We start from the raw sequence: 57,671 nt of genomic DNA, 5'->3' as shown, positions 1-57,671 counted from the left end.
GATCAGTCCAAATAGGGTCGCTATATCCATACCCGGAATCTACCCTTGTTACAATTTCAAAACCTGTACAACTGCCCTCAATGCCCACACAATATGGATATCGTCTTTTTTTTCAGCAAACTCAAGGGTCGCGTTCGAATTTTATACCAAAAACTTCATCTTATCGCCAGCAACCTCTAAAAATCGACCAATCCTCTTCTGATGCTTTGCAGTGTATTGCCCCGACTCCTAAACTCCGTCACAATACCGCCGATAAGAAAAATATTGATCGAACAAAACCAGGGGCCGCCCTATGCCTTTTGAAAATATCCCACTGTGGCACAGCCAAGCACAACGACGTTTCTTCGCTCCAGCCGCACTCGTGTTGCTCATCGGTTGTGTGGCAGGGTGTTCCGGCAGCACTGCGAAAAAAAATTATGATAGTGCCGCAGACTTTTTCTTTGACGTTCGTCCCACCACAACGGAACTACGGGACGAGGACACCACCCCCATTCGGGAACTCAACTATGAAGCCGGGGATGAACTTGTCCGAGTCTTGAATGACGCGCTGGAGGAGCATGTCCGGATTGTATTTCACGACTTCGACAATCTTGGCCAGCCCGAGGATCCATCACCCTTTGGGTTTGTTTCCGCAGAACAGGTGGCCTCTCGGCTGACACGAGCCGGTTACCCCGTGATCCCTGCAAATGCGATGCAGACCATGCCGCAACACGGTACCATGGATGAAGCCGAGCCGACGGACACGGACTCCGCTGCCAACGCCCCAGACGCTGAAAAGACGCTGCCCGGCTTGGCGGAATTGCGCGGAACCTATCTCATCGCCGCAGACGTGATTTACCTTTCGGCAACAGTCCGCGCTGTCCCAACGCAAACGGCATTGGCGAGTTGGCAATGGACACTGCCCGTAAACCAAAACACCATGGCCCTGCTTCCACAATTACGCCTGCCACAGGGAGGCACCACACCAACGGTTCGAACCAAATTCTAATGGCACGCAGCCCAAAAAGAAGCCGCCCGACGGCAAGCATCGGGCGGCGTATGGGTACTTGAACAAACGTTCCGTGCTCGACAGACGCTAGATGTCGAACCCTTCACGCTCTTCAGGCTTTCCTTTCCAAATTTCCGGCTGCTCACCGAATTCTTTTTTGGCCTCGCGATGGCCAAGATTGAACGCCTTGGTGTTCACGTCGCGAATCTTGGCAGGCAACGCGGCCTGGAGTGAACTCCGCATTACGCGCTGTTCCACAAAGGGCAGGAGATAACTCACTGCGCCCAAGACAATGGTATTCATGGCCTGAACGATTCCAACCTTGCGGGTAGCCATTTCCGTAAACGGCAATCCAAGAAACAGATTGGTCGGCGGCTGTCGCACCAGGTCCGTTTCCAGAACCAGTATACCGCCAGGCTTGAGGAACGGATAATACGCGTTGCAGGCTTCCTGGGAGAGCGCCACCAAGAGATCAAGATTCTGTGCCTTGGGATAGCTGATCTTTCCGGAGCTGACCACGAGGTCGCACCGACTGGAGCCTCCCCGTGCTTCGGGTCCATAGCTTTGAGTCTGGGTCACCTGATACCCGTGTCCCAACGCAAGCCCTGATCCCATCACGCGCCCAAGGGTGATGATTCCCTGTCCGCCCAGGCCGGAAAGCCGAATTTCAAATCGTTCCAGGGTCACACTCTGCTTCATGACGCGTTCCCCCGCATGCTCTGCTTCAGTTGCGCGTATTGCTGTTCCAGCCCGGGCGAATCGTTATCGACGAACACTCCTGTGGGGAAACGCCCTTCGCGCTTGCTTTCATCCATTTCTTCATACCGCTCCAGCGGGACAGCGCTCTTCTTGAGCCATTTGTACATATCCACTGGTCCCTTATACTTGTTCTTCCGGCCGAACTGGGTATGGCAGGGAGAAACTACCTCCACCATACGGAACCCCGGATGCTGAAGCGCCTGGATCATTAGTTTATCCAACTGTTGGGCATGAAACGATGTGCCGCGTGCCACAAAGTTGGCTCCTGAGGCCCGCGCCAGATCCACCACGTCAAACCCCTTTTCCAACTGTCCGTAGGGTGATGTCATGGAATAGGAACCATGCGGCGTGGTTGGGGAGCACTGCCCCCCGGTCATACCGTAGATATTGTTGTTCAACACTAAGGCCGTGATGCCGATATTTCGACGGGCCGCGTGGATGAGGTGGTTCCCGCCGATGGACAAGGCGTCGCCGTCACCCATGATACAGATCACGTTAAGATGCGGTTTGGCCATTTTAATTCCGGTGGCAAACGTCAAAGCCCTTCCGTGCGTCGTGTGAACCGTGTTGAAGTCCACGTAAACCGCCAACCTTCCGGAACAACCGATCCCCGCGACAATAACCACGTCGTCCTTTTCCAGGCCGAGACAATGCACCCCACGGATCAACGATCCCAGAGCAATGCCGTGGCCACACCCCGGACACAACACGTGAGGGAATTTCTTATTGTGCCGCAGATACTTATGAATGATATGATTTCCAATAACTTCGGGCATGGCTACACCTGCATGATCGCCTTGAGGATTTCCGAGGGCGTGATGATCTGTCCATCAACGCGGTTCACAGCACGCACCGTGGTTCTACCGTTGTTGACCCGCTTCACCTCGCGTGAGATTTGTCCCATATTCATCTCCGGAACAATCAACGCTCGGGCATGTCCCATCACTTTTTCCGTGGCGGCCCGCGGGTAGGGATACAACGTCTTGAGCTTCAGCAGTCCGGCCTTGACCCCCCGTTCGCGAGCCTGCTCTACAGCGTACTCTGCGGACCGGGCCACCGAGCCGTACGCTACAACGCAGACCTCAGCATCTTCGCAACGAAATTCCTCGTGCAGGGACACCTGCGGCAAAAACTGGTCGACTTTACGAAACATGCGGTCCATGAGATCCGCCACTTCCTCTGGTCGGGAGGTGGGGAACCCATTGGGATCATGTGTCAGCCCAGTGACATGGAATCTATACCCCGAACCGATGGGCGGCATGGGCGGCACCCCCCGAACCGTTTCCTCAAACGGTTTATACCATTCGGGCGGCATGGTGGGGACAACGCGATTGAAGACTTCGTATTCATCCTCACGCGGAATGACAATTTTCTCACGGGTATGCGCGGTGATCTCATCCAAAAGCAGGATCACCGGTGTGCGGAATTTTTCGGCCAGATTGAAAGCCGTGATCGTCATTTCAAGACATTCCTGGACATTGGAAGCGGAGAGTACAAGGATGGCATGATCCCCATGCGTTCCCCAGCGGGCCTGCTGAACATCGCCCTGGGCCGGGCTTGTGGGCAATCCAGTGGATGGTCCGCCCCGCATAACATTCACAAGGACCAGGGGAGCCTCCACCATACAGGCGTACCCCAAGTGTTCCTGCATCAGGGAAAACCCCGGGCCGGAAGTGGCCGTCATGGCCTTGCAGCCAGCCAACGACGCACCGATCACAGCGCCCATGCTGGCAATTTCATCTTCCATTTGGAGAAAAGTCCCGGTCTCGGTTTTGGGCAGCCGCTGGGCCATTCCCTCCATTATTTCGCTGGAAGGCGTGATGGGGTAGCCCCCATAAAAGGAACACCCGGCAAGAAGGGCGCCTTCCACCACCGCCTCATTGCCCTGGGCAAAAAGTTCTTTGCGCTTCTTTTTTCTGCCTGCCGCCATATCTCACCACCTCACTTGGGACACCGTTCGATTTCCGTTACCACAATGGCGAAATCTGGACAGTGCAGTTCGCAAAATCCGCAATGAATGCAATCCTCTTCGCGCATCACACGCGCCTTGCCCTGGGCATCAATCTCAATGACCTTGGCCGGACAAAACGCCACACAGATGCCGCACCCCTTGCACCAGTCCGGATAGATGGTGACTTTACTATTTCCCTTCTCCTTGGCCATGACCCCACCTGAAAAAAGGTTGATGAACCCCACTCACGGGACTTGTTACACGATTCGGCCACTACCACCATTGGTGGGCCTTTGCAAACAGTTTTGGAAAAACCGGCACTTGTCCGACAAAAAGATCATGGCATTTCAAAGAGTCAACGTGTGAGGATACCAGGAATTCAATCCTTGGCCGACAAACGTGCCCTATTCAATCCTTACCCGTCCGAGCCTCGGGATGACCGGTATGACAGGGGGCACCCTGTTCCCGCAACACGACGTCGGCCAGGGCATTGACCACACAGGCGGCAAGCGCGGAGCCGCCTTTCCGCCCTTGAATGGAAATGGAGGGCAACCCTCCCTGTCGCATAAGCAATTCCTTGGACTCGGCGGCATTGACGAACCCCACCGGCATCCCCACAACAAGCGCAGGCAGGGTTCGCCCGTTTTGTACATGCTCCAACAAGCGAAGCAACGCGGTTGGTGCGTTACCGATCACCCAGATGCGGGACGGTGCGCCATCCATGTCTTGATCCTGCTCCACGATAGCGTCAACAGCCGCCAAAGCGCGGGTTGTCCCCTGGGCTTTGGCCCGGGCTGCTACCGCAGGATCATTCATCAGGCACTGAACCGAACATCCCAAGGGGGCCATACGCCGGAGAGGAATGCCCATTTGCGCCATGCGTGTATCGGTCACAATCGCGGCCCCGGCTTTCAGGGCATTCAGGCCGGATACGATCGCATCCGCCTGAAAGCGTACCAATTGCAACAAATCGAAATCCGCGGTGGTATGAATCATACGCCGGACAATTTCCCAGGCGATTCCGGCATATGGCCGCGGCTGCGGCACTTCATCATCAATTATGGACAGAGAACGTCGTTCAATTTCGTCGGGCCGTACCGCATGGATCAAAGAAAGAGGGTCGTTGCTCACATCACATCCCGATTATTATCCAGACAGACAAAAAAAGCTCCACGCAAACGTCATACAACGAATGCGCAGAGCCGGATTATAGCCTTCCGTCGCCCAGGTTGAAACCCCGGGCGAAAACCTTTTTCGGCTAGCGGTCCCGAGCCTGATAGCGGGACAATTTCTTTTCCAGCCGTCGGCTGTAAGACGTCAACACGTAACACACCACAAAATACATGATGGCGATGGTCACGTAGATCTCAAAAGAAATCCTGGTCTCCCGGTTATCCACCTGCACAGCTGTGCGCATCAGTTCGTTTACTCCAATGATATACGCCAGGGACGTATCCTTGGTCAGGGAAACGAACTGGTTCACGAACGAAGGAATCATGTTGCGCAAGGCCTGAGGCAAAATGATGTACCGCATGGCCTGCACATGGGATAATCCCGATCCCCGCGCCGCCTCCATCTGCCCACCAGGCAACGCATTCACACCGGCACGAACGATCTCGCCGATATAGGCCGAAGTAAACACGATGAAGGCAATCAGTGTACTGTGAAAGGCTGGCAGTGTTTTGCCGAGCATAATCGGCGCCAGGAAAAAAAACCAAAAAATGAGCATCAGCAGCGGTGTGCCACGGATGGCCTCAATATACACAACCGCAGGATACCGCATCCACCAGGAACGGGAGATACGCATCAAACCGGCGGCAAGCCCTACCCAAAAGGCGCCGATGATGCCGAGCAAGGCAAGTACGACACTGGCCGCAAGTCCACCCAGATTTTCCACAAAGGGAAATTCCGAAGTGAACCGGACCGCTCCCCAGAGAAAATAATCCAGGTTGTCCCAAATAAGTCCCCAATGCTCAGGTGCTACATCCCAATACGACACGTTCCACTCCCCCTAGTATTTCACCTGCAGCATGAAGTGCTTATTGTACATGTTGATAGCCAGTGAGACGACAAGCGAGATGATCAGATAAATCAACGTCGCCACTGTAAAGCCCTCAAAGGCCAAACCATGATAGGATTCGATCTGGGTGGCCTGATACGTAAGCTCTGTCACGCCCAAGGCCATCGCCAGGGAGGAGTTTTTGATCAGGTTCAAAAACTGGGAAATAAGCGGCGGCACGACGATACGGATGGCCTGCGGCAAAATCACGTATCGATAAGACTGCAAAAATGTCAGCCCCGTTGCCCTGGATGCTTCCAACTGATTTTTGGGGATGGAAAAAATACCGGCACGCAATTCCTCAGCAATAAAAGCGGAAGTATATACGGCCAATGCGATCACCACACTCATGGACTCCGAAGAAAACAGCATCCACTCGCCCGTATACTCGGTCCCCCCAAAGGCGAATGGACCAGGGAACCAATAGTACAGCTGGTTGATCCAATCATTGAGAGCTTCGGGAAGGATGACTCCCGCACCGAAATACCAGAAAAAAATCTGCACGAGCAGCGGGGTGTTGCGGAAAAATTCCGTATAAGCCACGGAAAACCAAACAAAGGGCTTGAACCGGGTCATGCGCAGCACACAGATGGCGATGCCCAACAACATGGCAAACACAATGCCGATGAATGAAATTTCAATAGTGGTGACGAAGCCTTCCCAAAGCCATCGGCCCGGCTCTCCCGTAACGGTCGCTATCCAATCAAACTGGTACTGCAAGACTCTTGATCCGTTGTTGAATGGTTGGAGAAGAAGGCCGGAAGCGCTGAGCGCCCCCGGCCCGAGAATGACCGATCAAGCGGCTACATGGGCCACTGTTCGATTTCCCAACCAGCGGGAAGGTCGTATCCCATCCACTTCTTGAAAAGCTGATGGTACGTGCCGTCCAGCCACATTTCGTTCAGGGTCTTGTTCACGAAATCCCGAAAATCGGAATCGTTCTCGGGGACGCCCAGACCATACGGCTCAGCGGAGAAGAATTCACCCACGATTTCCCAATTTTCAGGATGGTCGTCACCAGCTTTCAGCCCGGCCAGGATACCGGAGTCCGTGGTCACAGCAACGACTTTGCCCTGCTTGAGCGCCTGGAAAGCCTGGGGATACTCGTCAAAGGAGATGACGTGCGCCTTGGGCTGGGCGGTCTTGATGTTCTTTTCCGAAGTGGATCCCTTCACGGTTCCAACCTTCTTGCCGGCCAGATCATCGGTGGACATGATGCCGGAGCCTTTTTCCACCAACAACTTCTGACCGTCCATGAAATACGTGATGGAGAAGTCGATCTTCTCGTCGCGCGAGAACTTGTGCGTCATGGTGGCGGCCAGCATATCAACGGATCCCTGCGCCAACATGGGGATGCGGTTCTTCGAAGTCACGACTTTAAATTCTACATCTACGCCGAGTTTCGAGGCGATATATTTGCAAATATCGACGTCGAAACCGACCAGTTCGTTGGTGTCGGGATCAACAAAGCCAAACAGGTTCACGGAGTCCTTCACACCACAGATCAGGGTGCCGCGTTCCTTGATTTCCTCCATTTTTCCGGCATTGGCCGCGGACACGCTGAAAACCAGCGCCAGCACCAAGGCAAGAACAACACTCAACCGTTTCATACTGCATCCCTCCTGACGAGTTAGGGGTTCATTCTACCGCATAACGTTTACGGCATTTGTTACAATATCTCCTTCAGAAACTGCTTACTGCGCTCATGTTGGGGGTTTTTGAAGAATTCCGAGGGGGTGTTTTGTTCCAGCACCTCACCATAATCCATAAAGATAACCCGATCCGCCACTTCCCGGGCAAATCCCATTTCGTGCGTCACGCAAAGCATGGTTTTGCCCTCACGAGCCAAATCCTTCATCACATTCAACACTTCATTGATCATTTCCGGATCCAAAGCCGAGGTGGGTTCGTCGAACAACATCACTTTCGGTTCCATGGCCAGACCACGCGCAATGGCCACACGCTGCTGCTGACCGCCGGAAAGCTCTGCAGGATACTTATGAGCCTGGTCATGAATTCCCACACGATTCAAAAGCTGCAATCCAAGCTCGTCCGCAGCCTTTTTATCCATGCCTTTCACTTTAATGGGAGCCAGCGTGACGTTTTTCAACACCGTAAGATGTGGGTACAGGTTAAACTGCTGAAAAACGATGCCGATTTCAGACCGCAGGGTATTGATATTCACATTAGGATCGTGAATGTCCTTGCCGTCAAACAGGATGGTTCCTTTTTGGTACTCCTCCAGGCGGTTGATGCAGCGGATGAATGTGCTCTTACCGGATCCACTGGGTCCACAGATAACCAGCACCTCCCCCTGCTGCACGCTTTCATTGATGCCTTTAAGGACGTGAAAATCCCCATACCATTTGTGCAAATCGTTCACTTCGATCATTGCCATAAAAAACTCCACGCTGCGTGTGATATATTTCCTTATCAGCAAGTCGCCGCCGGAATGTTCGCTGAGCGGCAGCGACCCGACAGTTCAAATTACGTCCGAAACATTAATGAAAACCCTTGAAAAGTCAAGACTCATACCAATATACTACCCTTTTGCGCCTACGCAGAACGAAGTGTATTTCGTCTTTATTTTTCAAAAAACAATGGCCCGGGTCTTCCAAAAACGGTCAATTGTTTTGCCTTTCCCGTAGATGTTTTTGGTCCGATCAATGAAAATTTCTGCAAATTAATTTTGCTTTTCCCCCATGACGACGATCTCTTTTTTTCTATTATGTTTCAATTTTCACCGGAAAAATTGATTGGTCCTCCCTGCAATTCAGACTTCTAACAAATAAAATCGCTGTTCACGCTATATTCCCACCATACCCTCGAAGGATTACCCCAGTTCCCACTTGCATATAATCGATATTATATCAATAGATTACAAGTATATACACCATCGCGTTGAACCATACGGCCATGATTCTCGCTCACCTAGACTGAAGCAGCACTTAATTTCTCACGATTCAAAGCCATACTGTTTGGCGTATTCCGACATACCACCAGTTGATCAGCTGAAAAAAAGGGTGACGAACCACGTTCGTCACCCCGACAGTTTCAATTCTCATTGACTGCATTATCACCGCCAAATGGAATGCATTCGGGCCAGTTCTACTCCATCAATGTCACGTTTTACCACGTGCAAGACGCTGGATTTGGCTTCATCCGGCACACAAGAGCTGGTGATATCTTCATTCGACAGACATTCATGCCGAAAAGTGATGTCCATTTCGCAAAAAAAGTGCGTTTCATGCCAAGAACGCGGGACGCTCTCCATGCCCCACTCCACAAAATGAACATTGTTGACGTGTCCGTTCAAATCTAGATCACTTTGTCGAGAAATAATGGCCACGGAATGTGTCCCTTCTCGTACTTTTGGAATCGTACGTGTGGTAAATGTTAAACTCCGTTCCGGATCCTTGGGGAAGGGAGCAGTTTCATGCAATGAAACCATTTTACGCTTTGTAACATCCATATGAGCCCAAGCCGTAGTGCAACGGCAGACTTCCTCGCCTTCACCGCTCCAGGCCACAAAATCACGGTACGCTAAATATTTATCACGCCCGGAAGGCCAGGTTCGAACCTGCAGCGTCTCTCCGGGACCGAGCGCACGACTCAAGACCAACCGCATCCTGGTCAAAACCCATGCCCGATTCGTCGTCAACAAGGCCTGACGCCCATATCCTAATGCTTCTGCATGACGCCATGCCATTTCCTGAAGATAATTAACAAGACTGCTGATCCGAACCCTTCCATCCGGCCCGCACTCATCCACACGGGCAACAAATTCCCCTTCCAAGAATTGATTTGGCACAACATGCTCCGACATCTTATTTACTCCCTGATACGCACGATCAAAACGATACGGCTGGAGATTCTTTCTGTTTTCCGAATAATTGGCAAGTCCCGGATACCCTCCCTCGCAAGAAACAAAACAACCTCCCCGCAGGACGATTCCAGGGCACTGGCGCCATAAAAAAAAACAGACCCGACCAACAAGTGTGGCCGGGTCTGTAGATTTCAATGACGGATCAACGTCAGGAATTGAGTTCACGCTCCTGGGGGAAAACCGGAAGGTACCGATAGGACAACGTGAGCACCAGCATGCCATAGGCCACGATCATGAGGCTGGTGGCATACTCCGACCAGTTGGGCGCGTAGGTGTACCACTTGTCAAAGGGCATCACCGGCAGAGCCAGCGTTTGGACGGTGAACACGTAACGGTTAATCACAATCCCGGCGCAATCAAGCAATGCCGCGGTGTACAGCAGCCAGGGACGATTGCGGAATGCCGGCACGATCAACAAAACAGCCGGGACCAAACCACAGACGATCAACTCGGACCAGAACAGCCATTGGCCGTAAATCACCTGATAGAACATCTGGTCAAATGTAAAGCCCATGCGCGGCAGAACATCCGTGGCCCAGGCCCAGGTGTCCAGATATTTAAAGAAGAGATACAGGCAGAGCATAGATCCAGCGATCTTACCCATAAGCGCCTTCACCTTGTATTCCACGAGCTTTTTACCGGTGATCTTTTCCATCAGGGTGCAGACCAGCACCGTAAAGACAGGTCCGGAAGCCACCGCGGAAAGCACAAACAGGAAGAACGTCCACGGCCAGATAAAGAAGCCATCACGGAAGGCATAAGGCCGTCCAATCAGCACGCCGTACATGCCGCCAAGAGAACCCTGGTGGAACGTGGACAGGAATGTGCCGATGCCCGCGAACAGCGCCATATGGACGTGCATGTTGTGCGCCAGAGAGTGGATGAACTTATTCCGGTTGAGCTGTTTCTGCTCCAGGATCAGCGGAACGAACTCGATGATCAGCACGGTGCAGTAGCAGGTGATGCAGAAGATAACTTCAGTGAGCATGGAGTGGACGTTGGGATGCCAATAGCCGAACCAAGCGCGGCCGGGCTGTCCGATATCCATGGTCAGGATGAGCATTGCACCAGAATAACAGATGAAACCGACGATAACCGTCAGGTTGATAATCTTCTCAAGCTGCTTGATCTTAAGAATGTACTTCAGGAAACCGGAGAAAAAGGCACCGGCCCCCAAAGCAATCACGGCAAGGTCGAACGTAATCCACAGAGCGAACCCAAAATAGTTGTCCATGGCCGTAACACCGATCCCGTTATAGAGGATCAGAAATGCCGCGTATACACCCCAAAGCAGGATGGCCCCGATGAAACCGAGCCAAAGAAGGTACTGGCCGAAAGAACACCGAGTGGTGCCTTCAGGGAAGAGTTTGCTATCCATGATCCCTCCTCCTTATTCGTGGCCGTGAGAGGCTTGTTTGACCGCGGTGTTGTGGTCGCCGGCGGCGTGGTTGTCACCCTGCTCCCGCACCCACTCGCGTTTGCTCATATAGTAAACCTGCGGATCCAATCCCAACTTCTCCAACAGCCGGAAGCTGTGAGGGCTTTGGGACAGCTGGTGCACCTTGTGATCCGGATTGTTCAAATCACCAAAAACAATGGCACCAGTGGGGCAAGCCTCGACACAGGCCGGGACGTAATAGCCCTCAGGCAGATCCATGGGATCAATCCCTTCTTCGCGTGCGCGATCTTTGGCTTTGAGGTAACGGGTATGACAGAAGTTGCATTTCTCCACCACGCCACGAGGACGCACCGAGGTATTGGGAGACAACGTCTTATCCATTCCGTCAGGCCACAACGGATCCCACCAGTTGAAGTAACGGGCGTGGTAGGGGCAGGCTGCCATGCAGTACCGACAACCGATGCAACGGGGGTAGATCTGGCTGACGATGCCGCCTTCCTCGTTTTTTTCCGTTGCAACAACCGGGCACACAGGCACACAGGCCGGATGTCCGCACTGCATGCACGGACGCGGCAGGTAGGCCACATCATGCTCGGGGAAGTCTTTTCCGTTGTTCAGCTCGTAGACGTTCAGCCAAGTGAGCGTGCGCAACTTATTGGAGGGATCATCGCGATCCGTGGTCATCATCTGCAGATGATTGTGCGGATCCTCCGCCGTCATGGGGGCGATATTGTTTTCGACCTGACAAGACACCATGCACGCGCCGCAGCCCGAGCACTTGTCGATGTCAATGACCATGCCCCACTTGATTTTGAATTCTTTTACTTGCATTTCGGTCCCCCCTACATTTTGGCAATGGTCACGGCGGAGCCGGTCCAGGCGGACCCACCAGGCTCGGCGCTCACAGTCAGGAGCTTGTAGACATTGCCGCCCTTGCCCTTGGAGAATTCATCCCAGGCGGTGTGACCAAAGCCGAGCGGCGCAGCAACCACGCCGGGCATCACGCCCTCGTCCACAAGAACAAGAGCCTCGCATTCCGCGCCGTTGGCGCTAAGACGCACCTTGGAATTCTGCTTCAAACCATTGGCTGAAGCCGTCTTCGAGTTGACGCGAACATACATGGTTTTACCCTGCAGCTCGGTATCCCGAATGGTGGTCGGGTTATGCGGCGTCGTAGCCACTTTATCTGTTCCAATGTGCAACTGCGTGTAGGCATACAGCGCGGTACCACCGGACTGCTTATCGGCTGCAGCCAGAGCGGAAAGCCCTAAGCCGACCGAATACGATCCAACAGTTCCCACGGCAGCCTCGGCAGCCTCAGCTTTGGCCTCCAACACTTCTTCAAAGGTCTCGTATCCGAGATCCAAGCCCATATCTGCGGCCAGTTCCAGCAGGAACTGCGGTGCACCCTGCACATCCAAAGTCGGCTTGATCACTGGGGACGACGCCACATAGGTAGTATTGGCCACGCCAAAGGGATTTACCAAGTCATCAAAGCGCTCAAAAGGATGGGCTGCGGGCAGAACCAAATCCGCCACCGCCGCCGTTTCGTCCTTGAAGGTACTAAACGACACGGTAAATCCAGCTTTTTCAGCAAGCTGCACACCGTACTGGGGGAGACCAAACACCGGGTTGGCATCATAGACCAAGCAGACTTTAGGAGCGAATGCACCGTCAGCCAACTCGGCAAGCAAGTCCTTTTCGAACCTGGCCACCCGATCCAAAGCGGATCCTACGGCAGTATCGACTTCCGGCAAGGCCACCATGCCACCCTGGGCGTTCAAGCGTCCCAGGAGCATATTCACGATGATACCGGCAGCAGCCGTCGCCGTGCTGTTGGCATAGTCCGCGACAACGACCGGGGCCGAAGCATTGCGGAGCTTGGCAGCCAATTCGGCCAAGGCTTTCTGGGAAACTCCGGTAAGCTTTTCAACTTGAGCCGGAGAGAATTTCGAAGCAAGCAAGCTGCGCAACGAAGCGAAGTCGCCGCTTTCCAGCGTCTTGCCGTCCGTGATCAGATTATACGCCAACCCCAGCAGGAAAGCGGTCATACCCTCGGGATGCACCGGCACCCATTGGTCACATACCGAGGAGGTATGATTCCGGGCGGGTCCAGCGTAAACGTAGGTGGCCGTAGCTTCCTGCCCTGCCGGATGGCTTTCGGCAAAGGCGTTCATGTTGCTGACGGTCGGTCCCCAGGAATCCAGGGCATCGGTACCGGCAAACAACACGAAGTCAGAACCGTCGAGGTCATAGCCGATCTGGCCCTGTCCTCCCATAAGCCCGTTCCAAGCACGCGTGGCGGCCATTTGCGGGCTGGGCATCATGTAATATTTGTCGCTTCCCAGTTCGGCCAGCAACGCGGAGAACACCTCGTTGCCCGACCCGGTATCGTCACCGGACACAACGGCTACCGAGGAACCCGCTGCACCGAGCTTATCAGCCAGCAGTTTTTTTGCATCATCCCAACTGATGGACTCGTACTGCCCGTCCCCGGTCTTGACCATCGGTCCGGCCACCCGAGTTGGGCTGTAGAGCATGGGAACTGCGTCCGCACAGATGGGACACAGGCCGCCCTTGCTCAGAGGATTGTCCTCGTCGCCCGTGGTGGCATAAGGTTCACGCCCCACGGTTTCAACCTGCAAGGCACATCCCGAAGGACACAGCTTGCTGATGGCCTGGACGCGCTCCTCAGCACCTTTTTTGAGTTTCGGAATCCAGCTCCAATTCTGGGTCCAGATAGAAACGTCATCCAAAGTTTTCCAAATCACGGGGGTGACCAGCAGACCAAGCGTGCCACCCACGGAGAATTGTATGAATGCTCTGCGATTCAAACCCATTGCAGCACCCCTTTTCTTACTTGTGGCACACGTAGCAGGCGTTGCTCTGGTGCATCTGAGCATGGCACCGTTCGCACTGCCACATTTTCATGGTCATCTTGCTGTAGCCGCTGATCACATTCTCCTGGAAGGGAGGCGTGTCGGAACGAAGATGAATGTCCTTGAGGTGGCAAAGGTTGCAATTGGTCTCTTCGTCGGCCTCGGCGGCTTCGGCTTCGCCATGATCTCCGCCTTGCGCCGCAGCCATGGTCAGATCGGCATGTGCCTTGTGTGAGAAGAAGACATTGTCCGGCTGGTACTGATAGTTGTACCAGGGCACTTCCTTGCCCTGCGCGAGAAACTTGACGATGAACGCCCGCTCGGCCTTGATGTCCTCCGGTTCCATGCTCAAAATCAAGTAATCCAGCGCTTCAGGCCCCTCATCCTGCGTAAGCACATCCTCGATTTTGTCTGGGCTTCCTGCGGCCTCGACAAGAGCGTCATACAGCTCCTGCCTGTCGCCGATGTCGTGACACATGGCACACTCTTCGTTCGTGGGGAATCCGGCGTAGGTGCCGTCCTCACGGAAGTAGTGACAGTCCTCGCAGAGCATTCCCTGCCCCTCCACGTGTGTCACATGACTGAAGCGGAATGGCTGTTCCTTGTCCTGAAACAGGACGTCGGGGAACAGCACCCACCCCAACACCGCAACCACCAGGAAACCCAGCAGGAACGGAAGGGCTCCACCGTACTGTTTCGATGCTCTCATTTCCTCCATAACCTGCCCCATCACTCCTAGAGTTTTTTGAAAAATCACAAAAAACGGCCAAATGAATTACGTTCCTTTACGGCACAGAACTTTTCCGTGTCAAGAGAATATGAAAAATTTCACGAGGTTTCGAATCCCTTGACCTACCGTAAAGCTCCATACATTTCAGGCAATAAGTCTTTTTACCCCGGGACATTGCTATGCGCAAAAGAATAGCAGAAGGTACGACTCAGGCGGACAAACACCACATGAAAGCATTTTCCCTGTTTCAAGCTGATAAAGTTTTCACAGAATATACGGGTTGCGAGCATGCGAGAGGTTACCCCATCATTCCCCCTCTATTCTTTGTCCACCGGAAACGTAAATGGAGACTCCAAATCCTGAAACCGGGGCTGGCGCGTATCCTTCGCAGACAGTACCGGTCCCTGACCTTGCCAAACCTTGGGCCAGGTAATGCCCAAATCAGGATCGTCCCATCGGATGCCCCCCTCTGTTTCCGGTGCATACGGCGCATCCACTTTATACATAAATTCCGTGTGCTCTGTGAGTGTCAGGTAGCCGTGGGCAAACCCCGCAGGGACGAACAGACGCATAAAATTTTCCGCAGACAGGTGGAACTTCGTCCATCGGCCGAACGTGGGTGATCCCTTGCGGATATCCACCACAACATCCAACACCTCGCCCCGCGTCACCCATATGAGCTTGGATTGAGCGACCGGCGGTGCCTGATAGTGAAGCCCGCGCAGCACCCCGATCCCTTTTGAGTAGGCGTGGTTGTCCTGAACAAACGCAACCGGCAGTTTCCATTCCTCAAACACACGTGCGTTAAAGCTTTCCAAAAAAAAACCCCGATCATCTTGAAAGACTCGCGGCTCAATAATCTTCAGCCCTGGAAACTCCGTTTCACGAACCTGCATTTCTCTTGCTCCCTCAAAACGGCGACTAGGTCGCCAGTCATGAATGCGTTAATGTGTTCCGGTTGTTGGTCTATCGCCTCCCCCGAACTAGCACAAGACGTGCCGAAAAAAAACGAATGTATTCCCTTTTGATCAGCGCAATGCTAATTGCTCTCCAGAACATCGCGGGAGTGCCAATGAACACACTTGACGTCATTCTTTTTTCCTTGATTATTTTACTTGGTTTTCGTGGTCTGCTCCATGGGCTGGCTCTGGAGGCTCTATCCATTGGAGCTGTTTTCTTCGGTCTGCTTGCGGCCCGACATCTCAGTGCATATGTGGCCCCACACCTGGGCGTTCATATCGACAGCCCGGAAACGGTCGAAGCCGCAGCCACTCTGGTCACATTCCTGCTTGCGGTGGGTCTTGTCTGGCTGCTCGGCAAAGGGATTTCCCAGGCTCTGAAGTTCACACCCGCCGGAGCCATTGACCGTGGTCTCGGCGCCGTATTTGGCCTATTCGAAGGCTACACGGTCTGCTCCATGGTCATTCTTATAGTCCGCTCCCTGGCGCCAGGAACCGCGCTGTACCACAACTCCAGCATGGCGCCGTTTTTTATGCCGGGTGTTCGTCTCCTGGAAACGCACCTCCCCGAGGGACTCCTGCGTTTTCTGCACGGTGTGGGATAGCCCCTTTTTTTCCGAAACCTCAACAGTAAACGAACCATCATGTCCAACAACGATTCTTTTCAAAGACTTCGGGAGATCGTAACGATTCTTACCGGACCGGAAGGCTGTCCCTGGGACAAAAAGCAAACCCCTTTGAGCCTCTGCGACTATGTTGTTGAAGAGGCTTTTGAGCTGGTGGACGCCATCCGCTCCGACAATGCTGAGGAAGCACGGGAAGAGCTGGGCGACGTTTTGTTCCTGCTTCTTTTCATCGCGCATTTATATGAATCACAAGGCGACTTCCAGCTCCATGAAGCGCTGGACACTGCTCGGGCCAAAATGGTCCGACGCCATCCCCATGTCTTTTCCGACACGACATTCACCGATCAGGCCGAACTGATGCGTACCTGGGAACAAATCAAGCGCCATGAAAAAGAAAGCGATCAGGGAGAGCTTCCCGGGGTCTTCGATTCCTTGCCCAGCGGACTTCCTCCGCTGCTGAAAGCGTATCGAATCCATTCCAAAGCCGCTCGAGCCGGATTTACCTGGGAAGACGATACCCAGCTGGAAGAGCAACTTGATCAGGAATGGGATGAATGGACCAAGGCTGACCAATCAGGGACCGAACAACAGCGCCAGGAAGAATTCGGCGACTATCTCTTCACCCTGGTTGAACTGGGACGGCGTCGCAGTATCAAGGCCAATGCTGCCCTGGACTTCGCCAACCGCAAGTTCCTCTCCCGCTTTGCCAAAATGGAAGCGTACGCCCGCGCCCAGGGGCAGGAGTTTTCTGATCTAGATTCACAAAAAATGGAAATGTTGTGGAGTCGGGCCAAACAAGAAGAAAAAGAATGAATCAGCCCTAAAGATAGCCGCACTTATCGCCGATAGGACGGTAGGGCGATGTTTTGTCCCGCAAAAGGAGGCCTGCTCATGTCCGGCATCGAAGGGAGTTCCGCAGGCGGGATGGCCGACTGGTCCAATGTGGCCCGTGCGTTGGTCAAGAACCCTCTTGTGGAAATGGGAAAGCCCGGAGGTCTTCTCCCGGGCAGCGAAGCCATGCAAAGCCTGGCTACCCAGTTGAGCCAAGGGCTGCAACTGAAGCTGGCAAACCTTACCGGCGGAGATCCCCTGGCCGACAAGCAAACCATGGGAGCCGCTGTCGTGACACAGACCCTAAATACCATGAACTCCGACCCCATAACCGGAGCCAAAGATCCGAATATGGCATTCCAGGAACAAGTGCTCGGCGCTCATGCCGGGCTGGGTGGAATCGTCAACAAAAACGGATAACCAGCTGGACAGCACGCCCAAACCAAAGCCCCATTCCTTGCATTGAAAAGGAATGGGGCTTCGTTTGTCCTAACGATTTCCGGCAGCAATGAATCAGTGCCACCTTCCATGTCGTCTCGCTACGCAGCGGAACGCTGACGGACCGACATTTTTCTGATGTTATTTTTCAGGGCATAGCACAGGGGATGATCCGAGCCGCATTCGGTTTTGGCTCGCTGCAGGGCCAATCGGAAGCATACTGCGGCTTCCCGCCGCTTTCCCGCCATGAGGTAGACAAGCCCCATATTGCCTTTGGAATACGACTCCAGCTGCACACGTCTGATTTCCCGCGCCAACCGCAAGGCCATAGACAAATTGAGCAACGCCTGTTCCAAACGGCCTTCCCCGGCCGCACGCATGGCACGCCTGTTATAGTCGGCAATGGCTTTCAATTCCGGCATTTCTACCTCCCGCAGGCGCACGCGCCCACTATCAAGTCGGGTCGGGCCGAGACGCAACGCCCGGCGCACTCATCCACTACGTTTTTATACTGTCGGACCTGTTGTCCAATTACCTGAGTATAATTATTGTTTACGGTGCGATACAGCTTATTGTCCGTTCCCACTCGTCCCCTGATCAACTGCAACGCTCTGGCAAACTGTGATCCGGCCTGATTTTCGCGTTCCATCGCCGCATACACAAGTCCCAAATTGTTGGCGGTCTTAGCCTCCAAAATCGGCCCAAGATCATACTCCCGCACCAAGTCCAGGGCCATGCGCAACACACGTTCCGCCAGTTCATGTTCCTGGGCGGCGCATAGCGCCATACCGCTTCGGCACAAGTCGCCGACCCGCCCCAACATCCGGCATCTTCCGCAGGATTTCGAACAACCGCTCATTGCGCCCCCTGGAAAAAGCCTGCAACTTCCGTGGTCCAGGCCAACACGTCATCCTGTTCCGGATCCCCGTCAATTTTCAAGGAAGATCCGACAATATGCGCCCCCAGGTCTTCCGCCCTGGATTCAATGGCATCCACGGCACCGCAAAAAAAAGTGTAATCCGTACTGCCGCAACCAAATACGGCCACAGGCTTTCCTTGCAGCCCGGCCTTGTCCAAATCGTCGAACAATTCGGCAAAGTCGTCCTGCAACTCTATTTCATCGTCTCCCCAGGTGGACGACCCCAACAGCACGGCATCATACCCTTCGGCCATGCCCTCGGCATCTGTTTCCGCAGCGTCCGCCACGGTTACTTCCACTCCCCGGGACCGCAGTGAATCACCGATCCAATCCGCCACTGTCTCCGTATTACCGGTCGTTGAACCATAGACAATCAATGCTTTCATCGTATCGTTCCTTTGCAAGACTGAACGGTTGTATTTATCGCCTGCACAGATTGATAATGAAATTCAATTTCACATGCAAGCAAAAAATATCTTTTGCTGTCCGATCACGACAAAAGAAACGGCATACGTCCAGATAAAACGCTTTTCCTGCAACGATATCACATAAAATTCATTAGGTTAAACACTCATTACGCCTATTCAAGCACCGGTCGGAAATAGAGATACAAGGCCGTTCCCTGTCCGGGGCTGCTCCGCAAATCAATATGCCCACCCATCTCTTCCACCAATTTTTTAATCATGGCCAATCCCAACCCCGTTCCTTCGGGTTTGGTGGAATAAAACGGACTGAACACCTTATCCTGTTCCTCTTCGTCCATGCCCACGCCATGATCCCGAACCCCCAGACGCACGAAATCGTGCCGGCGGTCCAGCACCACTTCGATATCTCCCCCCTCGGGCATGGCCTCCATGGCATTTTTGATCAAATTCACAAGGCACTGTTTTATAGATTCCGCCTCTCCACGAACGGACGGCACATCCTTTTCCACCGCCACGGTAAACGAATAGCCCGCTTGCTGGTATCCAATGCGCATCAATTCGGTGGTGCCATGGATCAAGGTCGCGATATCCACCTCTTCCACCGGCATGTTTCCTGGACGAGCAAAATTTAGGATGCTGGAAAGCAATCCCTCCAAACGCGCTGTTTCTTCTGCAATAATGCGTATTTTTTCCTGTTCCTTCTCGGAAAGATTGGACGATCGCAACAGGGAACGGGTAAATCCACCGATGGCGCAAAGCGGGTTGCGTATTTCATGGGCCAGGTACGTAGACATCTCCCCCACCACGGCCAGTTTTTCCGTCTGGCGAAGCTGCTGCTCCCGATGCGTACGGGCCGTAATGTCCCGATGCATCATCATTACATGGGTCAATGCGCCGCTTCGGCCAAACACCGGATAAGAATAAACGCGATAGTAGAGAAGCCGCCCCCCGGCACTCACACGATTGACGAGCGCTTCAGCCTTGCGGCGGGTCCGCAACGTCTCACCCAAAGGACACGCGGTGTCGTATTCGGGACAAAACGGCTTGCCATCACGTTTGGTAAGCACCTGCCAGCAAGGTTTTCCCGTTAATTCGGATTTCGCCTTGCCGGTTCGTCGCCAGACATTGCGATTCATATCCACGACATTGCCGTCCAAATCGAGCAACATGATGTCCTCGCGGACTTCATCAATGATGGCCTGCAATAAATGCCGCTGCCGATCCAGATCATTGCTGAACCGGGTGTTGGCTCTGGCCATGTCATGCAACCCGCAAATAAAAATAGCGGCATCCTGATCCACAATGGACACTCCTGTGTCCAGTAAATCATGCACGGCATGCCCAACCACCCGCTCCCCGGTAAGATCCACCACCATGTTCATCTCCGGGTGGGCGTGAATAAGTTTTCTTAAACTTGGATAAACAGGAATATTCAACGAGCGGGCATACGCAACCTTTTGGGTTCCCGGGCCATGCCGGACAACGCCCAAAATTTCCACAGGAGGGAGAAATTCCAAAAAAAGAGGATTCCTGGCAACGTCCAGAAGAGCCATAAAGCCCGGACCGGTTCCAAGAACGCCCACGCGAAACACTCGCTCCCCATCATCCCACAGGCAGGCAACGCTTTCTGTCAGGTTTTCCGGATCAGTTTGAAGATTTTTCAGGCGGGTAACGTTGGAATCGGACATGCGGACCTCCTTTGCCCTCCGCATACCCGGATTACGTACCCTTGTCTCCGCCGTTAGCCGGGGAGCAACAGGGATTATTTGGGGACTCGCACTCCATTGCGGCGATAATAGGCACGTGCCGCCTCATCCACCGGAGTAAAAGAAGGAGAAAATCGCTCGGCCGAGTTTCGGGCGCAGCGCATGAAGCAACGGTCGTGCGCGGCCTGCAAACGCATGCGCCGCGCATACTCCGCCTGCGTCTCAATACCACTGTACCGTGGAAATGCTGGACATTGTGCCCGACAAGCCCGTTCCTGCGCTTTCCAGTCCGCTGGGAATCCATCGGAGGGCATCGCCAAACACAACAACAGCACCGAAGCCACAACCGCCATGTTTTTTCGACTATTCCACATAGTAAAACGTTCCGTTGTTGGTCACGATCACACCATAATCCGGTTCCGGAGGCCACTCTCCCCCGATGTTCGGGGAGCTGTTGAGTCGCTCCATCCCCAACACCAGAAGCACGGTAATCACAATGCAAATCAGGCTCAGCCGCACGTAAATCTCCACAGGATATTGAAGAGGAATGTTTTTCCGCACAAAACCTTCAGCAAAATTCATTCCCCGCCCACTCTTTCGCGGCATCCCGAAATACGTTAAACCTTTCCTGACGAATTCATTTTGTAAAACCATCAACCGTACCTTTCGGGGGATTTCCCATGTCCGCAACCGCTCTGGCCGCCAAAGCCAAAGACGTGAAAAACATTCTCATCATTTTGCTGCTGCTTGTCGTGGCCGTGGAAACCTTCCTGCTCCTCGGCGGCAACGCGTCCAAAGTGGGGACAAAAGATGATCCCGCCAACATTGCAGTAACGGAAACGACCATCAATATTGCGGATCGTCGGGACATCACCCTGGAGTTCAGCTACCCTCTGGGCAAAGGACGCCAAGGCCAACCAGTGGAAGCGCCTGCGGTGATCTCCCCCGACCATCCCGGAGAATGGCATTGGACCGGCCCGTACAGCATGACCTACCGTGCGGAGGAGCCTTTCCAGCTGGCCACCCGCTACACTGTCAAGCTGCACCCGGAAAAATTTTTAAAAGAAGGGCAAACCTTTACCGGTGATCGAAAAATCCGGTTCAAGACCGGCAATTTTTCCATGGACGCCCTGAAGCTTCACGCCACACCGGCGGAAGGCGGTCCCACACTAATCCACTTGGAAGGTTCGATTCGCTTTAACGCTCCGGTCCTGCCTGAAGATTTCCTTAACGCCGTATCCCTCAACGATCCTCTTTCGGAAACCCCGCTGGAAATTACGGTGCTGAACGGATGGCGCAGCCGAGAGATCAATTTTCGCAGCGCCCCCGTGGAAAAGCTCCCCCAACCAAGAGAGCTGACCCTGCGCATTTCCGGCAAGCTCCGGCCCCAGCCCGGCAGCCTCGCGTTGGGACACGACGAGGTACGGACCTTCCCGGTTGTGCTTGACCCGGTACTGCATGCCCAATCTGTGGACAACGTCCCTCAGGGAAACCATTTCAACATCAAAATTGATCTTTCCACCGCGGTTGATTCCAAACGGAGCGAAAGCTTCGTTCAGGTGACGCCGCCTACGGAATACCGTCTCACCAGCGACGGCAACAGCTTGTTCCTGCGTGGCGAATTTATGCCCGGTCAGGAGTACCAAGTCCGCTTGCAAGAGGGCTTGCGCGCCGTGGACGGCGCGGTCCTCCAGGAAGCCTGGAATGGTTCGCTACGCATGCCGGACCTGCCTCCATCAGCCGGATTTGTTGATGACGGCATGTTCCTCTCCCGAAACGGAGCACGAAACCTCTCCCTGGAAACCGTAAACACGGACCGTGTGGAACTCACCGTGGACCGTGTCTACCGCAACAACCTGTTCTGGCTTTTCGCGGACTACGGTTGGACCATCTTCGACCCCGATTTCAATCCGTCCGGACTGAACCAATCTCTCGGGGACAGGATCAAGGAGCGAAGCCTGCACGTTTCCGCCCGCAAAAACGAACCGGTGCGGACCAGCGTTGACCTTGGCGACGTCATCCAGGGCAATGCACCAGGCTTTTACCGTGTTGGAATGACGCTGCCCGGTTCCTGGTGGGGCAAGCAGCGCTGGGTATTGGTCACGGACCTGGGCATGGTGGCCAAACGTGGAACCAATGAGCTGCTCGTCTGGGTCAATTCCTTTTCCACTTTGGCCCCTCAACCCGGTGTGCGCATGACGTTGCGCTCCCAGCGCAACCAAGTGCTCGCGCAAGGGCGCACCGACGGCAACGGACTCTGGCGGGTTCGGGATCTGAACGCCCGTCTCGACGGTGAACAGGCCTTTTTGATTACAGCGGAGCAGGGTGACGACTTCAGTTTCCTGCTTCCTGACAGCTTCCGGGTGGACACGACAGGACTGGATGTCGGAGGCAGTGGTTTTTCACAACGCGGACTGAGTGCGTTCCTCTACGGGGAGCGGGACATCTATCGGCCCGGGGAAACCATGCAGGGTGCCGCGATCATCCGGGACCAACGCCTTCAAGCTCCGCCTTCCCTGCCGCTGACGCTGCGCCACATCGACCCGGAAGGGCGTGTGTTGGATACCAGGATCCTGCGCACCAACAAGCAAGGGCTGGTGGACTTTTCCAGAGAGATTCCCGAATACGCGCTGACCGGCCACTATATCGCCCAGCTTGAGGCTGGCGGCGAGGCCATCGGCCAATACCGCTACCAAGTGGAAGAATTCGTTCCGGACAGAATCAAAGTGACCATTCGTCCCGGCATGGAAATGGCCACCCCCGGAAGTGAGCTGACTTACGATGTGGAAAGCCGCTACCTCTTTGGTCCTCCGGCCCAGGGGTTGAATCTGGAAACACGCGTGATGCTCCGGCCCATGGCTTTCGGACCGGCCGGATACCGCGATTTCGTTTTCGGCGATCCGGACAAAAAATTTCCCAACACGGAAATCTTTGCACTGGAAGACGCCAGCCTCAATGAAAAAGGAACCCAAAGCTTTCGCGTCAGCATTCCCGAGGGGCTTACTCCTCCCGCGGCGCTGGAGGCCCATATCACGGCCAGGGTCCGGGAACACGGCGGTCGTGGCGTGAGCGGCGCACAGGGCGTTCCGGTTCATGTTTATCCAAGATACCCAGGACTGGGCGTACTGGATCGAAACGCCTACACCCCCGGCGAGCCTGTGGTTTTTCGCTACGTCCTGATCACACCGGACGGCACCCCTGCTGAGGGACAACTCAAAGCCGGCCTGTACAAAGACGAATGGCAGACCGTAGTACGCAGAACCCCTTCCGGCGGTTTTCGCTATGAATCCAGCCGCGATCCGCAACTCATTGACGACCTGACGATTCAGGCTCCCAAGAGCGCGGGCGAAGAACGAGCCGTGGGCAGCTTCCGCTTCACTCCTGAAGAATTCGGCAGCTACCGCGTCATGCTGACCGATACAGAAACGGGTGCCTCCTCGGAACTTTCCTTCTACTGCGGCGGATGGGGTTTCTCTCCCTGGGCCATGGAAAACCCGGCCCGAATCGACATTCAGGCCGACAAGGATGAATACCGTGCCGGGGACACAGCCACGTTCCAATTGCGGACGCCCTTTTCCGGCAAGGCGCTGGTCACGGTGGAAAGCCGTGAGGTGCTTGAAACAAGAATCGTGAATGTTACCGGAAACACGGCTCAGGTCCGCTTTCAGGCCAAGGCTGCGTATGCCCCCAACGTATACGTAACCGCCATTTTGCTTCGACAGGCAGGAGAGCTGCGATCAGGAGAGGCGGCACGCGCATTCGGCGCTGTTCCCTTCAACGTTAATCGCGCCACGAACCAGCTGTCTGTGGGAGTCAAGGCTCCTGAACAAGTTCAACCCGGCGAATCCATCGAAGTGACCGCCACCACTGCGCCGGGCAGCGCAGTGACCATTGCGGCCGTCGATGAAGGCATTTTGCGACTCATCGCGCAAAAAACGCCCAACCCCTTTGAATTCTTCTACGCCAAACGGCGTCTGGACGTGGACAGCTTCGACATCTTCTCCATGCTCTTCCCCGAGCCGAATGTGGAAGGCAACGCCCCGGCAGGCGGTGGGCGCATGATGGCGGCCATGGCCGATTACGCCCGGACAGAGGGCATCAGCCGGGTCAAGCCGGTCACTTTCTGGTCCGGTCCGCTTACAGCTGATGCCCAGGGCGTTGTACATTTCGCGGCCAGAGCACCGGAAGGTTTCCAGGGCGGTCTGCGCATTATGGCTGTTGCCGCGGACGGCTCACGCTTCGGCTCCGGCAGCATGGTCACGCGCATCAAAAGCCCGATCTCCGCAACGCCTACTTTCCCGCGATTCCTGGCACTGGACGAGCAAGCCATCGTCCCCGTGACTGTGCGCAACGACACCACAGAAGAACAAATCATCACTCTCAACGTCTCTGTGGAAGGCCCGGCCGACATTGCCGAACACACCCAGGACGTAACCGTGCGCGCCGGACGGGAGCAAACCATTCCCCTGTCCGTGCAGTCCGCGCTTGAGGAGGGCACCGCGCGGTTCACCGTCTCCGCCGATAATGGGGAAACAACGTTCCGCACCACGACGGATGTCCCGGTCCGGACGGCCTACCCCTTTGAATATCGCAAAACAGCCGGTACGTTGAAGGAGCAATCCCTCGTCCTCCCCGAGACCTCCGCGCAACTGGTTCCATCCACCGTCCGACGGGAGCTGCATGCAGGCTCCTTGCCGCTGATCCGCTACAGTTCGGATTTGCGTGACCTGCTCGCCTACCCGTACGGCTGCGCTGAGCAGATCGCTTCCCGCGCCTTCCCTCTGCTCCGATTCGGGGAACTGGCTTCCACCCTTGCTCCGGACCTCGTCTCAACGCATGGCCCGGAATTCATGGTTCAGGATGCCCTGCAGCGCCTCATGTCCATGCAAACGGGCGACGGTGGGTTCGCTTTTTGGCCGGGCATGTATGAATCCGATGCATGGTTGAGCCTATATGTCACCCACTTCCTGATTGAAGCCCAACGCGCTGGATTTACCGTGCCGAACACCTGTCTGGATCCCGCGCTTTCCTACACGGCTTCCCTTGTAAAAAACCAAAATCCAAGACAACAATCAGGTCTGGAGCGCATAACCTACGGTCTGTACACCCTGGCCCGAAGCGGCGTCCCGGATCGGGGCATGATGCATTTCCTTGCGGAACAACACCGCGATCAACTTGATGCCCAGACCGGAACACTCCTGGCCTCGGCCTTCGCCTCGGTCGGGGACATGGAAACCTACGACACACTGCTTGCCAAGGTTGAACAACTTCCTGAAGGGGAACGTGAACGGGGTGGCAATCTCGGTTCTCCGCTTCGTGATCAGGCGCTCATCCTTCTGGCGCTTCTGGACACGGCTCCCGACGATCCCCGCGTGGCCCCCGCGGTGCAAAAGGTTTCGGAACTCATGGCACAAGGCACTCACACCACACAGGAAAACGCCATGGGACTCTGCGCTCTAGGCGCATTTTTCAAGCGCCAACGCTCGCATACGCCATTTAATGGCAGAATCCTTTTGAACGATACGGAGCTGGGTACTTTCACCAATGAAGAACCGCTGCACCTTCGGGATGTCGGTCCGGGAGAGTTGCGTATTGAACTGGATGCTCCGGCAGCACCCGGCGCCGTGCTCTACAGCCTGCAGACACGAGGCGCTGCCGACGCCGACAGCTACCAACCGGCCTCCCAGGGAATGGAAGTCCGACGCAGCCTGCTGGACCGCGACGGCGCGCCTGTTTCGGACCAGATCACTCAAGGGGATCTGCTGGTCATGAAGCTGGATATCCGCAGTCGGGCCGGTACGCTGCCGCATCTGGCCATCCAGGCCTTGCTCCCTACGGGGCTTGAAGTGGAAAACCCACGCCTGGCAACCACGGAACGTCTGGACTGGATGAAGGAACAACCCTTCAACGCCGTGTATCAAGATCTGCGGGACGACAGGGTGCTCTTCTTCGGTGATCTGCCCTTTGATACGGAACATCCCGATGAATGGCAGAGTCTGTATGTCCTGGTTCGAGCCGTGACCTCCGGCCGATTCACACTCCCGCCGGTCCGTGCCGAGGTGATGTATGACCCGGGTGTCTTTGCTCAGAGTGAAACCGGCACCCTGGACGTGGCCAAGGACTTCTAAATGCGGTTGATACGTCGCGCCTTCGGCATCGGATCCCGATCCGGTCCGATACCGAAGGCGCTCCACCGCCTCGCGCTCGCGGGAATCAGCACGCTGCTCTGCGCTTGGCTGATCTTTTTGGCGCTCAATACCATTTTCCCTTTTCCGGAAGCCGCGCTTCACCGCCCTCCAGCCCGACTGGTGCAGGATCGCGACGGCAACACGCTCCGCGCCTTTCTTGCTCTGGACGGACAATGGCGCTTTCCCGTCACGCTGGAAGAGGTCTCCCCGATCATGGTTCAGACGTTGCTGCGCTCCGAAGATCAATGGTTCCACTTCCACCCGGGGGTGAATCCGCTGGCCATTCTCCGTGCGGTCAAGGACAATCTTCTTACCGGGCGGGTGGTCAGCGGTGGTTCCACCATTGCCATGCAAGTGGCCCGACTGGCGGAACCGCGCCCCAGGACATTGCGTTCCAAACTGATCGAAGCCTTCCGAGCGCTCCAGTTGCGCTGGAATCATACCTCGGAGGAAGTTCTTGAATTCTGGCTCAATATGGCGCCGTTCGGCGGCAACATCGTGGGTGTTGGCGCGGCATCCCGATTTTACTTCGACAAAACCCCGGACCGACTCTCCCAGGGTGAAGCGGCTCTGCTCACGGCCCTGCCACGGGCACCAAACACGTATAACCCGGTTCGCCGCCCCGACGCGGCCTTGAACGTCCGATCTCGCGTTCTGCAACGCCTGACCAATGACTTCCCAGAAAAACAACGAGAAAAGGCCCGCAGGGAACCGCTCCCCACACGACTCACCCCACTCCCCATGCATGCGCCGCATTTTGCCCGAGCCGCATTGTCCCACATTTCCGGGTCTCAGCTGCGAACAAGCCTAGATCTGCATGCGCAGCAACTGGCTGAGGAAGTGGTCCGTTCCCACACCAGCGGACTGCGCGAACAAGGACTTGAGTCTCTCGCTGTGGTGGCGCTTGATTCCGCCACACGGGAGATCCGGGCCATGGTGGGTTCGCCCGCGTTTTTCGACGATGAGCATTCCGGGCAAATCAACGGTACCCTGATTCTGCGTTCCCCGGGATCCACCCTCAAACCTTTCCTTTTTGCCCAGGCCATGGATATGGGGCTAACGTTTCCCGAAGCCTTGTTGCTCGACATCCCTACAGATTATTCCGGATATGCGCCTGAAAATTACGACGGAGCGTTTCGCGGGGCAGTGACGGCAAGATACGCGCTGTCCCATTCGTTAAACGTTCCGGCCGTTCGGCTCCTTGCCCGCGTGGGACTGGATAATTTTCTGGCATTGCTGCGCTCGGGCGGCTTGTCCGGCTTGAACCAACCTTCCTCCCATTACGGGCTGCCCCTGGTGCTTGGAGGCGGGGAAGTTTCCCTTCTGGATCTCGTCAATCTCTACGCAACGTTGGCCCAGGGCGGTACGCACGAATCCGTGCGCTTTGCCCCGATTGCCAAAAGGAAAAAGGGCAAACGACTGTTTTCCCGTGAAGCCTGCCATCTGGTCACCAGCATGCTTGCGGAAGTGGAACGCCCGGACATGCCCGGCACCTGGGCGCTCACAGCCTCGGCTCCTGAAGTCGCCTGGAAAACAGGCACCTCATTCGGACACCGGGATGCCTGGGCCGTGGGCTATTCCGGCCGCTATACCATCGGCGTGTGGGTCGGCAATCTTGACGGACACGCCACCAAGGGAATTTCCGGGGCCACCCACGCCGGACCAGTGCTGTTCGACCTGTTCCGACGGTTGGAAGACAGCGCGGCCACGCTTCCAGAATTTGCCCCACTTGAACTGTCGGAGGTGGAACTGTGCGCCAGGAGCCGTAAATTGCCCCGCACCGAATGTCGGCGTATTACAGCTACGATTCTCCCCGGCCGCACCATATTGGAACCGGACGACTGGAATGTACGGATTTTCATTGACGACGCTACCGGACTGCGCCTTGACGGCGGCTGCCTGGCTGGTCGCGATTACCACTCGAAAATCATCACCCAGTACCCGCCTGCTCTGGCTGCATGGCGGATCGAAACCGGGCTTGACGTCCCCCAAATGCCTTCACTGCATCCGGACTGTGCCATTCGGCCGGATGCGGGTTCGCTTCGCATCGTTTCTCCTGACCCCGGCACGCCGTATCACTTACGGCCGGATACCCCGTCCCGCTACCAACGCATCCCGCTTGCCGCGGATGCCCCCCCGGACAGCGGTAAACTGTATTGGTTTTTGGACGGCACATTAATTGGTACAACAGACCAGGAACAACCATTCTTTTTGGATCCACCAGCCACAGGAAAACATAAAATCGCGGTTCAGGACGACCAAGGTCGCTGGGATAGTCTCCACTTTACTGTGGAGTAATGGCACCGGCCAACACAACGTTCCGCCAGGGCCATTTCCCTCCCCGCCCCGTTGTGGCCCTCTCCGACATGGATGTCCTTTCGTGGCTTGATCCGCTCGTATGTTTTCCTCAACGCCTTTTCTTCACGCAAATGAATCGTAACCACAAAAAATTCCAGCCCGCTGCGTGACGACACGACATGTGGACTGGAATGATCCCCGCGATGCAACGGGTTGCCTACGAGGGCTGACCGTTACGGCGTGTTCTGCATCTGCTGAATATATTCCTCGGGCCAATGCACCGGACTGGGATTCCCGTCGATGATGGCCTGTTTCGCATCCTCGCCCAGATGAAACTTGTTTTTGATGAAGCTCGTGTACAGACCAGCCTGGTCAATGTCCCCAATAAGGATACATCCGACCAGCACGTCACCGTCAAAAACAACCTTGCAATAGACGGAATCCTCCTCATGAACCTGAGAATGCACTTCCAATCCGCTATCCGGCAATGGGGTGGAATTGCCCACGGCCACGGTGGGAAGGCCGTAATAGGTGATGGAGTTCATGGAAAGACCGCCCGAATAATGTTCCGGTTCACCAGCCATGTTCCGTCCGGCATACCTCCCCTGGGTATACGCGTTGGGCCAGATGGGACGAACCGTATATTCTCCGGTGAGCATATCCAATGCCTCGGCCACATCTCCGGCCGCGAAAATGCGTTCATCGGTGGTCCGCAAGGTATCGTCCACGACAATCCCTTGATTGACCTTCAGATCTGCGGACTCGGCCAGATCCTTGCTTGGACGAACGCCGGCCGCAACGATGACGACGTCGGCGGGTACAAATCCCTTGTCTGTGTCCACGCCCTCGATGGTCCCGTCATGCCTCCGCACGATGGCCCGCGTTCCGGCTTCCTGCTTGAATGAAAGACCGTGCTTTTCAAGATGCCGCACCACCATGTCACCTGCAATCTCATCAAAGTAGGCACGCATGATTCGGGAACGGACAATCAACGTGACAGGAATCCCTTTTTCCGCGAATCCTTCCGCCGCCTTGAGCGCGATCAGCCCCGCTCCCACGACCGCCACGCTCTGCACGGAATCAGAAATCTCGCGCAATTGTTCGGCATGGCTGATGGTGGTGAAATGATACACGCCCGGTCCATCCACTCCCGGAAAATTCGGCGTTACAGGAGTGCCGCCCGTTGCGAGCAGCAACCGGTCATAGCTGACGTGTTCTCCGGACTGGAGGATGATGGACCGGGCTTCCCGGTCCACGGCGACCACATTGGAGGCAAGTTTCATTTCAACGGCGTTGCGCTGGTACCACTCCTCGGGACGAAACGGCATGGTTTCCAGTTTAATTTTATCTGCCAAATAATATGATATGAGGGGACGGCCATACGTTGGTACGGACTCATTGCTCACGACAACAATTTCGCCAGAGGGATCGCGGCTGCGAATCCCCTCGATGGCTCCTATGGCGGAAACGCCATTGCCGACAATTACGTACTTCATTCCAGATGCTCCCAAAGCATATTTTCACATTTTTGCGAATCTAAATAGCTACTGAGTGACTGTTTACCCTGTTCATAGTCATTTTTAGTAAAAAAATCTACAAAAACCTTCCACCTTGCCCCCGGCCACGCCTTGCCGTATGACTAGAATCCCAAGGGGCAAGCGTGTACTTGCATCCGCGAACGAGAAACGCTATGCAATGCCCTCTCGTGAATCCTGTCCTGGAGACGTACCACCGTGAACAAACACAAAGTCCTTATCGCCAATCGCGGCGAGATCGCCGTTCGTATTATGGAAGCCTGCCACGACCTGGGGCACGACTTCGTCGCCGTGTATACCGCCGAAGACCAAGCTTCCGGCCACGTGGAAACCGCCCGCACCCTGGGTGGAGAACACTGCGCCTACCGCATCAGCTCCTACAACGATGCCGGTGAAATATTCAGCGTGGCGGACGCGGCCCAAGCCACCGCCATTCACCCCGGCTACGGTTTCTTTTCCGAAAACTATCGCTTTGCCCGGCGGGTGGTGCAACGTCAGCGCCCCATGATTTTCATCGGGCCGTCGTGGTGGGTCATCCGAGATTTGGGTGACAAGATCAACACCAAACGCCTGGCGCGCAGCCTGAATGTCCCCACGGTTCCCGGCTCTGACCGGGCCATTTATGATGAACTGGAAGCTGAGGAAATCGCTGAAAATTTGTTCGATTTCCAAGAAGCCCAAGGCATTTCCTGCCCCGTGGTGCTCGTCAAGGCTTCGGCTGGCGGCGGCGGCATGGGTATCGACGAAGTGCCGGATATGGACCGGTTCCGGCAAATCTATCGCCGTATCCGTAACTATTCCATGCGCCAGTTCAACGACGAGGGCGTGCTCATCGAACAGCGCGTCTTTGACTTCAACCATCTGGAAGTGCAAATCGTCTCCGAACGCTCAGGCCAACGGCACGTCACTTTCGGCACCCGGAACTGCTCCGTGCAGAGTCCGGGACGCCAAAAACGCATTGAAACCGCCCCGGGCTTCTACCCGGACGGCATCACCTATTCCTTTGACGCCCAAAAAGTTCTTGACGACATTACGGACTACTCCCTGCGCATGGCGGAAGCCATCAAGTACGACAGCGTAGGAACATGGGAATGGATCGTCACACCCAAGGGCGACCCCTTCCTTCTTGAAGTGAATACTCGCATACAGGTCGAAAACGGGGTTTCCGCCGCCATCGCCCGCATTCACGGCAAGGACGGGGTAAACCTGCTGCGGGAGCAAATCCGGCTGGCGCTGGGCGACCCCATGGGGTATTCCCAAAAGGACATCACCTTCGAAGGGGTCAGCATCGAATACCGCATCATCGCCGAGGATACCACCAATCGCTTTCAACCCTGGGTCGGACAAATTGATACTTTTCAGTGGAAAAGCGCTCCCTGGCTGACAATGCACACCCATGTTCCCACGGATCGGGCTTATCAAATCCCCACGGAGTACGACCCCAACCTGGCCCTGGCCATTGTTTGGGGCGCGGATTTGGAAGAAGCCAAGGCCCGCGGCATGGTCGCACTGGACGGCGTTGACTTGCAAGGCAACGATACCGCCGGTCTGGAGCTTAAATCCAACCTCGACTTTCTGCGTACCAACAACAAGGGACTGTTGGAATTTTAATCCGACAAAACCGTGCTGTTCCCGATCGAGAAAAGGAACCCTATGGATATTGAAAAGAAGCTTGAAGAGCTGCGGCAACGGGTCCAATACGCCCAGGAAATTCTTGGGGACAAACGAAACCCGCGTCTTGATGCCTTCTTGGACAAGCTCTCGGAATTCGAAATCACCGACGCGTGCGGCGATGAACGCCTCATGGCCTCATTAAAGGCCCATGAACAGCGCCTTCAGGTTCTGGAGGAGAGCATCGACCACGAGCTGACGGCCATGGACAAAGTCCGCATCGTGCGCCACCCGGCACGCGTCTGTCTGCGCGACATCCTGGAAAACGTCTACGACACCTACAATGAGATCGGCGGTCGTGACGAAAACAGCATCGACCCGGGCATGGTTATTGCCCGCGCCTGCATCACACGCCGCGTAGGAAAACGCACCTACAACCAACCCGTCATGGTCGTGGGACAGGAAAAGGGGCACGGCCAGGAATTCCGCAATGGCGGCTCCATCAAGCCTTGGGGAAATGCCAACGCCCTCAAATACATGAAGGTGGCTGCCCAGGAAAATATTCCCATCCACACCTACGTGTTCACGCCCGGTTCCTACCCCATTGAAGACTACCCGGGCGCTGCCCAACAGATTGCAGAAAACATCTACGAAATGTGCGGCCTTTCGGTCCCCATCGTGGCCGTTTTCTCCGAAGGAGGGTCCGGCGGCGCCGAAGCCATTGGTATGGCCGACCGCCGGCTCATGCTCTCCCATGGGTACTATTCCGTCATTTCGCCGGAAGGGGCCGCAGCCATTGAAGGCCGCATCAAGGCAAACCAACGCGCCAGCCTGGAACTTATTGAAAAATGTGCCCTGCATCAGCGCATCACGGCACAAGACAACCGGAAAAACGGTTATATTGATGTCGTGGTGCAGGAGCCTCCGCTGGGCGCCCGGCCGGAACACTTCGATTTCTTCAAACGGCTTCGCGGGGAGGTCATCCGCGCTACGGACAATGTGGCCCTCTCGGTTCGCAGCCTGCGCTTTTTGCGCAAACTGGCCATGAAATGGCGTAGCGACGATCCCTCGGACGTGGAAAAAATCTTTGTCCGTTGGCATCTCAGCCAGGGTGCCCGGCAACGTCTGATACACAAACGCCGGAAAAAGTTCATGGGCCTGGCCAAACATGCCTTCAAGGATAATCGATCCCTGTTCCAACGCATGTTCATGGCCAATAAGAGCTTTGTGGACACGGCTCATTCCGTGATTCGCTATAAGGTTCTGCGGGCCATGGGCAAGAGCATCAAAAACGTCACGGCTGAAGCCACCGACGAACTGCACGCTGTGGCCAGCCGGATGAATCAAATGCGGCAGGCCATATTCCGGCTTCTCGGCCTGAATGGTCATCCCACCGGGAAAAAGGTGGACGGACTGACTAATCTGAGCCAGCCCGCCGAACCGAACGGCAATGAGACCCTGGCCCGATACGTGAGTCCTCAGGCCCGTGTTGACAGGGAGATTTCCTGTCCCAACGCCCCCAAAAACGGTTGCCTCGACATCTGGGCGCGTGACCTGTTTGATGACTTCGCCGGAACCTGCCCCAACTGCGGGCATCATTTCCGTATGGAATACCAATGGTATCTGGCGAATATCTTTGACAAGGACTCCATCCAGGAGTTCAACCGGAACATCGCCTCAGCCAACCCGACAAACTTCCCCAACTTCGAGGAACGAGTACAAAAAGCCAAGGACAAGACCGGCCTGGAAAGCGCATGCATGACCTTTAATGCCTCGCTCATGGGTATTCGGCTGACTTGTGCCATGCTTGTTGCCGACTTCCGGGGCGGCTCCGTGGGTGCAGCTGAAGGGGAAAAGTTCATTCGGGCCTTGGAAATTGCGAAGAAGCGGCATCAGCCCTTTGTGGCTTACATCCACGGCACGGCGGGAATCCGCATCCAGGAAGGCGTTAACGGACTCATCCAAATGCCCCGCGTGACCATGGCCGTGCGGCACTACATCGAAGCGGGCGGTCTCTACATCGTCCTTTACGACACCAATTCCTACGCCGGTCCTTTGGCCTCCTTCCTGGGATGCTCTCCCTACCAGTATGCGGTGCGTTCATCGCGCATCGGTTTTGCCGGTCCAGGAGTGATCAAGGAAACCACAGGGCTGGACATTGCCCCGGATTACCACAACTGCTTCAAGGCCTTGAAGCGAGGACATATTCAGGACGTCTGGGACCGGAAAGAAATCCGCAAAAACCTGGAGCAGGCGTTCCTGACCATCGGCGGTAGAAATCTTTATTACCGCTAAGCACTGTTCAATGAATCAAACCTGCGCGCATCGATTACGGTCGGTGCGCGTTTTTTTTTTGCTCCAAACGACACAGAATCGTCACCAATCCGTCATATTTGATCCACAGCCAGAGGATACCACTCTGACCTAACGAGTGTTCCACAACAAAACATATCGGCTCAAAGGATCCCATGGCGCAACACACGTCCTCGTTTGTCCGGCCTCTGGAATCACCCGGGTGTTCCACCCCGCGGCGCATCGCGTCGAAACGGGGACTTTTGGACAAGATCGGCGATTCGGAGCACTGGGTATTGCTGGTCTTCAACATACAGGACCACTATCTACTCACCAACCTCTATGGCCGGACCCTTGTGGCCCAACTGGAAGAGCGACTCGGTGACAGTCTGCTGCACGCCGCCCGTGAGGAAGCCTGCCAAGACCAGGCTGTGCTTTTTCAAAGCAACCCAGGCGAACTGCTGCTCCTTTGGCCATTGCTTAGCAAAGACACCTCCCGACTGGCAGACTTGACCTATGCCATCAAGCTCAAAGTGCAAAACGATCTCAAACAGCTTATGCTCCAGCGAACCGGCAGAGAAGTGGAACTTGGCATAGGATTTTCCACTCTCAAGACCAAACGATCCACCTCCCCGGCCAACGCTTTCCTCCATGCCGTCAACGAAGCGCGCACTGCCGCCCATTGTCAGATCGTCATCAGCCAGCTCGACCTTGCCCATGATTTTCGCGACATCATCGAACGGGGCGACATCCGTATTCACTATCAGCCGATCATGGACTTCCAAAACGGCAATGTGTTTGGCTGGGAAGCCCTGGCACGCGGTCCTAAAGGCTCTCCATTCCGCTCCCCGGTCATGCTCTTTGAAATGGCGGAAAAACTGGAACGGCTCTTCCGGCTGGAAGAAATCTGTCGTGAAAAGGCCATTTCCGGACTTGGGGCCATCGTCAGTGGACAAAAACTCTTTCTGAACATCCACCCGAAGACCATGGCCGACCCGAACTTTACCCCGGGGAAAACCTTACAGCTCTTGGAAGAAGCGGGTCTGACCCCGGAAAACGTGATTTTTGAAATCACAGAACGACACAGCATCCAAAATTTTGATCTGTTCTACCGCACGCTGGCTCATTATCGATCGCAAGGTTTTCTCGTAGCTGTTGACGATGCCGGAGCCGGCTATTCCGGCCTGACATCTATTGCCGAGATCCGACCGGATTTCATAAAGATAGACAAAAATCTGGTCATGGATGTGGACCGCGACCCGGTCAAACGTGCCTTGATTGAAACCTTTGTCTCGTTTGCAAATAAAATAGGCTCACGGATCCTTGCCGAAGGAATTGAAACAAAGGGACAAACCACCTGCCTTGTGGACATGGGCGTTCACTTCGGACAGGGCTTTTACCTGGCACGTCCCGGCTCGCCCCGCCCCGAGCTGGCCATTGACCCGCAAACCATCAAGCCACTGACCGACCTGAGCAAGGAAACCTTTTCCTGTTCCATTCCCGTCGGGAAGCTGGCAGAACCGCCCCACCCGGTGAATCAGGACTTCCTGACCTGTGAGGCCCGCAGTTTCTTCGAGGAAAACCGACACATCTCCAATCTTGTGGTGGAGGACGACGGTCGGCCCCTGGGATTGGTGATGGAATACCACCTCAACCGCCAGCTCACAACGCAATACGGCATGGCCCTTTTCTTCAATCGGCCCGTGACCAACGTGATGGACTCAGCCCCCTTGGTGGTGGATGAACGCACTCCGGTGGAGCAGGCCGCCAAGCTCGCCATGGAACGCCCCACGCTGAAGGCGTACGACGATATTATCATCACGCGGCACAAAAAGCTGTTCGGCGTCATCACGGTCCAACGCCTCATGAATACCCTGGCGCAGGTTCAGGTGGAAATGGCCAAAGGCACCAACCCTCTTTCCGGGTTGCCGGGAAATGTTGCTGTGGAAAAAGAATTGGAATCACGCATCCGTTCCGGGGAAACATTCGACATCATCTATGCGGACCTGGACAATTTCAAAGTCTACAACGACACTTACGGCTTCAAAAACGGGGACATGATCATCAAGCTGGCTGCGGATATCCTGTCCTGGGCTACAAAACGTCATGGACAGGCAGGAAGCAAACTTTGTCACATCGGTGGCGATGATTTCGTCATCATCACGCCCCCGGAAAAAAGCGAACGCATCTGCCGTGGCACAGTGCGCTGTTTTTCAAGACTTGTTCGAAATTGCTACTGCGTGGAAGATCGGGACCGGGGCTGGATCAAGGCAACGGGACGGGACGGACGGCAACGGGAATACCCCTTGGTGTCCATCTCATTGGGCATTATTTCCATTGAAGGCCCGACCAGCTTCAAGGAGATCAGCGAACGGGCCGCTGGAATCAAGAAATACGCCAAGTCCATTCCGGGCAATGCGTATGTACGCGACCGGCGGGACAGCCCGCCTCTTGAGACAAAACCGCCCCGCCTGCCGCTTAAAACGTCAAAATCTCATATCCCTGTTCCATGAAGCCCCGTATGGACGGGTGTCCCTGCATATCATCCAACAGCGGCAGCCCGCTATCCTCCACGGACTTCAAGACGCCCAACTTGGCAGAACAGGCCCGGCACACGCCTCCGATCAGCCCGGTTGTGCGGGCCTGGGCATACAACCCATGAAACGGGGTGGTTTCCTTCTCCAGTTCTGGAACCAACTTGACGCTTGCCCCCTCGAAAACAATGGTCGCTTCATTGCCAGCCTCGTGCATATCCAGTGCGTTGAGCAACACATGGACAAAGCACATCAGTTCTCCATTGAACGCAAACAATGCAACCTTTCGCATTTCTTCCTCCCTAAGCAAACGAACGCAGCACTTGTTCCAGCATGGCCGAATCCGGACGATGCTTTGCCAAAGCCGTTGCAGCCTTTCCAGACGCCGCAGCCTCAAAAGGCTCACGGTCGCCCTGCCAAATCACCCCCAAGGGGATTCTCTCGCCAAATTCGTCGGCCAGGCGCATGGCCGCGCCCCAGTCGGTGGGGTCATGTTCCTTGTCCAGTTTGTAACAACGCTCTTTATACCACCCGAACGTATTGACCTTGTTGAAGGAAACGCACGGCTGGAGCACATCCACCAAAGCGAATCCGGGGGTGTTCGCGGCTTGGGTGATCATTTCCACCAAATGCTCCGCCTCCCCGGAAAAGGCACGGGCCACAAAGCTCACGCGCATGGCCACGGCAAGCGCCACAGGATTGAGAGGGGCTGAAGGCTGTCCTGCGGGCTGGGCCTTGGTCTTCTGACCGAAGGTCGTTGTGGGACTGGCCTGTCCCTTGGTCAGCCCATAAATCTGGTTGTCGTGCGCCAGCAGCGTGATGTCCGGATTACGGCGCAACGCAGCAAGAAAATGGTTGCCCCCCTCGCCATACGTGCACCCGTCGCCGCTGACAGCGAAAACCTTCAGCCCGGGGTTGGCCAGTCGTGCTCCTGTTGCCGCAGGCAGCGCACGGCCATGCAGTCCGTTGAACATATTGCACCGCAGATACTGCGGAAGTTTGGCTGCCTGGCCAATACCGGAAACCAGCAACACTTCATGAGGAGCCAGTCCCATCCCGGCAAAAGCCTGTTTCACAGCCTTCAGAATAGCGTGATTGCCGCAACCGGGGCACCACGCGGTTTCGTAGGTGCCGAATTCTTCTATTGTCGTCATGGCTATTCCTCCAGGCTTCAGACCAAACTTTCAAGGCCTTCCAACACATACCGGGCCGTCAGGGGGTAACCATCGGCACGCAGCACCATCCCCCTGAACACAAAACCGGTTTCCCGACGCACAAGCCCAGCAAACTGTCCAGTGGCGTTGCCTTCCACTCCCACCACAGTTTTCGCCCGCTCAAGAAACGGCATGAATTGATCCTCACGCATGGGCCAGACCTGTTTAAAATGCAAAACAGCTGTGCTCTGGCCTTGCGCATTGCGCTGTTGCATGGCCTCAACACACGCCCCCAGTCCGGATCCCCAACAAACCAACAACACGTCCGCATCCTCCGGGCCGAGCAGCTCCGGCGGGATCACATCCGAACGCAGTCCGGCCCCTTTGCGCAACCGTTTTTCGTTTTGGGCCATGCGGTTTTCCGGGGTTTCATCAATATGCCCCTCCTGGTCATGCTCATCGCTGTCCACCTTGACCAGGGCCGTGGAAAAGCCCGGTATCACTCGTGGGCTGACCCCATCTTCCGTCAAGGCGTAGCGCTGGTATGTCGCCGGGTCATCGACCTCCAGCAAAGGACGGTCACCCTCCGGCAATGCCGCCAAATCAAACGGCGCGACACTGCGATACTGGTCCGCAAGGAACTGGTCCGAAAGTACGATCACCGGGGACTGATGCCGCTCTGCAAGGTCGAACGCAAGATGGGCAAAGTGGAAGCACTCCTCCACCGTACCGGGAGTAAGCAAGGCACGCGGAAACTCACCATGCCCGGCGTGAAGTGCTACATTCAAATCCGCCTGTTCGGTCCGCGTGGGCAATCCCGTTGCCGGGCCAGGACGCTGGACCAGAAAGATGACCACGGGGGTTTCCGTGATGCCAGCAAGGCTCACGGCCTCCACCATGAGCGCAAACCCGCCCCCGGAGGTGGTCACGCACGCCCGCGCCCCGGCATACGAGGCTCCCAAGGCCATATTCAGCGCCGCGATTTCATCTTCGGCCTGCTCCGAAACCAGCCCCAAATCACGCCCTTTGCCGATCAACGTCAGGGCGATGGAGGTGGAGGGCGTCATGGGATAAAATGATACAAAATTGCAGCCTGCGGCCAACGCCCCCAGAGCCAAGGCCTGATTACCATGCAGCATCAGCCGTTCCTGTTGCGGTTCCGGCGGGGACGGCATGCAGGTAAAGCCATAATCCTGGGCCGCAACCCATTCATACGCTTTTCGGAGCACTTCCAGGTTGGTACGAACGACCTCGTCCCCTTTGCCGGAGAATGTATCCGAAACCAGCTTTTCCAGAATGGCCGGATCGCCGCACAGCGTGGCACCAAGCACGCCCAGAGCCGCCACATTATGGTAGATGGGCTTGGGAGCCAATTCACGAAACGGCACCTGCAGACCGGAATATCCGCCCAGCTCCACACGTTGACCGGCCACGACCACGCCCCCCGGCTTCAGCAGTGGACCATGCCTGTCCACGGTTTCCTGGTTGAGAGCCACGAGGATATCGATCCCCTCTTCCGGTCCCCAGATCGGTTCCACCCCCGCACGGATGGCAAACGTATTATGCCCGCCCCGGATTCGAGATTGGTAGTCCTGGGTAACGGCCATTTCATATCCGGCCCGGGTCAACGCCTTGGCCATAAGTTCTCCGATGGTGGCCAGCCCTTGTCCGGCCTCGCCTCCCACCAGGATGTTCACTGCGGTTTCAGGCATCCTTCCTCCTTGCCACAATGGGTTTGATTGTAAACCGGTGTTACCCTCTCCGTGTGCGGACAGGCCGATACCCGAGCCAACCGAAAAGCGCCGGACAGCAAGACCGGCGCTTCCATAGAGGAACTACTCGTTGGTCGGTGGCGTAAACACACGCGCCCCAAGATCCCGATCCAACATGAAAAGGCCGCCGCCATCGCCCACGAGCTTGAGCTTGCCGACCACATCGCCGAAGGTGTCTTCCTCTTCCACCTGTTCGGAGACAAACCACTGCATAAAGATGAATGTGGCGTGGTCCCGCTCGTCCTGCGCCAGGGAAGCCAGTTCGTTGATGCGCCGGGTCACTTCACGTTCATGGTTGAGCGAAAACTCCATGCACGCCAACGGTGACGCCCATTCATGATCCGGTTGGTCAATGGACTGAAGCCGCACACGGCCTCCCTGCTCTCCAACGTAGCGAAACATCTTCATGGCGTGGAAGACCTCCTCCTGGTATTGGGCCTCCATCCATTGCGCAAAACCGGGCAGTCCCAGATCCTGAAAATAGGCGGACATGGAAAGGTACAAGTATGCGGAGTAAAACTCCCATTTAATTTGTTCATTAATGGCCTGTTCCATCTTTTCACTAAGCATGCGTTCCTCACTTATTGCTGGAATGGATTGCGACAAAACGCGGTGCCTACCGGGCCGTCCCGGGCACCGCGCATTCGTATCGAAGACACAGGGAAAACATAACACATTTTGCGTGGGATGAAAGGGGGAAGGAGGGAGGATTAGAAAAATTTCAGACTAAAACAGGGGGCTAACGAAAAACACCACTGTCCAATGGATCCCGCACACCGAACAAACCGGCCTTCATTATGGCTGGCAATCTTGGTGTGGGCGCTTACCGGGGTCAAATTTGGTCGAACAGCCCCCGGAGACGATCATTGAGCCGAGTATGCCGCTTAAAGGCATCCACGTTTCGGAGGCCAATGCCAAAGGCCTTTTCCCCGCCCACCATGACGGCCAGCTTTCGGGCGCGGGTCAACGCTGTGTACAACAAATTGCGTTGCAGCATGATGTAGTGCTGGGTGACGACCGGCACCACAATGGCCGGGTACTCGCTGCCTTGGGATTTGTGAACCGATACGGCATAGGCAAGGGTTAAATCATCCAATTCCGAAGATTCGTAATAGACCAGATTTCCATCAAAATCCACGGACAACTCCCCGGCAGAGGCGTCCACGTCCTCGATCCAGCCAAGATCGCCGTTGAAGACTTCTTTTTCATAATTATTCCGAAGCTGGAGCACCCTGTCCCCGGGACGGAAGACCTGAAAGCCACGCTTGATCTGATGCCCCTTGGCCGAAAGAGACGGAGGATTGAGCCGCTGCTGCAACAGCTTGTTCAGCGCCTGGGTTCCGACTTCCCCCTTATGCATCGGCGTAAGCACCTGCACATCCCGCATGGGGTTCAGGCCATACCGTTCGCCCATTCGGTCGCAGACCGTTTCCACGATAATGCGCTGCACTTGGGAGGGGTCGTCCTGCCGCACCCAAAAGAAATCCGCACGCGGCGGGGGATGCGGGCTTTCATCCGGAAATTGCCCGTCATTGATGCGGTGGGCATTGGTAACAATGGCGCTTTCCTGAGCTTGACGAAAAATATGCGACAAACTTGCCATGGGTAGCACATCGGAACGAATCAAATCCGCCAACACGTTGCCCGGTCCCACGCTGGGCAGCTGGTTGACGTCTCCCACCAGGATCAAACGGCAGGTCAACGGTAAGGCACGAAGCACGGAAAGACAGAGATATGCATCCAGCATGGAAGCCTCGTCAACCAGCATGGCATCGGCCTTGAGTTTCTTGTCCTCCCCATACTGGAATCCCCCGTCCGGCTGGAACTGCAACATGCGGTGCAGCGTCAGGGCACTGCGGCCAGTGGCCTCGGAAAGCCGTTTGGCAGCACGTCCCGTGGGAGCGGCCAGCTTGGGCTTAAGTCCCAGACGACGGAGCGTGGCTACAATAGCCCTTGTGATGGTCGTCTTGCCCGTTCCCGGTCCGCCGGTGATAATAAATGCCTTATTTGTGCAGGCTCCCAACACGGCCTCACGTTGCTCATCCGTGAGGGCAAAGCCCAATTCCGTCTCTACCTTGGGCAAGGCCTGCTCAACATCCTTCCGACTCACGGGCGAAGGATGAGAAAGCAGCTCATAAAGCCGCCGGGCGATCTCCCGCTCGTATCGATAAAAATGCCAGAGGTACACGGCCTGTTCCTGATCTTCACCAGGTAGGTCTTCCATATGAATGCGCTTTTTCTCCTCAAGCACGCCAAGAGCGTCTTCCAACAACTCCACGTCCCCCACTTCCAGCAGCTTGGCCGCTTCATGCAGGAGCTTGGTTCTGGGAACGTACAAATGGCCGCCCCGCTCACTCATGGAAAACAGACAAAACACTACCGCGGCCTGAATCCGCTGTGGTGAATCTGCCGGAAAGCCCAGTTTCAGGGCCATACTATCTGCCGTGCGAAACCCCACCCCCCGAATCTCATACACCAGCTCATAGGGATTTTCCTTGAGCCGACGCACGGACTGCGCACCATGTATCTTAAAAATTCGACCGGCAAACGTGGGCGGCACTTCATGACTATGCAGGAAAACAATCAGGTTCTTGATCTCGCGCTGCGTATCCCAGGATTCCAGAATCCCTTTGAGCTTATTCTTGGATATTCCGCGAATTTCCAAAAGTTTCTCAGGGTCATTATCCAGAATATCCAGGACTTCCACGCCGAATCGCTTGACCATGCGCTCCGCTGTGGTGGGACCGATGCCTTTGATGGCTGCGGAAGCAAGATATTTGATGACACCGTTTTCCGTGGCAGGACGAGCCTGTTCAAAGGATGCCACTTCAAGTTGCCGTCCGAATTTGGGATGCGTTTTCCATTCCCCCTTCAGGACCAACGATTCTCCCGGGGTCAAGCGCCCCAATGTTCCCACAATGGTCACCTGACCGGGTTCCTCCTTGGCGCGAACGCGCGCAACAACCCAGCCGCTCCCTTCATTATGATAGACAACGGACAGTACTTCAGCTTCCAGTACGGTGGACATGCGGACTCCCTCACCCGGTCGGGGAAACGAAAAAAGGGCCGGGACTCCGGCCCTTTTACTGGCAAATCAAAACAGGAGCAAGGCGAGATCCTAGCTCCGGAAAATGTACAAGGAGACTGGGGAGATCAACGAACCACATCCCTCCCCACCACCATGGTGCAGACAGGCTATGCCGACAAGTTACAGGGACTGCCGGTGCATCAAGGATTGACGCAACGTTTCCTTGTCCATGTACTTGACCTCTCCCCCCATGGGGATGCCTTGAGCCAATCGGGAGACACGGACCCCCGGCCATCCCTTTTCAACCAAATTCTTCACATGAGAACAGGTTGTTTCGGACTCCAGCGTGGCACCGAGGGCCAATATCAGCTCCCGAACCGTACCCCGCTCCATTCGTTCGCGAAGTCGTTCAAATTCGAGGCTACAGGCATCGTTCCCACTGAGCGGATCCAGCAATCCCCCCAGAATCATGTACCGCCCACGGAATTGGCCCATTTCCTCCAAAACCAGCAACGAATCCCACTCCGCCACGACACAAAGCTGAGAGTCGTCACGCTCCGGATCGGAACAAAGCTGACAGGGATTCGATTCCGAAAGGGAGCCGCATTCCTGGCAAAGGCACAAGTTGTCCCGCAATTCCAAGACAGAACGCCCAAACGCCCTGGCCCGTTCTTCTGGCATTTTCAAAAGCGTCAACGCAATACGCAGCGCGGATTTCGGCCCGATGCCGGGCAGCCCTGCGAATTGGTCCACCACCTCGCGGAGGGGGGCAGGCAGTTGTTGCACGGCCTGCCTCTAAAACAAACCGGGGATGTTCAGCCCACCAGTGATGGAACCCATTTCCTGCTCCATCATTTCTTTGGACTGCTTCAATCCCTCATTCACAGCGGCCAGAACGAGATCCTGGATCATTTCCACATCGCCGCTCTCCACCACACTGGGGTCAATGACGATTTCAGAAATTTCCTGTCCACCGGTGCACTTAACGCGGACCATGCCGCCTCCGGCAGTGGCCTCCACTTCCTGGGTCTTCAGTTTTTCCTGGGTGTCCGCGATCTTGCGCTGCATAATCTGCGCCTGGCGGATCATATCATTCATGCCTTTCATTGTTCCTCCAGCGTATGGTTTCCTACACACCGGGACTTGCCCGGGGGTGGTTCATGGCGTTGTTTCCAGACCCATGCCGCAAAGTCAAGCCAGATTGCGCGGAAGCACCTCTTTGACCGAGGCGTCAAAAAGATCACAGACCCGACGCACCGCCGGGTGTTCCCCAATCTCTTTGACCCGTTCCTGATTGGTCATGGCCGCCAGGCCATCATCCACCTCAAGACGAAACTGCGCATCTGGCCCAAAATACTCATGAAAAAGTTTACGAAACGCTTTGCCGCATTCTCCTCGGCGCAACCTGTCGCCCATGAAGGCATTGGGACAATGCATCAGCAATGTCCCTTCGGCAAACGTCCCCGATACACCGTGTAAATTGGTGGTGCTGAAGTCGCTATCGCCGTTTCTCTCCTTCAGATAATCACAAAATCCCTTCCAGGAAGGAGGTCCGGGGGCGACAAAGGGACGCGACAAAACGTCCCCCCCGAGGTCCGGGTCGACATACGTTTTCCCTGCCCTTGTCTCAGCCGCCGGATTTTCCGGCGTTGCGGCTAGCCCCGGCGGCTCGGATTCCTCCTCCACGGAGCTGGTTTCACGGTTCCTGCCAGCGGACCCGCGGGGGCTTTCGCCTCTACCGCTCTCTGGAGCGGACGAAAAAGCTGATTCCTTATGTCCGGCACGCTGCGTTTTTGTGGATCCCGCGGCGTTGGAAGGCCGACCTCCGGGACCGTTTGACGGCTGTGCCGGAGCCGCCCCTTCCTGCGGTACACCCGCCGCATTGGATCGAACCGGGCCGGGAAGCGGCGCGGAAGGAGATTCAAGATCCAGCAGATCAGGCAGCGACGCCAGGTTGAGTAACAGCAATTCCAGGGCCATAGCCGGTTCCATACTGGTCATGACCCGCCGCTGGCCCTCCAACGTCATTTGCCAGGAAGCATGAATTTGTGCAGGTTGAAACCGCCCGGCCCATTCGAGCCATGCCTTGGCGTCATCGCTTGAGAAATTGAGTAATCCCAAGGCGGATTCTCCTGCCTGACGCAGCAAAAACAAATTCCGCCAGCACCCGGCAAGCTCGCGCAGGAAAAACCCCAGGTCCAACCCCTGATCCAACACCCCGCGCAAAACCTGCTCAACGGCCACGAGATCACGGTCATGAATAGCCTGCATCAGGGAGAAAAACACATCCTGCCCGGCCAATCCCAAAAAGGACCGAACATCTTCCTCACGCAGAACGCCCTGGGTCAAGGCCAAGGCCTGCCCGAGCAGGGACATGGAATCGCGGACGCTTCCTGCGCCACGCTTTGCAATAATTTCCAGTGCTCCGGCATCGTATTGAAGGCCTTCAAGGTCCAAGATTCCAGTCAAGTGCTCGCAAAGCTCCCGTTGCGACAACATTTGAAAGACATAATGCTGGCATCGGGAAACAATGGTGGCCGGGAACTTGCGCACCTCCGTAGTGGCCATGATGAAGGTGACGCGCGGTGGCGGCTCCTCCAACGTCTTCAATAACGCGTTAAAAGCCTGCACCGTGAGCATATGGGCTTCGTCAATGATGATGACCTTGTATCGCCCTTCCAGAGGGGCGTATCCAATGTCCTCCTTGAGGCTGCGGGCATCCTCCACTTTGTTGTGCGATGCACCGTCAATTTCGATCACATCGGGAAAGACGCCGGCGGTGGCCTGCCGGCAGCGGGAGCATTCATTGCAGGGTTCGGCTGTAGGCGCGTTCACGCAATTCAGCGCCTTGGCGAAAATGCGGGCAATGGTTGTCTTGCCCACGCCCCGCGTCCCGGAAAAAAGATATGCCGGAGCCACGCGATTCTCCGCAGCGGCACGCGACAAAATGGTTTTGATCGCCTGTTGCCCTGCCACTTCGGCAAAGGTCTGCGGGCGATATTTGGCAGTGAGGCTTGAGATGCTCATTCAGAGGTTCTCCGGACCGGTCCGGGCGGTCCCGGAAGTCCGGGGAGGGGGAAAAGCCCTCCCCGGTTGATCATCAGATTTCGTACTCGTGCAACCACAGGGCGTAATCGGGGTTCTCCCCTTTGACGATGCGGAAGAACTCGGTTTGCAGGAGCTTGGCCACAGGACCGGCCTTGCCCTCACCAATGACCCGGCGGTCCACTTCACGCACCGGCGTGATTTCCGCAGCAGTGCCCGTAAAAAACACTTCGTCCGCGATGTAGAGCATATCACGGCCCATGGTGATTTCCCGCACCTCGTAGCCCAAATCACCGGCAAGCGTAATCACGGAGTCGCGGGTGAACCCGCCCAGCACGTTATGCAGCGGGGGAGTATAAATGACATCGTCCTTGACCATGAAAAGGTTCTCGCCCGTCCCTTCGGCAACATAGCCCTGAGGGTCAAGCATAACGGCTTCGTCATACCCGTCAGCAACGGCTTCCGTCTTGGCCAGCACAGAGTTGACATAGTTGCCGCCGCTCTTGGCCTTGGTCATCATGACGTTCACGTGGTGCCGGGTAAAGGAGGAACATTTTACGCGAATGCCCTTTTCCAAGGCTTCCTCGCCGAGATACGCCCCCCACGGCCAGGCCGCGATGCACACGTGCAAGGGGTTCGCCCCGGGATGCACTCCCATGGCGCCCGCGCCGACGAAAACCAAGGGGCGGATGTAGCCCTCCTTGAGTCCATTGGACTCCAGGGTCTGAATGGTCGCCTCGGTCAACTGCTCGCTGTTATATTTCAGATCCAGGCCGATGATCTTGGCGGAGTCCACCAGGCGATCCATATGTTCCTGAAGACGAAACACCGCGGACTTGCCGTTGGTCCCCTCATAGGCCCGAATACCCTCAAATACGGATGTTCCATAATGTAGGGCGTGGGTCAGGACATGCACATTGGCTTCGTCCCAGGGAACCAGCTTGCCGTCGAACCAGATTGTTTCGGATTTCTGCACCATAATTGTTTTTCTCCTCTACGGATTCCAGCGGTGCCGGGATGTGTTGCAAACCCTCCTGGACACTTCTTCCAGGAAAGTTTTGAAGGCTAAAGAATTCGATGCGGGAGGTCAAGAAGAGCCACGCTTTGCGCCTCTCTTTCCGCCGGTGCGGCCTTCGAACGGCTCACCCTTTCGGGGGGTATGCCCCCTGAAACGGAATTCCCCTTTGACACACGGGTGATCCGCCGGATAAGTATACCAATTCAACATCATTCCCTGAACCGAGAAAAGGAGCAGGATATGCAGCAATTTGCTCGGGTACACCGCCTTCCCCCATATGTCTTTGCCACGGTCAACGAACTGAAGCACAAGATGCGCCAGGACGGCGTGGACATTGTGGACCTCGGCATGGGCAACCCGGACGTTCCCACCCCGAAACCCATTTTGGACAAGCTTGCCGAAGCCGCCTACAAGCCCGGCAACTCCCGCTACAGCGCCTCCAAGGGCATCAAGGGGCTGCGCAAGGCCATTACCGGATGGTACAAACGGCGCTTCAACGTGGAACTGGACATGGACATGGAAACCTGCGTGACCATGGGTGCCAAGGAAGGCCTGGCACACCTGGCCCTGGCCATGCTCAGCCCCGGGGATGTGGTGCTGGCACCGGATCCGGCCTACCCCATCCATCCGTATGCCTCCATCATCGCCGGAGCCGACGTACGCCGCGTTCCCATCGGCCCGGACAGGGACTTTTTCGAGGACTTGGAAACCGCCATTCGCCACACCTGGCCCAAGCCCAAGTTGCTGATCATCAACTATCCGCACAACCCCACAACGGTATGCGCCGACATTCCGTTCTTTGAGCGTATCGTGGATTTCGCCAAAGAGCACGACCTTTACGTCATTCATGACTTGGCCTACGCAGACTTCACCTTCGACGGCTACGAAGCTCCGAGCTTTCTTCAGGCCCGCGGAGCCATGGATGTCGGCGTGGAATTCTTCTCCATGACAAAAAGCTATTCCATGGCAGGCATGCGCGTGGGCTTTTGCTGCGGTAACAAAGACATGGTTCAGGCGCTCACCCGGATCAAAAGCTATCTGGACTACGGCATCTACAATCCCATTCAGATCGCGGCCACCTGCGCCCTGGCCGGTGACCTGGGCGATGATCCGCAGTTTTGCGTAGAAGATATGGACAAGGCCGTGCGTGGCATCATGGATATCTACCAGGATCGCAGAGACGCCCTGTGCGAAGGACTGAACCGCGCCGGTTGGGAGGTCACTCCGCCCAAGGCCACCATGTTCCTCTGGGCGGAAATTCCTGACGAATTCAAAAAAATGGGTTCCGTGGAATTTTCCAAAATGCTGATTCGTGAAGCGGAAGTTGCTGTGGCTCCCGGCTTGGGATTCGGCGCCTACGGTGACGACCACGTCCGATTCGCGTTTGTGGAAAACCGTCACCGCACGAACCAAGCCTGCCGCAATCTCAAACGATTCTTTGCCAAGGGGTAAGAATGGAAACGGTATACATCGGCCTCGCCGGATTCGGCACCGTGGGGTCAGGACTGGCCAAGATCCTGGAATCCAACAGTGATTGGATCGAACGCCGTCTGGGGCGTCAAATCGCCATCCGCAAGGTGCTTGTGCGCGATCTGAATAAGGTCCGCGCCGCCTCCCCCGGCTCAGAAGCCTCTTTCACGGCGGACCCCGCCGAACTGATCGACGATCCCGACGTATCCATCGTAGTGGAACTCATGGGCGGCGTGGAAGCTCCGCGCCGCCTCATTACCGCTGCCCTCAATGCGGGCAAGCACGTGGTTACGGCAAATAAGCATCTGCTCGCCGAACACGGCACCGAACTTTTTGCCCTGGCTGCGGAAAAAGGTCTGGGTCTGTTCTACGAAGCCAGCGTCGCCGGAGGCATTCCCACCATAGCCACATTTCGCGAGGCGCTGGCCGGGGACCGCATCTCCGAAGTGGTCGGCATTCTTAACGGAACGGCCAACTACATACTCTCTGAGATGACGGTCAACGGCCTGGAATTCAACACGGCGTTGAGCCAGGCCCAGGATCTGGGCTATGCCGAAGCCGACCCCACCCTGGACATCGAGGGACACGACACCGCGCATAAACTCGTAGTACTCATCCGCTTGGCCTTTGGATTGGATTACCCCCTTACAGAATTGCCTGTCCGCGGCATCACCGGCGTAACTCCCCAGGACATTACCTATGCAAGGGAGTTCGGCTACCGCATCAAACTCATTGCCGAAGCCAGACAGGTCAACGGGCGCATCGAAGCGGGCGTATTTCCCGCTCTGGTCCGCTACACCTATCTGCTGGCCCGGGTGGGCGGCAACTACAATGCCATCCGCTTGACAGGCAACGCCGTAGGCCCGGTCATGCTGCACGGCCAGGGAGCCGGAGACCTGCCGACGGGTTCCGCCGTCCTCTCCGATATTATGGCGCTCATCCGTGGTCCCGAGCACCCGGACAACACGGGATTCCGCAACGCGCCCATGGCTCGTGCACAAATTCTTCCCCCGGATCAAGCCGTATGCATGCACTACTTGCGCGCCACAGTGGAAGACCGCACAGGCGTCATGGCCAGCATCGCCCAGGCCATGGCCGACAACGGAGTATCCATTGCCCAGGCAGTGCAAAAGGGCGACAGCGAAAACGGTTCCGTCTCCGTGGTATTCATCACCCACGACGCCAGCGCCGAGGCCATGCGCCGGGTCATCGCCGACATCGACGCCATGGACTTTACCGTCAAATCTACAGTGCATTACCGCATCATGTAACCCGAGCAGCCGAGGAGCATTTCAATCATGCCGCCCAAAGCAAGCAAGGTCGTTTTTCTCATCGCCGACGGCTTCGGCGATTGGCCCCTGGAAGAACTTGGAGGCCGAACTCCCATAGAGGCCGCGGAGACTCCCTATCTTGACGAATTGGCCCGGACCGGCATCTTGGGCCGGTGCAAAACCATCCCCCATGGCATGGCACCAGGATCCGATACGGCCAACATGTCCCTGCTGGGCTTTGACCCGGCCCGCCATCACACGGGACGCGGTCCCATTGAAGCCGCGGCACAAGGCTTACGGTTCGACCCGGACGATCTGATCTGGCGCATGAATCTTGTGAATCTAACGGAGTTGACGCCGCAGGGCGTGATGCTGGATTATTCCTCCGGGCACATCACCACGGAACAGGCTGCACCGCTAATTGAACATATGCAGGCCGAACTGGGCGATGCAACCTACTCTTTTGTGACCGGGGTTCAGTATCGGCATCTTTTGATCCAAAAGAACGGAGCAGCCACGGCGGATGCAAAGCTATACGTCAATCCGCCGCATGACTTGACCAACAAAAGCATTGCCGACGATGTGTCCGCCTTTGCCGCCAGCCCGGAATTGAACCGATTGGTTCACAAGGCCGCGGAGTTCCTGGCCGGTCCGGATAATTCCAGCAAGGCGCGCTCCATCTGGCCATGGGGACAGGGACGCCCGCTTCAGCTGCCGGATTTTGCCGAGACCTTTGGCCTTCAGGGAGCCGTGATCTCGGCAGTCGATCTGATCAAAGGACTGGGCCTTGCTTCCGGCATGGAAGTCCTCGAAGTGGAAGGAGCCACAGGATTGCTGGATACCAATTACCAGGGGAAAGTGGATGCGGCCCTGGAATATCTCCAACGGGGCGATTTCGTTTTTGTGCATATCGAGGCACCGGACGAATGCGGACATTCCGGCATCGCCGCAGACAAGGTGGAAGCAATGCGGCGCTTCGATGCCCGCGTGGTCGGCCCGCTCCGCGAGGCATTGGCCGGCCAGGACATTGCCTGGATCGCGGCTTGCGACCATTTCACGCCCATCGTGGAACGCACGCACACGACGGATCCCGTTCCCTTCCTTCTCCAGTTTCCGGGTTGCCGGGAATCCGGCGCTCCCCAATTCAGCGAAGCCCAGGCCGATGCCGCGGGTCTGCTTCTGGACCACGGACACGACCTCCTGCCCTGGACCCTGCGGCAACTGGGGGACGAATAATGTCCTGCGACACCACGAGTCCGGAAACATGGTATGAACACTTCATCTCCTACGGCGAAACGGACACAATGGGGGTGCTCTACTATGCGGAATACCTCCATCTGTTCGAACGGGCCAGAAGCCAATTCATTCGAGAAAGAGGCATGAGCTACGCCGAAGTGGAACGGCGTGGTTTTCTGCTTCCCATCCGGGAGGCCCAATGCCGCTACCGATCGCCGGCACGCTATGACGATTGCATCGCCCTGCGTTGTGTTATTTCGAATTGGAACCGCGCATCTCTTAAGTTTTCCTACGAAATGTTCGATAAGGACAGACGGATTCTGCTTGCTACGGGAATGACCGAGCACGCCTGCGTCAACCCACAAGGACGTCCCGTGCGCATTCCGCTATGGCTAAAGGATATGTTCGGCGCTGAAGCCTGAACCGCATACGATAACGCCGTCCCACCCCCCTGGGGCGACCTCGCACACACAGCCGGGGGTATTAATGTTTAAGAATCTCTCCATCGGACTCAAGCTCGGTATTGGTTTTGGCATTGTTCTGCTTCTTACGGCCACAGTCTCCGGAGTTTCATTCCTTGCCCAGGGCCGGGTCTCCAACGGCGTTGATGTATCCCGCGAAAATGCCCGTATAGTCCAACACATGCTGAACGGGCGTGTCGCCATCCTTTACTATCTCTGGCAGGATGACGAAACGCACCTGAACACGTTCACGGACGAAATCAATGCACTGCGTGAAGCAGCAGGTAAAGCCGCCGCGCTGACGGATGAAGCCGCCGACCGAACCCGTCTGCTGCGTATTCAAGAAAATGCCGAAGAATACGAAACAGCGCTCCAGTCGCTTCACCAGATTCAAACCTCTTTTCAGAAGAAAAACGTTGAAGTAACCCAGATCGGTTCTCGGGTTCACGACTTGGCCAAGGCGCTTGATGAAGAATACGCCCAGCGTTTTCAGGAGGCACTCGACCGGGGCGCTTCCATTCGTACCCTTGCCGGGCTGTACGACCAATCACGCAAGATAGAAACGCTGTACCAAGGATTCCAGACTGCACGGTTGCAGGTTTCCCATTTTCTGGATGATCGCGACATAACGCGTTTGGACAAAGCAGAAACCCAGCTCATCGGCATCACCCAGGCCACAAAAGCCATCAGCGGCCAGGTCTCGGGCAGTGCCAGGACGCTAACCAGGGAACTGCAAGACCTCACAGAGCAATATTTTAATACCATCCGTGAATTTCGCGGACTGGAGCAGGAACGTGCCGAGCTGCTCCCCCTTATGCGCGATAAGGGAGAAAGCGTCAGTTCCCTGGCAGTGGCAGCCAACACGGCCCAGATCAAAAGCATGGACGGCACGATCGCTAATTCGCGAATCCTGCTGATAGTCATCTCGCTGTTCAGTTTAGGTATGGGCATCGGCCTGGCTCTTTCCATTGCTCGGGCCATCACCCGTCCAGTCAACCAAGGGGTTGACTTTGCCGTGGCCATGGCCGAAGGCGATTTCAGCGTCGAAATGGAGGTCCGGCAAACCGACGAGGTGGGCCGTTTGGTCCAGTCGCTCAACAGCATGACCCATCGGCTCCGTGGAGTGGTATCCGAAGTGCTGGCTTCGGCCGACAATCTCGCATCCGGATCCGAAGAGCTTTCCGCAACCTCCCAATCCGTGGCCCAAGGCTCAACAGAACAGGCAGCATCGGTGGAGGAAATCGCCTCCAGCATGGAGGAAATGACCCAATCCATCCGCCAAAACTCGGAAAACGCGGACCGCACCGAAGGAATCGCCACCAAGGTGGCCAAAGACGCAGAGCACAGCGGTGAGGTTGTCCGCAAAAGTGTCACCGCCATGCGCGATATTGCCGACAAAATCACCTTTGTGGAGGAAATCGCACGGCAAACCAACCTTCTTGCCTTGAACGCCGCTATCGAAGCCGCACGCGCCGGAGAGCACGGCAAAGGGTTTGCGGTCGTGGCGGCGGAGGTTCGCAAGCTGGCTGAACGTAGCGGCCAGGCCGCCTCGGAAATCAGCGAAGTTTCGGCAACCACCATGAAGACCGCTGAAGAAGCTGGCGGGTTGCTGGACGGCTTGGTTCCTGAAATCCGCAAAACCGCGGCCCTGGTCCAGGAAATTGCAGCCTCATCCAAAGAGCAGGACCGCAATACCACTCAAATGAAAAAGGCCGTGGACCAGCTGGATGACATCGTGCAGCAAAATGCCTCCGCCTCTGAAGAGATGGCCTCTACGTCCGAAGAGCTTGCCAGCCAGGCCGAGGAGCTTCGGCAACTGATGAGCTTCTTCAAAATTTCTGAAAATGGTGGTTCACAGCCCAAAGCCCTAAGGGGGCAACAACGGCCTGCTCTTGCTGAATCATCAACTTCAGAACAACAAGATTCCGGCCTCGACGACAGCGATTTTGAACGATTCTGATGCTTCCTTGCGCAGTATTACCCGGCCCGGTCACTGACCGGGCTTTTTTTTGATTCTTTTACACATTTTTCATCTAATACGAAGCCGCGGACAACAGGCGCGAGCACTCGCTCCGACCTTGTTTCCCCACACAACAAGCGTATGCTGCAACCCATGTTGTACGACGTTCATACACACGCGTTTCATCCGAAAATCGCACACAAGGTTACAGCCCAATTGCAGGAGCACTACGGTATCGCCCCGGTGGGGGATGGTACACTGGAAGACCTCTTGTCCAGAGAACGCCAGGCCGGTATCGAGCAAATATTCGTGCATTCCGCTGCAACGGCTCCGGCACAGGTCATTCCCGCCAACAATTGGGCTATTGGCTTAAACTCCGACGTCCCCGAAATCACGGCATTCGGCACCATGCACCCCGGATACACCGATGCGGAAAAGGAGTTGGACCGACTGGAACAAAAAGGAATTCGCGGGATCAAACTCCATCCCGACTTTCAGGGATTTCGGCTCGATGATCCGGATTTTTATCAACTTATGGAGATGATCAACGGCAGGTTTGTGCTCATGGTCCATGTGGGCGATTCCCTGCCCCCGGAGCGCAACCCCAGTTGCCCGAAAAAACTGGCTGCCGTACGGCGGGCATTCCCCAAATCCCGCATCATTGCAGCCCACCTCGGCGGCTACCAGCACTGGAAATACGTCCCAGAGCACCTCTGCGGACTGGATGTCTGGATGGATACATCCAGCGCCTTGCCGTTCATGACGGATCAGGAGTTGCACCAAATTTTGGATCACCACCCCAGGGAACGCATCCTGTTCGGCAGTGACTACCCATTATTCGACCCGATGGAAGCGCTGCATCGGCTTCAAACCAGGCTACAACTTACGGACAGGCAATTGGAAACCCATCTCACGGCCGCCCGTGACCTTTTTCCAGAATAAGAATTTCCGTCCGCTTGTCCTCTACTATAGCCCGGGCATGGCACATATTTTCTTCCGGCAGCGGAGTTCGGTATATGTATGCGTCCGGGCATCCCGCTTGAAGGAAGCTGAGGCGCAATTTCTCACTGGTGAGGTGACGGACCGGAAGATATGCAGAACCATGCTCGCGCACGGCATCCTTTCAATCCTTTCCCTTGGGCCACAAGGGATATGATGTCGACAATCCGAGAGGGCACAAACAGCTGTATTGCCAACAGCACCGCCCATACGTAACCTGCTGACAAAAGAAAAAAGCCGCCTCGTGTGAAGCGGCTTCTTTTTCGCAAGGCATCTCGCCGATGCTCTTTTTGGCGACTAGTCTTCTTCCACTCCGGCCATCATCAAGCCGATCCGATTCACTTTTTGCTTGTCCGAAACGGAAAAGACATCCATGAAACGACCACGATAAATCACGGCGACCCGATCCGCCAGTTGCAATGCCTCATTCAGATCGCCCGTAACCAAAAGAATCCCCGCCATCTCCCGCGCGGCGAGCAAATGGTTCCAGACCTGTTCCGTAGCAGCGATATCCAGCCCCTGTGTGGGCTGCTCAGCCACAATCAATCGGGGGCAACGGTACAACTCTCGGGCCAAAACAGATTTTTGCAGGTTTCCGCCGGAGAGTTGCCAGGCCAAAGCCGCAATGCGTCCAGGGCGAATGTCAAATTTTTTAATCAACTCCGTGGTGTCACGCGCCGCCTTTTTCTTGTCCAGCCAGGGACCACGGGCAAACCCCTGTCGTGTGGTCAGCAGCAAATTGTCCACCAAGTTCAAATTCCGACAGGTGGCCAGACCGAGCCGATCCTCTGGGATGTATGCCAAAGAATTTTTCCAAGAGGGCTTGGCATAAAAATCCCGCCACCGCTTTCCCATGATGAACATGGTATCCACCGGCGGCTTGCGTAGCCCACAGATGGCTTCCACAAGGGCTTTTTGACCGTTTCCGGCCACGCCGACCACGGCCACCACCTCCCCCTGGTGCAGATCAAATGTAATATCTTCCAACCCGATGCCGGTAAGGTTGCGGACCTGGAGCACCGCGTCTCCATGTGGCATCGCCTCCCGATCCACTTCCAGCAAGACCTCCTTGCCCACCATACGGCAGGCCAGATCCGCCTTGGAAGTCACCTCGGACTCGGAAAACTCCCCTTCGATCCGCCCTTGCCGGAGGATGGCGATCTCGTCGGCTACGGCAAGCACCTCTTCCAACTTGTGGCTGATGAACACAATGGACTTGCCTTGCTCCGCAATCTTCCAAAGCGCTTCAAAAAGATGAAACGTCTCCCTTGGGGTAAGCACGGCCGTCGGCTCGTCAAAAATCAATACGCGGCTGTCGCGGTAGAGCAGTTTCAGGATTTCCACACGCTGCTTTTCGCCCATGGAAAGATCCGAAACACGCGCCGCTGGATCAATATCCAGACCATACCGTACGGACAACTCCTGAACACGATTGCGCATTTCCTTGGGGTTAAGGAAAAAGCTGCCCTCCTGCCCCAAAAGCACATTCTCAGCGACGGTCATGGATTCCACCAGCATAAAATGCTGGTAGACCATGCCGATTCCAGCTTCGATGGCGTCCCGGGCCGAAGAAAAACGTACGGGTTTACCGTCCAACGCAATGGTTCCTGCATCGGGTTGGTAGCGCCCGGCAAGCATGCTCATGAGCGTACTCTTCCCGGCGCCATTCTCCCCAAGGAGCGCCTTTACGCGCCCAGGATAGATATTCAGGGAGATGTCGTCATTGGCCACGACCTTGCCGAACCGCTTGGTCAATCCTTTGATGCTCACCAAAGGAATTCCCTGGGGCGGCACATCCCGCTTACTGCGATCCAGCTGTTTCAGCAGATTGGAAACATCCATGGCTATCCCTCCGGCTCAATGTTCACGCCCAGAGCACCCGGTCCCTGGGACCGACGTGTTCCGCGCCAGGCCGAAAGCACCAGCACCAAGACCGTCAAGGCGTACGGCAGCATGAGCAGGAACTGGGGCGCAAGATCCGTTCCCGAAGCCTGCAAACGTAGCTGAAAGGCCATGACCCCGCCAAAAAGATACGCTCCCAACACGGCTCGAAAAGGACGCCAAAAGGCGAAAATCACCAGGGCCACGGCGATCCAACCCCGGCCGCCGGAAAGACCTGTGGTCCAAAGGTGCGTGTAGGCCAAGGAAAGATAGGCTCCGGAAAGTCCCACTAAAAAACCGCCCGCAGTCACCGCGAACCAACGCAAAAGGCGAGGCTTGAGTCCGACTGCGGCAGCAGCGGCGGGCATTTCCCCTACAGCGGTAACCGCCAATCCAAGACGCGTACGCCGCATGAAAAACCAAAAGAAGACAGGGAGAAGATAGGAAATATACACCAAGATGGAATGCCGGAAAAATATGGGACCAAGCACCGGGATATCCGAAAGCAACGGAATGATCAGGGGACGAAACCCTTCCGTGCTCATGCCGATATACGGAGTTCCCATGAATTCCGTAAGTCCGCCGCCCAAAATCGTTAAGGCCAGCCCGGACACAACCTGGTTGCCCAAACAGTTGATGGTCACGAATGCGTGAATTCCGCCCATGAGCAATCCGGCCACTCCTCCGGCCAGGAGACCAAGCCAGGCAGATCCCGTCGTCAGACAAATCATGAAAGCGGCAAAGGCAGACACGCTCATCATGCCTTCAACACCAAGATTGAGAACACCGCCCTTCTCCGTGAGCATCTCTCCCAACGTGGCGTACAAAATCGGCGTTCCAGAATGTACGGTAGCGGCCAATAGGGCGATGATCAGTTCAAAGCTCATTACTCACCCTCCTTGCGCCGCTCAATGGTATATGACCCGAAGAATTGCGCCGCCAACACCGTGAGCAGGATCAAACCTTCCATGATCACGCCGTACGCGGCTGGAATCTGCAGTTCGATCTGTAAATTTTCCGCCCCAACACGCAGTGCGGCCAACAAAAACGATACCACGGCAATGGACAGAGGCTGCAGTCGGGCAAGCCAGGCCACCACAATAGCCGTGTATCCGTATCCGGCCATGATGCTGGGTTGCAGCCTCCCCACCACGGCGGAAACCTCCATGGCCCCGGCCCAACCTGCCAGCACCCCGCTTACTCCCATGACAAACATGACCAAAAAGCCATAGGGCAGCTTGGCATATCGAGCCACGCGCGCGCCTTCGCCGCTGGCCTTGAGTTCATAGCCCAACCGGGTGAAACGCATGAACGCCCAGACCGCCAGGCCGCAAATCACACAAAGGACCAGTCCCCAGTGCAT

The 57,671-nt window shown here is 56.0% G+C and carries 49 protein-coding genes (2 of these 49 only partly in view); 15 read left to right on the top strand and 34 right to left on the bottom strand.

The window, feature by feature from the left end; genetic code table 11:
* On the bottom strand, window positions 1–30 hold the start of the coding sequence (locus B5D49_RS04790) for a motility protein A (RefSeq protein WP_078716543.1). 720 nt of this gene lie to the left of the window's left edge; the window shows 30 of its 750 coding nt (coding positions 1–30); the start codon lies at window positions 28–30; its stop codon lies off the left edge, out of view.
* A 262-nt stretch (window positions 31–292) separates the two neighbouring features.
* On the opposite strand from B5D49_RS04790, the gene B5D49_RS04785 reads away from it, so the two are divergent.
* Window positions 293–988, top strand: coding sequence for a FlgO family outer membrane protein (locus B5D49_RS04785; protein ID WP_078716542.1), 696 nt, complete (start codon window positions 293–295; stop codon window positions 986–988).
* Window positions 989–1,075: 87 nt separating this feature from the next.
* Here the strand turns inward: B5D49_RS04785 and B5D49_RS04780 are convergent, their stop codons facing one another.
* The 15 genes from B5D49_RS04780 to rfbC form a co-directional block, all read right to left on the bottom strand.
* Entirely contained in the window at window positions 1,076–1,687 is a 612-nt protein-coding gene (locus B5D49_RS04780) for a 2-oxoacid:acceptor oxidoreductase family protein (protein ID WP_078716541.1), read from the bottom strand.
* Complete coding sequence (locus tag B5D49_RS04775; protein ID WP_078716537.1) at window positions 1,684–2,523, bottom strand: 2-oxoacid:ferredoxin oxidoreductase subunit beta; 840 nt, start codon at window positions 2,521–2,523, stop codon at window positions 1,684–1,686. The genes B5D49_RS04780 and B5D49_RS04775 overlap by 4 nt, the downstream gene beginning before the upstream one ends.
* A gap of 2 nt (window positions 2,524–2,525) precedes the next feature.
* A complete protein-coding gene (locus B5D49_RS04770) occupies window positions 2,526–3,677 on the bottom strand; it encodes a 2-oxoacid:acceptor oxidoreductase subunit alpha (RefSeq protein ID WP_078716536.1) in 1,152 nt (383 codons plus the stop codon).
* Between the two features lie 11 nt (window positions 3,678–3,688).
* Window positions 3,689–3,910, bottom strand: a complete 222-nt coding sequence (locus B5D49_RS04765; RefSeq protein ID WP_078716535.1) for a 4Fe-4S dicluster domain-containing protein — start codon at window positions 3,908–3,910, stop codon at window positions 3,689–3,691.
* A 196-nt stretch (window positions 3,911–4,106) separates the two neighbouring features.
* On the bottom strand, window positions 4,107–4,829 hold the full coding sequence (locus B5D49_RS04760) for a precorrin-8X methylmutase (RefSeq protein WP_078716534.1): 723 nt from the start codon (window positions 4,827–4,829) through the stop codon (window positions 4,107–4,109).
* Between the two features lie 127 nt (window positions 4,830–4,956).
* A complete protein-coding gene (locus B5D49_RS04755) occupies window positions 4,957–5,697 on the bottom strand; it encodes an amino acid ABC transporter permease (RefSeq protein ID WP_078716533.1) in 741 nt (246 codons plus the stop codon).
* Between the two features lie 12 nt (window positions 5,698–5,709).
* Window positions 5,710–6,477: an amino acid ABC transporter permease gene (locus tag B5D49_RS04750; protein ID WP_078716532.1), complete on the bottom strand. Its 768-nt coding sequence runs from the start codon at window positions 6,475–6,477 to the stop codon at window positions 5,710–5,712.
* 83 nt (window positions 6,478–6,560) lie between these two features.
* Window positions 6,561–7,367: an ABC transporter substrate-binding protein gene (locus B5D49_RS04745; RefSeq protein WP_078716531.1), complete on the bottom strand. Its 807-nt coding sequence runs from the start codon at window positions 7,365–7,367 to the stop codon at window positions 6,561–6,563.
* A 59-nt stretch (window positions 7,368–7,426) separates the two neighbouring features.
* Window positions 7,427–8,155, bottom strand: a complete 729-nt coding sequence (locus B5D49_RS04740) for an amino acid ABC transporter ATP-binding protein (RefSeq protein ID WP_078716530.1) — start codon at window positions 8,153–8,155, stop codon at window positions 7,427–7,429.
* A gap of 678 nt (window positions 8,156–8,833) precedes the next feature.
* Window positions 8,834–9,808: an acyl-[acyl-carrier-protein] thioesterase gene (locus B5D49_RS04735; RefSeq protein ID WP_159447132.1), complete on the bottom strand. Its 975-nt coding sequence runs from the start codon at window positions 9,806–9,808 to the stop codon at window positions 8,834–8,836.
* The gene (gene qrcD, locus B5D49_RS04730) at window positions 9,792–11,021 is read right to left on the bottom strand and encodes a menaquinone reductase integral membrane subunit QrcD (RefSeq protein WP_078716529.1); all 1,230 of its coding nucleotides are present in this window, start codon (window positions 11,019–11,021) and stop codon (window positions 9,792–9,794) included. Before qrcD ends, B5D49_RS04735 begins: the two co-directional genes overlap by 17 nt.
* A 12-nt stretch (window positions 11,022–11,033) precedes the next feature.
* A complete protein-coding gene (gene qrcC, locus B5D49_RS04725) occupies window positions 11,034–11,873 on the bottom strand; it encodes a menaquinone reductase iron-sulfur cluster-binding subunit QrcC (protein WP_078716528.1) in 840 nt (279 codons plus the stop codon).
* A gap of 11 nt (window positions 11,874–11,884) precedes the next feature.
* Window positions 11,885–13,882: a menaquinone reductase molybdopterin-binding-like subunit QrcB gene (qrcB, locus tag B5D49_RS04720; RefSeq protein WP_078716527.1), complete on the bottom strand. Its 1,998-nt coding sequence runs from the start codon at window positions 13,880–13,882 to the stop codon at window positions 11,885–11,887.
* Between the two features lie 16 nt (window positions 13,883–13,898).
* A complete protein-coding gene (locus B5D49_RS04715; RefSeq protein WP_078716804.1) occupies window positions 13,899–14,639 on the bottom strand; it encodes a cytochrome c3 family protein in 741 nt (246 codons plus the stop codon).
* A gap of 329 nt (window positions 14,640–14,968) precedes the next feature.
* Window positions 14,969–15,547 carry a dTDP-4-dehydrorhamnose 3,5-epimerase gene (rfbC, locus tag B5D49_RS04710; protein WP_078716526.1) on the bottom strand — a complete coding sequence of 193 codons (579 nt, stop codon included), beginning with the start codon at window positions 15,545–15,547 and terminating at the stop codon, window positions 14,969–14,971.
* 176 nt (window positions 15,548–15,723) lie between these two features.
* Between rfbC and B5D49_RS04705 the strand changes: the two genes are divergently transcribed.
* From B5D49_RS04705 to B5D49_RS04695, 3 genes are all read left to right on the top strand, one after another.
* Window positions 15,724–16,215, top strand: a complete 492-nt coding sequence (locus B5D49_RS04705; protein ID WP_159447131.1) for a CvpA family protein — start codon at window positions 15,724–15,726, stop codon at window positions 16,213–16,215.
* Window positions 16,216–16,254: 39 nt separating this feature from the next.
* Window positions 16,255–17,049, top strand: coding sequence for a nucleoside triphosphate pyrophosphohydrolase (mazG, locus tag B5D49_RS04700; protein ID WP_078716524.1), 795 nt, complete (start codon window positions 16,255–16,257; stop codon window positions 17,047–17,049).
* Window positions 17,050–17,127: 78 nt separating this feature from the next.
* On the top strand, window positions 17,128–17,487 hold the full coding sequence (locus B5D49_RS04695) for a hypothetical protein (RefSeq protein ID WP_078716523.1): 360 nt from the start codon (window positions 17,128–17,130) through the stop codon (window positions 17,485–17,487).
* 119 nt (window positions 17,488–17,606) lie between these two features.
* Here B5D49_RS04695 and B5D49_RS04690 read toward each other — a convergent pair whose 3' ends face one another.
* The 5 genes from B5D49_RS04690 to B5D49_RS04670 all read right to left on the bottom strand — a co-directional run bounded on the left by B5D49_RS04690 (window position 17,607) and on the right by B5D49_RS04670 (window position 21,137).
* The gene (locus tag B5D49_RS04690) at window positions 17,607–17,927 is read right to left on the bottom strand and encodes a tetratricopeptide repeat protein (protein WP_078716522.1); all 321 of its coding nucleotides are present in this window, start codon (window positions 17,925–17,927) and stop codon (window positions 17,607–17,609) included.
* Window positions 17,928–17,929: 2 nt separating this feature from the next.
* Window positions 17,930–18,364: a tetratricopeptide repeat protein gene (locus tag B5D49_RS04685; RefSeq protein WP_144019163.1), complete on the bottom strand. Its 435-nt coding sequence runs from the start codon at window positions 18,362–18,364 to the stop codon at window positions 17,930–17,932.
* Window positions 18,361–18,810: a flavodoxin gene (locus B5D49_RS04680; RefSeq protein WP_078716520.1), complete on the bottom strand. Its 450-nt coding sequence runs from the start codon at window positions 18,808–18,810 to the stop codon at window positions 18,361–18,363. The genes B5D49_RS04685 and B5D49_RS04680 overlap by 4 nt, the downstream gene beginning before the upstream one ends.
* 194 nt (window positions 18,811–19,004) lie before the next feature.
* On the bottom strand, window positions 19,005–20,537 hold the full coding sequence (locus B5D49_RS04675; RefSeq protein ID WP_078716519.1) for a two-component system sensor histidine kinase NtrB: 1,533 nt from the start codon (window positions 20,535–20,537) through the stop codon (window positions 19,005–19,007).
* Window positions 20,538–20,918: 381 nt separating this feature from the next.
* The gene (locus tag B5D49_RS04670; RefSeq protein WP_078716518.1) at window positions 20,919–21,137 is read right to left on the bottom strand and encodes a hypothetical protein; all 219 of its coding nucleotides are present in this window, start codon (window positions 21,135–21,137) and stop codon (window positions 20,919–20,921) included.
* Between the two features lie 98 nt (window positions 21,138–21,235).
* Between B5D49_RS04670 and B5D49_RS04665 the strand changes: the two genes are divergently transcribed.
* Complete coding sequence (locus tag B5D49_RS04665) at window positions 21,236–26,683, top strand: alpha-2-macroglobulin family protein (RefSeq protein WP_078716517.1); 5,448 nt, start codon at window positions 21,236–21,238, stop codon at window positions 26,681–26,683.
* A complete protein-coding gene (pbpC, locus tag B5D49_RS04660) occupies window positions 26,684–29,041 on the top strand; it encodes a penicillin-binding protein 1C (RefSeq protein ID WP_078716516.1) in 2,358 nt (785 codons plus the stop codon).
* A gap of 233 nt (window positions 29,042–29,274) precedes the next feature.
* Here the strand turns inward: pbpC and B5D49_RS04655 are convergent, their stop codons facing one another.
* Window positions 29,275–30,537 carry an NAD(P)/FAD-dependent oxidoreductase gene (locus tag B5D49_RS04655; protein ID WP_078716515.1) on the bottom strand — a complete coding sequence of 421 codons (1,263 nt, stop codon included), beginning with the start codon at window positions 30,535–30,537 and terminating at the stop codon, window positions 29,275–29,277.
* 237 nt (window positions 30,538–30,774) lie between these two features.
* Between B5D49_RS04655 and B5D49_RS04650 the strand changes: the two genes are divergently transcribed.
* The 3 genes from B5D49_RS04650 (at window position 30,775) to B5D49_RS04640 (ending at window position 36,992) form a co-directional block, all read left to right on the top strand.
* Window positions 30,775–32,187, top strand: a complete 1,413-nt coding sequence (locus B5D49_RS04650) for a biotin carboxylase N-terminal domain-containing protein (RefSeq protein WP_268802025.1) — start codon at window positions 30,775–30,777, stop codon at window positions 32,185–32,187.
* 42 nt (window positions 32,188–32,229) lie between these two features.
* Window positions 32,230–34,482, top strand: coding sequence for an acetyl-CoA carboxylase carboxyl transferase subunit alpha/beta (locus B5D49_RS04645; protein WP_078716514.1), 2,253 nt, complete (start codon window positions 32,230–32,232; stop codon window positions 34,480–34,482).
* 173 nt (window positions 34,483–34,655) lie between these two features.
* Window positions 34,656–36,992, top strand: coding sequence for a GGDEF domain-containing protein (locus B5D49_RS04640; protein WP_078716513.1), 2,337 nt, complete (start codon window positions 34,656–34,658; stop codon window positions 36,990–36,992).
* Here the strand turns inward: B5D49_RS04640 and B5D49_RS04635 are convergent.
* From B5D49_RS04635 to B5D49_RS04595, 9 genes are all read right to left on the bottom strand, one after another.
* Window positions 36,958–37,305: a patatin-like phospholipase domain-containing protein gene (locus B5D49_RS04635; protein WP_078716512.1), complete on the bottom strand. Its 348-nt coding sequence runs from the start codon at window positions 37,303–37,305 to the stop codon at window positions 36,958–36,960. The genes B5D49_RS04640 and B5D49_RS04635 overlap by 35 nt on opposite strands.
* Window positions 37,306–37,315: 10 nt before the next feature.
* Entirely contained in the window at window positions 37,316–38,167 is an 852-nt protein-coding gene (locus tag B5D49_RS04630; protein WP_078716511.1) for a 2-oxoacid:ferredoxin oxidoreductase subunit beta, read from the bottom strand.
* 17 nt (window positions 38,168–38,184) lie between these two features.
* Window positions 38,185–39,879 (bottom strand): 2-oxoacid:acceptor oxidoreductase subunit alpha, encoded by a 1,695-nt coding sequence (locus tag B5D49_RS04625; protein ID WP_078716510.1) that lies wholly within the window; start codon window positions 39,877–39,879, stop codon window positions 38,185–38,187.
* Window positions 39,880–40,002: 123 nt separating this feature from the next.
* Window positions 40,003–40,509: a ferritin gene (locus B5D49_RS04620; RefSeq protein ID WP_078716509.1), complete on the bottom strand. Its 507-nt coding sequence runs from the start codon at window positions 40,507–40,509 to the stop codon at window positions 40,003–40,005.
* 262 nt (window positions 40,510–40,771) lie between these two features.
* On the bottom strand, window positions 40,772–42,967 hold the full coding sequence (gene recD2, locus B5D49_RS04615; RefSeq protein WP_078716508.1) for an SF1B family DNA helicase RecD2: 2,196 nt from the start codon (window positions 42,965–42,967) through the stop codon (window positions 40,772–40,774).
* 180 nt (window positions 42,968–43,147) lie between these two features.
* A complete protein-coding gene (gene recR, locus B5D49_RS04610) occupies window positions 43,148–43,753 on the bottom strand; it encodes a recombination mediator RecR (RefSeq protein ID WP_078716507.1) in 606 nt (201 codons plus the stop codon).
* Window positions 43,754–43,762: 9 nt separating this feature from the next.
* The gene (locus B5D49_RS04605) at window positions 43,763–44,074 is read right to left on the bottom strand and encodes a YbaB/EbfC family nucleoid-associated protein (protein ID WP_078716506.1); all 312 of its coding nucleotides are present in this window, start codon (window positions 44,072–44,074) and stop codon (window positions 43,763–43,765) included.
* Window positions 44,075–44,158: 84 nt separating this feature from the next.
* Window positions 44,159–45,994, bottom strand: a complete 1,836-nt coding sequence (gene dnaX / locus B5D49_RS04600; RefSeq protein ID WP_078716505.1) for a DNA polymerase III subunit gamma/tau — start codon at window positions 45,992–45,994, stop codon at window positions 44,159–44,161.
* Window positions 45,995–46,067: 73 nt separating this feature from the next.
* Window positions 46,068–46,991: a branched-chain amino acid transaminase gene (locus tag B5D49_RS04595; RefSeq protein ID WP_078716504.1), complete on the bottom strand. Its 924-nt coding sequence runs from the start codon at window positions 46,989–46,991 to the stop codon at window positions 46,068–46,070.
* Between the two features lie 279 nt (window positions 46,992–47,270).
* Here B5D49_RS04595 and B5D49_RS04590 point away from each other — a divergent pair, with 279 nt between their 5' ends.
* The 6 genes from B5D49_RS04590 to B5D49_RS04565 all read left to right on the top strand — a co-directional run bounded on the left by B5D49_RS04590 (window position 47,271) and on the right by B5D49_RS04565 (window position 54,370).
* Complete coding sequence (locus B5D49_RS04590) at window positions 47,271–48,482, top strand: aminotransferase class I/II-fold pyridoxal phosphate-dependent enzyme (protein WP_078716503.1); 1,212 nt, start codon at window positions 47,271–47,273, stop codon at window positions 48,480–48,482.
* Between the two features lie 2 nt (window positions 48,483–48,484).
* The gene (locus tag B5D49_RS04585; RefSeq protein ID WP_078716502.1) at window positions 48,485–49,771 is read left to right on the top strand and encodes a homoserine dehydrogenase; all 1,287 of its coding nucleotides are present in this window, start codon (window positions 48,485–48,487) and stop codon (window positions 49,769–49,771) included.
* Window positions 49,772–49,798: 27 nt separating this feature from the next.
* Window positions 49,799–51,007, top strand: a complete 1,209-nt coding sequence (locus B5D49_RS04580) for a cofactor-independent phosphoglycerate mutase (RefSeq protein WP_078716501.1) — start codon at window positions 49,799–49,801, stop codon at window positions 51,005–51,007.
* Entirely contained in the window at window positions 51,007–51,429 is a 423-nt protein-coding gene (locus B5D49_RS04575) for an acyl-CoA thioesterase (RefSeq protein WP_078716500.1), read from the top strand. Before B5D49_RS04580 ends, B5D49_RS04575 begins: the two co-directional genes overlap by 1 nt.
* A gap of 64 nt (window positions 51,430–51,493) precedes the next feature.
* On the top strand, window positions 51,494–53,428 hold the full coding sequence (locus B5D49_RS04570) for a methyl-accepting chemotaxis protein (protein WP_078716499.1): 1,935 nt from the start codon (window positions 51,494–51,496) through the stop codon (window positions 53,426–53,428).
* Between the two features lie 153 nt (window positions 53,429–53,581).
* Window positions 53,582–54,370: an amidohydrolase family protein gene (locus B5D49_RS04565; protein WP_078716802.1), complete on the top strand. Its 789-nt coding sequence runs from the start codon at window positions 53,582–53,584 to the stop codon at window positions 54,368–54,370.
* Between the two features lie 354 nt (window positions 54,371–54,724).
* Here the strand turns inward: B5D49_RS04565 and B5D49_RS04560 are convergent, their stop codons facing one another.
* The 3 genes in view from B5D49_RS04560 to B5D49_RS04550 are tightly spaced (at most 2 nt apart) and all read right to left on the bottom strand, a layout consistent with a single transcriptional unit that may run on beyond the window.
* Complete coding sequence (locus B5D49_RS04560) at window positions 54,725–56,269, bottom strand: ABC transporter ATP-binding protein (RefSeq protein WP_078716498.1); 1,545 nt, start codon at window positions 56,267–56,269, stop codon at window positions 54,725–54,727.
* Window positions 56,270–56,271: 2 nt separating this feature from the next.
* Window positions 56,272–57,195: an ABC transporter permease gene (locus B5D49_RS04555; protein WP_078716497.1), complete on the bottom strand. Its 924-nt coding sequence runs from the start codon at window positions 57,193–57,195 to the stop codon at window positions 56,272–56,274.
* Window positions 57,195–57,671, bottom strand: the 3' end of a protein-coding gene (locus B5D49_RS04550) for an ABC transporter permease (protein ID WP_078716496.1). The gene runs 582 nt beyond the window's last position; 477 of the gene's 1,059 nt are visible here — the last part of the coding sequence; the start codon falls outside the window, past its right edge; its stop codon occupies window positions 57,195–57,197. Before B5D49_RS04550 ends, B5D49_RS04555 begins: the two co-directional genes overlap by 1 nt.

Source organism: Paucidesulfovibrio gracilis DSM 16080, assembly GCF_900167125.1.
GTDB lineage: Bacteria > Desulfobacterota > Desulfovibrionia > Desulfovibrionales > Desulfovibrionaceae > Paucidesulfovibrio > Paucidesulfovibrio gracilis.
The sequence above is the reverse complement of the archived record's forward strand: the minus strand, read 5'-3'. Positions and strand labels throughout refer to the sequence as shown.

Coding starts and splice junctions, on each gene's coding strand:
- B5D49_RS04785 (WP_078716542.1), top strand. CDS start 293: ATGCCTTTTGAAAATATCCCACTGTGGCACAGCCAAGCACAACGACGT.
- B5D49_RS04780 (WP_078716541.1), bottom strand. CDS start 1,687: ATGAAGCAGAGTGTGACCCTGGAACGATTTGAAATTCGGCTTTCCGGC.
- B5D49_RS04775 (WP_078716537.1), bottom strand. CDS start 2,523: ATGCCCGAAGTTATTGGAAATCATATCATTCATAAGTATCTGCGGCAC.
- B5D49_RS04770 (WP_078716536.1), bottom strand. CDS start 3,677: ATGGCGGCAGGCAGAAAAAAGAAGCGCAAAGAACTTTTTGCCCAGGGC.
- B5D49_RS04765 (WP_078716535.1), bottom strand. CDS start 3,910: ATGGCCAAGGAGAAGGGAAATAGTAAAGTCACCATCTATCCGGACTGG.
- B5D49_RS04745 (WP_078716531.1), bottom strand. CDS start 7,367: ATGAAACGGTTGAGTGTTGTTCTTGCCTTGGTGCTGGCGCTGGTTTTC.
- B5D49_RS04740 (WP_078716530.1), bottom strand. CDS start 8,155: ATGGCAATGATCGAAGTGAACGATTTGCACAAATGGTATGGGGATTTT.
- qrcD (WP_078716529.1), bottom strand. CDS start 11,021: ATGGATAGCAAACTCTTCCCTGAAGGCACCACTCGGTGTTCTTTCGGC.
- qrcC (WP_078716528.1), bottom strand. CDS start 11,873: ATGCAAGTAAAAGAATTCAAAATCAAGTGGGGCATGGTCATTGACATC.
- qrcB (WP_078716527.1), bottom strand. CDS start 13,882: ATGGGTTTGAATCGCAGAGCATTCATACAATTCTCCGTGGGTGGCACG.
- B5D49_RS04715 (WP_078716804.1), bottom strand. CDS start 14,639: ATGGAGGAAATGAGAGCATCGAAACAGTACGGTGGAGCCCTTCCGTTC.
- rfbC (WP_078716526.1), bottom strand. CDS start 15,547: ATGCAGGTTCGTGAAACGGAGTTTCCAGGGCTGAAGATTATTGAGCCG.
- B5D49_RS04705 (WP_159447131.1), top strand. CDS start 15,724: ATGAACACACTTGACGTCATTCTTTTTTCCTTGATTATTTTACTTGGT.
- mazG (WP_078716524.1), top strand. CDS start 16,255: ATGTCCAACAACGATTCTTTTCAAAGACTTCGGGAGATCGTAACGATT.
- B5D49_RS04695 (WP_078716523.1), top strand. CDS start 17,128: ATGTCCGGCATCGAAGGGAGTTCCGCAGGCGGGATGGCCGACTGGTCC.
- B5D49_RS04690 (WP_078716522.1), bottom strand. CDS start 17,927: ATGCCGGAATTGAAAGCCATTGCCGACTATAACAGGCGTGCCATGCGT.
- B5D49_RS04685 (WP_144019163.1), bottom strand. CDS start 18,364: ATGAGCGGTTGTTCGAAATCCTGCGGAAGATGCCGGATGTTGGGGCGG.
- B5D49_RS04680 (WP_078716520.1), bottom strand. CDS start 18,810: ATGAAAGCATTGATTGTCTATGGTTCAACGACCGGTAATACGGAGACA.
- B5D49_RS04675 (WP_078716519.1), bottom strand. CDS start 20,537: ATGTCCGATTCCAACGTTACCCGCCTGAAAAATCTTCAAACTGATCCG.
- B5D49_RS04670 (WP_078716518.1), bottom strand. CDS start 21,137: ATGAATTTTGCTGAAGGTTTTGTGCGGAAAAACATTCCTCTTCAATAT.
- B5D49_RS04665 (WP_078716517.1), top strand. CDS start 21,236: ATGTCCGCAACCGCTCTGGCCGCCAAAGCCAAAGACGTGAAAAACATT.
- pbpC (WP_078716516.1), top strand. CDS start 26,684: ATGCGGTTGATACGTCGCGCCTTCGGCATCGGATCCCGATCCGGTCCG.
- B5D49_RS04655 (WP_078716515.1), bottom strand. CDS start 30,537: ATGAAGTACGTAATTGTCGGCAATGGCGTTTCCGCCATAGGAGCCATC.
- B5D49_RS04645 (WP_078716514.1), top strand. CDS start 32,230: ATGGATATTGAAAAGAAGCTTGAAGAGCTGCGGCAACGGGTCCAATAC.
- B5D49_RS04640 (WP_078716513.1), top strand. CDS start 34,656: ATGGCGCAACACACGTCCTCGTTTGTCCGGCCTCTGGAATCACCCGGG.
- B5D49_RS04635 (WP_078716512.1), bottom strand. CDS start 37,305: ATGCGAAAGGTTGCATTGTTTGCGTTCAATGGAGAACTGATGTGCTTT.
- B5D49_RS04630 (WP_078716511.1), bottom strand. CDS start 38,167: ATGACGACAATAGAAGAATTCGGCACCTACGAAACCGCGTGGTGCCCC.
- B5D49_RS04625 (WP_078716510.1), bottom strand. CDS start 39,879: ATGCCTGAAACCGCAGTGAACATCCTGGTGGGAGGCGAGGCCGGACAA.
- B5D49_RS04620 (WP_078716509.1), bottom strand. CDS start 40,509: ATGCTTAGTGAAAAGATGGAACAGGCCATTAATGAACAAATTAAATGG.
- recD2 (WP_078716508.1), bottom strand. CDS start 42,967: ATGTCCACCGTACTGGAAGCTGAAGTACTGTCCGTTGTCTATCATAAT.
- B5D49_RS04605 (WP_078716506.1), bottom strand. CDS start 44,074: ATGAAAGGCATGAATGATATGATCCGCCAGGCGCAGATTATGCAGCGC.
- dnaX (WP_078716505.1), bottom strand. CDS start 45,994: ATGAGCATCTCAAGCCTCACTGCCAAATATCGCCCGCAGACCTTTGCC.
- B5D49_RS04595 (WP_078716504.1), bottom strand. CDS start 46,991: ATGGTGCAGAAATCCGAAACAATCTGGTTCGACGGCAAGCTGGTTCCC.
- B5D49_RS04590 (WP_078716503.1), top strand. CDS start 47,271: ATGCAGCAATTTGCTCGGGTACACCGCCTTCCCCCATATGTCTTTGCC.
- B5D49_RS04585 (WP_078716502.1), top strand. CDS start 48,485: ATGGAAACGGTATACATCGGCCTCGCCGGATTCGGCACCGTGGGGTCA.
- B5D49_RS04580 (WP_078716501.1), top strand. CDS start 49,799: ATGCCGCCCAAAGCAAGCAAGGTCGTTTTTCTCATCGCCGACGGCTTC.
- B5D49_RS04575 (WP_078716500.1), top strand. CDS start 51,007: ATGTCCTGCGACACCACGAGTCCGGAAACATGGTATGAACACTTCATC.
- B5D49_RS04570 (WP_078716499.1), top strand. CDS start 51,494: ATGTTTAAGAATCTCTCCATCGGACTCAAGCTCGGTATTGGTTTTGGC.
- B5D49_RS04565 (WP_078716802.1), top strand. CDS start 53,582: ATGTTGTACGACGTTCATACACACGCGTTTCATCCGAAAATCGCACAC.
- B5D49_RS04560 (WP_078716498.1), bottom strand. CDS start 56,269: ATGGATGTTTCCAATCTGCTGAAACAGCTGGATCGCAGTAAGCGGGAT.
- B5D49_RS04555 (WP_078716497.1), bottom strand. CDS start 57,195: ATGAGCTTTGAACTGATCATCGCCCTATTGGCCGCTACCGTACATTCT.